Origin of the sequence: Glutamicibacter sp. 2E12 (genome assembly GCF_050030965.1) — a bacterium.
In the GTDB taxonomy this organism is placed as follows: Bacteria; Actinomycetota; Actinomycetes; order Actinomycetales; family Micrococcaceae; genus Glutamicibacter.
Genome location: NZ_CP188297.1, coordinates 114,578 through 171,303, shown reverse-complemented (window position 1 = coordinate 171,303; position 56,726 = coordinate 114,578). Strand labels below are relative to the sequence as shown.

Here is a 56,726-nt window from a genome sequence, read left to right as displayed (position 1 = left end):
ACAGAGTCAATGCCTCTGGCCTTGAGCCATGGACCTAGCAGTTCTCCGCTTTCATCAGCCTGGTCAGCCGATGGATCCAGCACTCTGGCTTCGAAACCCGAATAGGCTGCGGTGAAGCGCCCCTTGGCGAAGTGCGCATCCAGGGGCACCTCGGCGAGCTGCGGATGCAGGGCGGCGCCAGATGTTCCGGCGACACAGTGCACCGGCCAGGAATCAATGAAGTCGGGGGTTTCCGAGAAATGATTCCCGGGCTCGATATGCCAATCCTGGGTGGTGACGATTGCCGAGTAGGCATCGCGGCGTTCGGCAATATCCGCGGCAATGGCCGTTGCGACGGCGTTGCCGCCGGTCACGGCCAGGGCTCCGCCTTCGCAGAAGTCGGGTTGGACATCAATGATCAACAGGGCTCTGCTCATCGCTGCCTCCTGGCTGGGGGAAGTGTAGAGATTGGAAAACTGCGGACCGCAGGATCCTTGAATCTGGATCCTACGTCCCGCAGCTGGGATTTTCGTGTGTTCGACTAGTCCTGGATCATGACGGTCGGGATGACCGGTTCGCCACGCTGCATCTTGCGGGCCACGCCTGGCAGTTCCTGGACCGATGCGAAGTGGCGCTCGGTGGCGAGCTTGACGCCAGCTGCACCCACGTACGCCTGATCGATCTCGCCATGGCGCACCAACGGGACCACCAGATCCCGCTCGGGGCCGCCGGTGGTGTACTCGGAAGTGGAGACGATTTCAGCGATAGCGCGATTGCGTTCATTGAGCTGGCGCACCGCGTACTTGCGCCCGCCCACGCTGGCCTTGTTCGCCGCGGCCTTGGCGACCGGAATCCATTGCCCCGAATCGTCTTGGCGGGCAACCAGCTTGTAAACCATCGACGCGGTTGGATGGCCGGAGCCGGTGACCAATGCCGTGCCGACGCCATAGGCGTCAACCGGGGCGCTGGCCAGGGCGGCGATCGCGTACTCGTCGAGGTCCGAGGTCACGGTGATCTTGGTGTTCCAGTTGCCCAGGTCATCAAGTAGCTCGCGAACCCAGCCTGCCTGCTGCACCAGGTCGCCCGAGTCCAGCCGGACTCCGCCTAGTTCCGGACCCGCAACTTCAACCGCGGTGCGTACGCCCTTCTCCACGTCGTAGGTATCCACCAGCAAGATGGTGTCCTTGCCCAGCGAGGCAACCTGCGCTTCGAAGGCGGCGCGCTCGGTGTCGTGAAGCAGGGTGAACGAGTGGGCCGAAGTGCCAACGGTCTTCAAGCCATAGCGGGCACCGGCTTCCAAATTGGACGTTGAAGTGAATCCGGCAATCATGGCGGCCCGCGCGGCAGCCACTGCTGATTCCTCATGGGTGCGGCGCGAGCCCATCTCGATACATGGGCGTTCGCCGGCCGAGGCGATCATTCGCGATGCCGCCGAAGCGATGGCCGAATCATGGTTCATGACCGAGAGCAGGAAAGTCTCGATAACGCAGGCTTCAGCGAAAGTCGACTCCACGGTCAGCAGCGGCGAATTCGGGAAGTACAACTCGCCCTCGGCGTAGCCGGAGATGCTGCCGGTGAAGCGGAAGTTCTCCAGGTACTTGATGGTTTCCGCGTTGACTACCTTGTTGTCGCTGAGGAAACGCAGCTGTTCGTCATCGAAGCGGAAGTTTGCCAACCCTTCGAGCACGCGACCAGTACCTGCGACCACGCCATAGCGCCGGCCCTCGGGCAAGCGGCGAGCGAATGCCTCGAAGACAGACGGGCGGTGAGCTGCACCGGATCCCAGCGCTGCTTGGAGCATGGTCAGCTCATAGTGGTCGGTGAAGAGACTGGTGCGCATGTGACGCTCCTGATGATCGGAAAAGGCCTTATACGGTGCTGCTTGGGAAAGCAGACCGGTTTTACTGTATAACGGCTCACGCTCAAGGTGATATTTGCCGTGTCCGGTGTTGCGTTCAGCTTCCAAGCGTAAAATGGAAGCCATGACCGCAATGCCCGATGTACTTTCCGAATTTGAAACCCTGGTATCCCAAGACAAGCCCTGGCGCTTGGTCGTGTGGAATGATCCAGTGAACTTGATGAGCTACGTATCCTACGTGTTCCGTTCCTACTTTGGTTTCAGCGCGGAAAAAGCCGAGAAGCTCATGCTGCAGGTGCACCATGACGGCTTCTGCACGGTGCGCAGCGGCAGCCGCGAAGCTATCGAATCCGATGTGCAGGCAATGCACGGATTCGGCCTGAACGCAACGATGACCCAGGGAGCCTGAACGTGGCGAAGGCCTTCAAGAACGGTTCCAAGGGCATTACCGGAACACTGCACTCCGCAGAACGAAAACTGATCCGCGAACTCTTCGGCGATGTCATTGGAATGCTCGAGGAGCGTGCGCAGCTGCACCAGCTGCCCGAAGATGTTGATCCGCTTTACGCCCTGACCGGCATGCGGCCCGAGTCCATGGACCTGCCGCCGGTTTCCGATCCAGCGCTGGCCAGGCTGCTGCCGGATGCCAGCGATGACGCAGTGGCCGCCGCGGAGCATCGCCGGCTGACCGAAGCCGACCTGATCGCGCAAAAGGTTGGCCGCCTGCGCGAGGCCCAGATGCTGCTGGACACCGAAAAGCTGGTCTTGGACAAGGACACCGCGACGCGTTTTGCCCAAGCGCTGAACGACGTGCGCCTGGTGCTCGCAGAGCGCCTGGAAATCCGCAGTGAAGAGGATTCGGCCCGGGTCGCAGAGGTGCTCGATGCATCCGAGGTGAACACCCCGGACGAATACATGTCCTTGGTGTACAACCTGATTTCATGGGTCCTCGATACCCTGATGGCTGCACTGATGGATGCGGAGTTCTAATCCATGAATTCCTACTTTGCTACCGGGCAGGTCTCGGCCCCGGAGGCCAATACCCCCATCGGCATTTTCGACTCGGGCGTTGGCGGGCTGACCGTGGCCCGCGCGATCATTGACCAGCTGCCGGGCGAATCGCTGATCTATGTGGGGGATACCGCCAACTCTCCCTATGGCCCGCTGCCCATTGCCCAGGTTCGGGCCAATGCGCTGGGGGTGATGGATGAGCTGGTAGATGGTGGCGTGAAGCTGCTGGTGATTGCCTGCAATTCGGCCTCTGCCGCAGTGCTGCGCGATGCTCGCGAGCGCTATACCGCGCGCTATGGCATCCCGGTCGTCGAGGTCATCCAGCCGGCGGTGCGCCGTGCGGTAGCCGGCACGAAGAATGGCAAGATCGGCATCATCGGCACCCAGGCGACTGTTGGTTCACGCGCCTACGAGGACGCCTTTGCGGCCGCGCCGAACTTGCAGGTCTCCACCGTGGCCTGCCCGCGTTTCGTGGAGTTCGTGGAGTCCGGCATTACCGCCGGTGCCGAGCTGCTGGAGATCGCGCAGGAATACCTGGCGCCGCTGCAGGCCGCCGATGTAGACACCCTGGTTCTGGGATGCACGCACTATCCGTTGCTGACCGGCGTGATTTCCTATGTCATGGGGGATTCGGTCAGCTTGGTTTCGAGTGCCGAGGAAACGGCAAAGGACGTTTTCCGGGCGTTGACCCGCCATGCCCTGGTGCGCAACGACGGCGCCGCGGCGCGTCATGAGTTCCTAGCCACAGGCAACGCTGATAGCTTTGGTGTACTGGCTCGCCGATTCCTCGGACCCGAGGTGCTGCAGGTGCGCCACGTGGACCATGTAGCCGCCCACTATCCGACCGGAGCTATTTCGCGGATTACCCCGCAGATGATTGCCGCGTCGAAAGCGAGTAACGAATGAAGCTGACCATCATTGGATGCACCGGGTCATTCCCAGGGCCGGGATCGCCCGCTTCCTGCTACCTGGTGTCGGCCTTTGATGGCACGCGCGACTGGAAGATCCTGCTGGATCTGGGCTCAGGCGCATTGGGCGTGCTTCAGCGTTACACCGATTTAAAAGACATTGACGGGATCATGATTTCCCATCTGCATCCGGATCACTGCATGGACCTTTGCGGTTTGCATGTGGCGATTCGCTGGGATCCGACGGGCTGGGGCCGGGACCGGATGCTGGTGCACGGTCCGGAAGATACCGCCGAACGCATTGAAACGGCCTACTCCCTGCCCGATGGCGACACCATGGCCAAGGACTACGACTTCCAGGTCTGGAAATCCTTGCAGCCGGTGAACATCGGTCCCTTCACCATCACTCCCTACCCGGTGCGCCACCCGATCAAGGAAGCCTATGCGCTGCGCGTGGAAGCGCATGAGCCGGGCCCCGATGGCGAGTTGCTGACCAGCGTGCTGACCTATTCCGGGGACACCGACAGCTGCGATGGCCTGGTTGAGGCAGCCCGCGGCGCTGACATGTTCCTGTGCGAAGCGGCCTTCGAAGAGGGCCGCGATGACCATATCGACGGCGTGCACCTGACGGGCAAGCGTGCTGGCGAAATGGCGACCGCGGCCGGTGCCGAGCGCATGCTGCTGACGCACATTCCGGTATGGACCGACATCAACAAGGTAGTCGAGGAAGCCAAGGAAACCTACGACGGCGGGATCGCTGTTGCCGTTTCCGGGGTGACTTACGGCGTGTACTCCGGCAGCCTGAAGGAAGACAAGGACCCGGCCCTGTTCAAGGGGGAGCGCGGTACCGACTACCTGAAGACCCGTACCGGCACCATGCCGACCATCAAGTACGAGAAGACCCGCAAGTTCCCCTTGCTCAAACGCAAGAAGTAGGCACGCGGAACCGGGAAAAAGCACTGGCGGACAGGAAGAAATATCCTCTGCGCCGGTGCTTTTCGCGTTCCCGGAAGCAGCCTAGCCGGCGCCGTGCTTGGCGCCCCAGGGCTTGTCGTATTTGCTGGCCAGTCGGGTCAGGGCCAATGCGGCGACCAGCAGTCCCACGTCGCGCAGGGCGACATCGAGGAAGATGCCCATCGAGACCAGATTGACGATGATGCCCAGCAGCCACAGTGACAGCACATAGCTCGCGTAGCGCGGCTTGATGATCATCGATGCGGCGGCAACCAGTTCCACCACGCCAACGAAATGCATGGCGGTTTGCGCGGAGAACGGCACGATGGCAATGATCCACGGGGCCAGGTATTCCGGCCAGTAGGTCATGACGTTCGCGAACTTGTCCAGTCCCATCAGCAGGGGCAGGACGACAAATCCAATGCGCAGGATCCAGAATGCGCTCAACGACGGGTCGGTGTTGACTCGTGCAGCTGTTGTTGCCCGTATGTGCGAGACCGGATGCTTCTCGCTCCATGAGGCGCTCATGGCGATCACCCTCCAAAGGTTTGAACGTATACCCAGAATTCGCCTCTCGGGCCTATTTGTCAAGATCCATTGTTGATAGAATTCTGGCATGTCGACAAAACTGAGCTTGCAGCAAGATGCGGTCCTCAAATCGCTCAACGATCCGGTTCGGCGGCGACTGTTCGAATTCATTTCGCAAAGTCCGCAACCGGCAGGACGCGACGCGGCATCCAAGGCCGCAGGAATCAGCCGGACCCTGGCCGCCTACCATCTGGACCGGCTGGCAAGCGCAGGATTGCTGGCGGTGACTTTCGCACGGCCGGAAGGCAAAAACGGGCCGGGGGCCGGGCGCACCGCGAAACTTTACGCGCTCGCCCAAGAGGAAGTATCCGTGAGCTTGCCAGCGCGCAATTACCGCCTCTTGGGCAGCTTGCTGGCGAACGCGGCCAGTGCCGATGCCTCGGGGGCTGTGCTCCAGGCGCTGCGTCAGGCGGCACGTGGCGAGGGGCAGAACCTGGGGCAGGCCGGTGACGGGCTCGTGCCGTCGCTGGACGAGCTGGGCTATGCGCCTGAAACAGACGAGCGAGGAGAGATCTCCATGGGGAACTGCCCCTTCCATCTGGTCGCGCAGCAGCAGACCGAACTGGTCTGCTCCATGAACTATGAACTGGTTTCAGGCGTCTTGGAGGGGTGCCAGTTGGATTGCAGCCGGGCCGAGCTGAGCCCGCGTCCGGGGCGATGCTGCGTTGTGGTGCATCCTCAATAGTTGCCAAGGATACGCCACGAGGTGCATTTCACCGTAACTCGCGGGTTCACCCGTACAGATCGAGCGGTGCGCGTGGTTAGGATGGAAGCATGACTTTACGCGCTGACGGCCGAGGAGCCGCGCAACTTCGAGACATTACCATCACCCGTGGCTGGTCCGCTCAGGCCGAAGGCTCGGCGCTGATCGAATTCGGCGACACCCGCGTGCTGTGCACCGCGTCCTTCACCGAGGGCGTGCCACGCTGGCTCAAGGGCGAAGGCACCGGCTGGGTCACCGCTGAATACGCGATGCTCCCACGTGCTACCAACACCCGCAACTCCCGCGAATCGGTCCGGGGCAAGCTCTCGGGCCGCACCCATGAGATTTCCCGCCTGATCGGCCGCTCGCTGCGTGCCGTCGTGGACACCAAGGCCCTGGGCGAAAACACCATCGTGCTGGACTGCGACGTCCTGCAGGCCGACGGCGGCACCCGCACTGCCGCCATCACCGGTGCCTACGTGGCACTGGCAGAAGCAATTTCCTGGGCCCGTTCGCAGGGCATCGTGAAGGCCAACGCCAAGGTGCTCACCGACTCGGTCGCCGCGATCTCGGTGGGCATCATCGATGGCACCCCGATGCTGGACCTGCCCTACGAGGAAGATGTTCGCGCCGAGACCGACATGAACGTCGTGGTCACCGGATCCGGCGACTTCGTCGAGGTCCAGGGCACCGCCGAAGGGGTTCCATTCAAGCGCGAGGAGCTGGATGCCCTGCTGGACCTGGCCCTTGGCGGAACCAACGAGCTGGCCGAGATCCAGCGTGAAACCCTGAGCAGCACCAAATGAGCAAGCCGGTACTGGTGCTTGCCTCGCGCAACCAGGGCAAGCTGCGCGAATTGCGCGAATTGCTGCGCGGGCAGGTGCCGGGCTTGGATGTTGACAGCCAGGTCATCGACGCCGCCACCGCTGGGGCTGCCGATCCGGTTGAAGACCAGGTCACCTTCCAGGGCAATGCGCTGAAAAAGGCTCGCGAGATCTCGGCATCCACCGGCCTGGTGGCGCTGGCCGATGATTCCGGCTTGAGCGTGGATGTGCTCGGGGGAGCGCCGGGAATCTTCTCGGCGCGCTGGTCCGGGGTGCACGGCAATGACGAAGCGAATATCGATCTGCTGCTCGGCCAGCTCGGCGATATTGCAGCCGAGCACCGCGCAGCGCAGTTCGTCTGCGCCGCGGCACTGGCTACCCCAGAGGGTGCCGAGCACGTGGAACTGGGCAAGGTCGAGGGCGTGCTGCGCACCGAGCGTGCCGGCGAGCATGGGTTCGGCTATGATCCGATCTTCGAACCGGCCGGTGCCGGCAAGTCCATGGCCCAGCACACTCCGGAGGAGAAGAACGCGATCTCGCACCGGGCTCGCGCCTTCGCCGCGTTGCTGCCCAGCATCATCGATGAGGTCACCAAGGCCTTGGCCAAGTAGCCTCCAAATCCCGGATAGAACAAGAACGCCAGCAAATCCTGAAACGGATTTGCTGGCGTTTTTGCGCTAGTGCGGGAAGTTCTCGCCGGACCGTGCCAGGGCCAGGTAGGGCCGCTCGTCGAACTCGGTCACCAGGTATTGGGTTTCGCATGCGCGGCACTGCCACTGTGCGGGAGGCCCCACAGGCATCATGCAGCCAGCGGTGACGTACTCGTCGTCATTGGGCATGAAGCTTGGCATTCCCCAGATGATCTTCAGCGGATTGCGTTCCCCGCATTCCGGGCAGGCAGGCTTCGCGAACTTCCGGAGCTGTTCCAGGGTTGGCTGGTGGGCCATGTCGTGGCAGCCACGGCAAAGCAGCACCACCTCATCGGCATGGTCCTGGATCTCCCAACGCAGGCCGTTGTGATGGCTCTGCGGCAGATGGACCTCGGGTCTGGCAGAAATATCCCGATCGCAGATTTCGCAAGCAAGCGGTTCATACGGTGAAGCCTTCTGGAGGATGGCCACAACGCCCAGCACCTCATTGGCCTTCGCAGGCTGCGAGGGAGTGCAAGGTCCGGCGGTGACGAATATCGGGCGGGGGCGTTCGAGAAGATCCCCGATGCTGCCCAGAAGCTTCTGGGCAAGGGAATCTGCCAAATACTGCGAGCGTCCTGGAAGTTCTGCGCCGATCATGGACTCGAGCTCAGCCACGGAGATCGGGTCGGTGAAGGTCGCCAAATTGGTGAAGGTGAGCCGCTCCGCCTCATCGGCTTCGGTGATTTCAAGGCTGGCAATCAACGCTGGAGTGCCCTCCAATGCCGTCAGGACGAGATCGCCTGCCCGCAGGGGTTCCTCCAAATTCCAGCGGAATGACTCGTTCTCCTGCCCCAGGGCCGCCGCGGAAGCCAGTGCATTTGCCTGGCGGCACCAATATACCGGCTGGCCCTTCGTGCCGGTGAGCAGTGCGCGATTCAATGCCGCTTGGTTCGGGCGGCGCAAGGGGTAGTCCAGGATATTGCGGCCGGGACGCTGCATGGTGCCAGCGCGCGAGTCCTGGATTCTGGCGATCAGCTCGCGCCGGGTAGCGCGGGCCATTTCTTCACCGGTGGATTCGGGGAAAAGCACCTTGTACAGCCCGAGCAGGATCTGGCGATCCAATGCTCCGAGAAGCGGATCCGGAGCCTCAAGGCGATTGAAAAGTTCTTGCATGGTCCCTCCCATAAAGGCCTGCAATCCGTGGATTGCGGTCATTGCCCAGCGTGCGATCACTATTTTCCTGGGCCAGATACTGCAAATTATTCGTAGCCATCGCCAGCCCTTCCCGGTTTCGGGTTGCGCCATGCGTTGTCTCGGTCTGCAGCTCCATTTCCGTGCTCACCACGGTGAACGCACCATCGCCGGTGCCCGTTCCAGGCAGCCCCGTCGACAGTTCCCAGCATAGATAGCGAGGCGGACAGTTTGGGGTACCGGATTTTCCGTGGATATTTTGCCGCCCCGCTATTGCACAGAACCGAACTAGGTTCTATGGTTAGTTACATGAGTAACTAACCCACTAACTCACCTAGTGGAAATGAGCACGGAGAGGAGCCAGCATGATTGATGATTCAAAACCGATCTTCTTGCAGATTGCTGAGCTGATTGAGAACGACATCATCTCTGGTGTTCTTGCAGAAGAAGCGCAAGTTCCATCAACCAATGAATTCGCAGCGTTCTACCGGATCAATCCGGCCACAGCAGCCAAGGGAATCAACCGGCTCGTGGAAGATGGACTGCTCTACAAGAAGCGGGGGATCGGCATGTTCGTCACCGAAGGTGCACCGCGGCGGCTGCGAGAACAGCGCCGCGAGAAATTCCAACAGCAATTCATCACCCCATTGACCGCAGAAGCCTCCAAGCTGGGCATTGGCCTGGATGAGCTGGTCGCCATGATCAAGACCGGTTCGGATTCTTGAAACATCTCTACTAGGCAGGGAGGAACGACATGCCACGAACGACAGCAATCGCCACACGCGAGCTGAGTAAGACCTACAAGGACGTGCGAGCGCTCGACAACGTCAGCCTGGAACTGGAACCCGACCGTATCTACGGGCTGCTTGGACGAAACGGGGCCGGCAAGACCACGCTCATGTCCATCCTGACCGGGCAGAACTATGCGGACCAAGGCACCGCCGAAATCTTCGGCCACGCCCCCTTCGAGCATGATCCGACGCTCTCGCGCATCTGCTTCATCCGCGAATCCCAGAAGTACCCCGATGACTTCAAGGTCCACCAGGCTTTCAAATCCGCAGCCCTGTTCTTCGAGAACTGGGATGAGGAACTGGCCCAGGATCTCGTCGAGGCGTTCGCACTGCCGACCAGGCGCAGGATCAAGAAGCTCTCCCGCGGGCAGCTGTCCGCGGTGGGCGTGATCATCGGCATGGCCTCGCGGGCTGACATCACGTTCTTCGATGAACCCTACCTCGGCCTGGACGCGGTAGCGCGGCAGATCTTCTATGACCGCCTCGTCGAAGACTTCGCGGAATATCCACGCACCATCGTGCTCTCCAGCCACCTGATCGATGAAGTCGCCAACCTGCTCGAGCACGTCATCGTGATCGACAAGGGGCGAATCGTCATCGACTCGGATGCCGAAGAGCTGCGCGGCACCGCGGTAACGGTGACTGGCGAGGACGCCAAGGTCCAGGAATTCATCGGCTCCGCGCAGGTAATCCATCGTGATGCACTCGGCGCCCTGGCCAGCGTCACCATCAAGGCCAAGCTGGATTCGGAGCAGCGCGAACAAGCGAAGCTCATGGGCCTGGACCTGAGTCCGGTGTCGCTGCAGCAACTGGTAGTCCGCAGCGCCTTGAGCAGCACCACCGAAACAGGGATCGACGAACGGACGGAGGCAAGAAAATGAACCGCATCATCAAAGTCGCCCGCATGCAACTGATCAACAAAGCCACTTTCATTGGAATCCCGCTGATAATCCTGGGTGGATCGTTCCTCTTCACACTGGCCATCTGGTGGCTGGTCCGGCGCAACGGCAGCGACGAAGGGCTGTACAGCGGTGGCGCCCAAGCGCCGATGTGGTACTTCTTGGCCCTGGGTATCCAGGCGCTGACGCTGACTTTCCCGTTCTCCATGGCCATGAGCATTTCGCGGCGTACCTTCTATCTGGGAACCGTGGCACTGTTCTCCGTCTGCGCACTGGTTCTGTCGGTGTTCTACTACCTGATTGGATTGCTGGAAGTCGCCACCGGTGGTTGGGGCATGGGCGGCCAGTTCTTCGCCCTGCAATGGATTGCGGATAACAACTGGCTGGTCCAGATCCTGTTCTACTTCGTGCTGATGGTGCTGCTGTTCATGGTCGGCTTCCTGATAGCGACCATCTACATGAGGTGGCGCACCACGGGCATGGTGGTTTTCTTCACTCTGCTGGGTGTGGTGGTGCTGGGAATCATCGCCCTGTTCACCTTCGGCAATTACTGGGACCAGTTCTGGAGCTGGGCCTTGACCTGGACCGCCGCGGGGATCACGCTGTGGGGCGGCCTGGTGGCCCTGCTGATGGCAGGAGGATCCTATCTCACCTTGCGCAAGGCAACCGCCTAGCCCGGGTCCGAAATGCAGGGCATATGGGCACCGGTTCCCTTTCCCTTGGGGGAAGGGAACCGGTGCCTGCTTTTGCAAGAAGGCGCCCAGCGGCCCGGGACCGCGATTTGCTATTCTTCAATGACTGCCGGTGAAGGCGCTGGAGCCGCCCGTGCCGCGGCGGCAGGGGAGCAACCCAGGAGAGAAATCATGAGCGCCTCGCCGACCGGAATTCGAACCGCAGACGGAGCGCTGGAATTGCGCCGCGAGTTCACCCAATCCCCGAGCAGGATCTGGCGCTATCTGGCTGACTCCCAGTGCTTGGCGCTCTGGTATGGCCCATGGCACGGGGACCCGGAGCGCGGCGCGGTGGACGTAGTGATGCTGCTCGAGGACGGTTCACCCACCGAACGAGTCGAAATCCTGCGTTGCGATCCGCGCATGCACCACCTGCAGGTGCAACTTGGAACAGGCCCCTCGGCCTGGCGGCTGGAGCTCGCGGTGCAGTCCTGCGGCGAGGGCAGTTCCCTGGTCTTCCGGATGCCGGGCCTTGACCCGCAGCTCGCCGGCTCCGTCGGGCCGGGCTGGGACTACTACCTGGACCGCCTGGCAGCCGTGGTGAACGGAGCCGATGCCGACAGCGTGGACTTCGAGGCCGATTACTATCCGGCGCTCAGTGAGCATTACGAGGAGCTGTTCGGGCACTGAGTTCCCTGCGTGCAGGGTTCGACTCGCTCAATGCGGCCGGCTGATGATTGTGAGATGCCCTGCCTTGCGCCCAAGCCAGCCAGGCCGCCGATAACTTGATCGATACAGGTCAAAATCGGGTTGCAGCGAATTATTGGCACGTTATCGCCCGGCGGTCACCGCGCGGTGCACGGTGCGCGAATGTCACGCATGCCGGTGCCAGCGATTAAGCGAGTAAGCTATTGGGCGTGGCATTGGACTTCACAGCAGTAGATTTTGAGACAGCAAACGGTTTTATCGGCTCCGCCTGTTCGGTGGGCCTGGTCAAGGTACGCTCCGGGCAAATCGTCGAAACCGAACAGTGGCTCATGCAGCCGCCGGCAGGCTTCGACCACTTCGACCCGCGCAACGTCTCGATCCACCACATCACCCCCGACATGGTGAGCGCCGCGCCACGGGTGACCGACAGGATTCCGGAACTGCTGGAATTCATCGGATCCGACGTGCTGGTGGCCCACAATTCTTCGTTCGATTCCGGAGTGATCCGCGCGGCGTGCGAAGCCGGCGAACTGCCGGTACCGGAAATTGCGCACCTGTGCACCGTCAAGCTCTCCCGCAAGGCCTACGATCTGCCCAGCTACTCGCTGCCGTTCGTTGCCGAAGAAGCGGGACACCCTATCGAAAACCACCACGAGGCCCTGGCTGACGCTGTGGCCTGTGCCTGGGCAATGATCGATATCGCCGGGCGCAGCGGACAGCAGTCCGTGTTGGAGACGGCAGACCACTATGGCGTCCGGCTGAGCCTGACCCAGCCGTGGCAGCCAGGCCACGAACTGTCCCGCGCCACCCGCGACGCCCAAGGCTGGCTGGCTGCAGGCAACCCGTTGCCGCCGCAGGATTCCTTCAACAACTGGCCGCAGGAAGGGCCGAACCCGAAGCCGAGCGACAACGCGGATCCCAGCCATCCGCTGTTCGGCCAGATCATGGTGTTCACCGGCAACCTGTCCATGCCGCGCCCCAAGGCCAAGGAACTGGCCGCCGAACACGGCGCGCAGACCGCCTCGCGGGTCACCCGCGCCACCACGGCGCTGGTCGTCGGAGACGGCTTCGTCCCGGAGGATCTGGCCAACGGGCGGCTGACCAACAAGGCCAAGCACGTACTCCGGCTGCGCGAAAAGGGCCAGCGGGTCAGCATCATCTCCGAAGGCGAGTTCATGCAGATGGTTGGCGGGTTCGGGCTGACCGCCTAGCAGACCGCAGAAGCCCGGCCGGCACAGATCGAATCTGTGCCGGCCGGGCTTCTGCCATTTTTTTCTGGGCGCGGTTCCTAGACCAGCAGTGCCATCCAGCGGTCATGCAGCTCGGAGATGATGTCATCCAGTGCGCTCGCGGGGCGCTCGCCGACGGCTTCGGTGCCGTAGATGGCAGCCAGCAGCGCTACAGCGTAGGCGTCGACCTCGGGATCCCGGGCAGCTTCTTCTTCGGCGGTTGCCGCCGGGGCGGCCTCGATGTCCGATTCCGCGTCCTGCTCGGCGGCATGCTCGCCGAAGTACGCCGCGTAGGCCTCTTCGGCGGACAGCGAGATGTTCTCGGCGATCCTGGTGGCCACCTCGCGCAGCGCATCGGCCGACGGGCCCTGCAGGCCAACGAGCAGCTCGGCCCATTCGCCGGCGGCGGCCTCGGAGCGTTCCATGGCCGAGCGGATGATCTTCGCCGCGGCAATGGCGGTCTTGGCCGCCTGGTCGTCGTGGGTCAGGAAGGCGGCCGAACGGGCCAGGGTCTCGGTGGTGCCCACAGGGACCCGGGCCAGCAGCGCGGCAATCGCGGCACGCGGCAGCACGCCGGTGGAGTCGGCGCCAGCGCCGGTGGGACGCCCCGGCTGTCCCATGTCGGGGCTGTCCAGGCCGGCGAGGTTCTGCGGATCGCCGTCCAGGATCTTCTCGAAGATCTCGACGTTGGCGAATTCCTTGTCGATCCAGCGGCCCAGCGGTTGCGGGGCGCGTTCCGGGAAGGAGCCGGCGATCTTGCTGTAGCCGCGCAGGGCCGCAAGCCACATGCAGGCCGCTTCGTCGCTGGCGACACCGTCGTTGGCCCATTCCAGCGCTTCCAGCAGGCCGTCGGCCAGGTAGAGCGGGAGGATTTCGGTGGCCCCGGGGTCAATTTCGTCACGGGCGTGGGTTGCGCCATCGGCTAGGCCGAGGAGGATCGCAAACACCTTGTCTGAGTAGTTCTCTGGCAGGAGTGCAGTTTCACCGGTTTCATTCACATCACCATTCTAATGTCCAAGTTGTCCGCGGCATTGCATAAGGTTGGACACATGCGATTGCTTCACACCTCGGACTGGCATTTGGGACGGACCTTCCACGGGGCCTCCCTGATCGAAGCGCAGCGCGCAGTGCTGCAGGAAATCATCGATATCACGATTAATCAGCAGGTTGATGCGGTGCTGATTTCCGGTGACATCTACGACCGCGCGCTGCCGCATGTGGATGCCGTCCAGTTGTGCAACTGGGTGCTGCGCGAGCTGCGCGCCACCGGGGCCGCCGTCGTGGTCACCAGCGGCAACCACGACTCGGCCTCCCGTCTGGGCTTCGGCGCAGAGCTCCTGGACAGCGCCGGGGTGCACATCATCGCCGACCTCCAGCGCATGCTGCTGCCGGTTATCCACGATGCCGGCGATCACTGGGTGGCCATCTACGGTATCCCGTACCTGGAACCGCGCATGGTGATGGAACGCCTGGGCGTGGAAAAGGCCAACCACGAAGCGGTGGTCCGAGCGGCCATCGCGCAGATCGAAGAAGATCTTGCGCAACTGCGGGCAGGGGAAAAACCGGTAGTTTCCATCACGATGGCCCACCTGTTCGCCGCCGGCGGCTACGGCAGCGACTCCGAACGCGAGCTGAGCACCGGCAACCTCGACGTGGTTCCGGCAGAGCTTTTCGAGCGCTTCGACTACTCGGCGCTGGGGCACCTGCATGGACGGCAGAAGGTCAAGGAGCACGTGCGCTATTCGGGCTCTCCGCTGGCATACTCCTTCTCCGAGGCAACGCAGCGCAAGGGCGTATGGCTGATCGACACCAACGCCCGGGGCATAGAGTCCGTGCAGGAAGTCCTGCTTCCGGTGCCGAAGAAATTGGCCATCCTCAAGGGCAAGCTCGCTGAGCTCCTGGCGGATCCGGAACTGGAATCCGCCGCCGATGCATGGTGCCAGGTCACGCTGACCGATAGCGAACGCCCCGCCGACGCGATGGCAACGATTCGAACCCGTTTCCCCGACACCGTGGTGCTCAATTTCGCCCCCGAACACGCCGGCGGGGATGCCAAGCCGGCGAGCTATGCCGAGCGCATGGCCAAGGCCGCCAGCACCGAACAAGTGGTGGGGGACTTCATGGAACATGTCCGCGAACGCGCGGCCGATGAACTGGAACGGGAAGTCATCGGCGCCGTCATCCAAGCCACCCGAGAGGCACAGGCCAGCCAGTGAGAATCCACAAACTCCAGATCCAGGCGTTCGGGCCCTTCGCAGGCACCGAAGAGATCGACTTCGATGAATTGGCCGAAGGCGGGCTGTTCCTGCTTGATGGCCCCACCGGTGCCGGCAAGTCCAGCATCCTGGATGCGATCTGCTACGCCCTGTACGGTGCGTTGCCCGGAAGCCGCGCCGGCAGCCGGCAGATCCGTTCGGACCATGCCCCGGCCGGTTTGGCTCCGGAAGTGGTCTGCGAGCTGACCATCGGCGACCGGCGCTTCGAGGTCACCCGTTCGCCGGCCTGGATGCGCCCGTCCAAGCGCGGCAAGAACAAGACCACCGAGCAGAAGGCCGCCAGCTTCCTGCGCGAGTTCACCGGTTCGGGCTGGAAGGAACTGTCCACCCGCAACGACGAGGTGGGCCACGTCCTGGGCAGCCTGCTGGGTCTGGACCGCGAGCAGTTCACCAAGGTAGTCATGCTGCCGCAGGGCGGCTTTGCGGACTTCCTGCGGGCCAAGGCCAAGGACCGCGAAGATCTCCTGGCGAATCTCTTCGATACCAGCGGCTATGCGCGGATCGAGGATGAATTCGCCGCTCGGCTGGCCGAAGAGCGCAAGAAAACCGAGAGCCTGGAAGCACGCCTGAGCGCCAGCGAAGAGGCCATCCATTCCGCTGCCCGGGCGTTCCTCGCTGGCCGCGAAGCCAGCGATGAGCCCGCCGAGGCCGACGGCGAAGCGAACGCCGACGCCGATGGCGCTGGACAGGCCGCGGCGGTGGACCTGAGCAGTGCCGAGCAGTTCGCCGGCTATCACCGCCGGATCGCGGCGGTTCACCGGGACTCGGCCCTAGAAGCGGCCAAACTGCGCACCGAGATGACCCGCACCCGCGAGCAGGCGCAGGCCCTGGAGGAACGCCGCCGGATCTTCGCGCGCCTGGCCGAGCTGCGCGGCATGCAGGCCGGCTATGCCCAGAACCATGAAGCGGCCGCAGCGGCTGCCGCGCGCTTGGACAGCGATGCCAAGGCAGGCGCGGTGCGTGCCTACCAGGCCCAGCTCCAGGAGGCATCCGTCGCCCAGGAGCAGGCCAAGGCAACCTGGCTGGACAGCAAGCTGTGGCTTGAAACCGAACAGGGGCTGGACCCCAGCGCCAACGCTGCCGGTCTGGAGCAGCTGCGCCTGCCGGCGCAGCAAGCGGCCGAAGAACTAGCGGTGGCCAAGGCGGGCCTGGACGATGAAAAGCGCCGCGGCGTCCTGGCCGGCCAGGCACGCAAGGCCGCCGAACTGGCCGCTGCTCAGGAAGAGACCCGTGCCCAGGCCGAAGCCGAAGTTGCCATGCTCAAGGCCGAACGTGCTGCGCTGGAAGCCGCGGACCTCGACCAGGTAGCCGCCGGCGGCAAGGTCCAGCAGGCCAAGGAACAGGTGAAGGGGCTGGAGACCAGGATCCAGCATGCCACCGAGCGCGACGCCCTGGAGAAGCAGGCGCTGGCCGCACGGGAGCAGTCCAGCGCACAAGAGCTGGAGATTGTAGGCGTAGCCAATACCTTGCTTGACCTGCGTACCGAGCAGCTGGCCCAGAGCGCTTTGCGATTGGCTGCCGCGCTGGAAGACGGGCAACCGTGCCTGGTCTGCGGTGCGCAAGAGCATCCCGCCCCGGCCCGGGCGGATGCCGATGCGCCGCTGATCGACGATGAGCAGATCCAGACGCTGGAAACCGCGGTGGCTGTGGCAAGAGCTGCCGGGCAACGGGCCGCGCAGGCGCGCGACACCCTGGTGGCCAAGTTCCAGGCCGCGCAGGAAGCTGCCGGCGATGCCCCGGTCGCGGACCTGCGGGCGGAGCTTGCCACGGCGCAGGCCGGGCTGGAACGGGAGCAGAAGCAGCAAGGAGAAATCGCTGCCCGCGTGGCAAAGCTGGATGCGGTGCGCCAGCGTACCGAGCAGCAGAACGCGCGCGCAACCCAGGCGGTACTCGAGCACGCCACCGCGAAGCAGCGGGCGCAGTCCCTGCAAACCCAGCTGGCAGAACTCGACGCCAAGCTGGAGCAGCTGCGCCAAGGCCGGGAGAACCTGGCCGAACTTGTGGCGCAGCTGTCCGCTACGTCCCAGGGCTTGGCCAGTGCGGTGCAGAACCTGCGCCGTTTCCTCGAGGCGGGCGAGGCGCTGGAGAAGGCCGAGGCCACCTGGAATAGCCAGCGCACGGCCGCCGGTTTCGAGAATCCGGCTGCCTTCGAGGCCGCCTTGCTGGACAGCGCCGAACGCGAGCGCCTGCGCCAGCTGCAGCGTGCCGATGCCGACCTGGCCAGTGCCATTGCCACGCTTGAAGCGTCGCAGGACTGCCGCAAGGCCCAGGAATTATCCGCGCAGGGTGTGGAAGGGCCAAGCGAAGAAGGGATTGCCGAAGCGAAGCTGCTCTCTTCCCTCGCCGAAGAACGCTTCGAAGCGGCGCGGGAACAAGAAGTGCTGGCGCAGACCCAGCTCGCTCGCCACGAGCAAGCAGCCACTGACCTTGAACGCCAGCGGACCGAGGCAGGCCCGGTCATCGAAGACTACCGCCGGCTGCGCGGATTGGCTGAAGTGATTCGTGGCGGGGGAGAGAACCTCTACAAGATGACGCTGAGCACCTATGTGCTCGCTGCCCGGCTGGAGGAAGTGGCCATCGCCGCAACGCAGCGCCTGGGCATGATGTCCGGCGGCCGCTACTCGCTGCACCATGATGATTCCAAGCAGGGCAATTCGAAGTCCGGGTTGGGGCTGCAGGTGCTCGATTCGTGGACCGGGAAGCGCCGGGAAACCCAGACGCTCTCCGGAGGCGAGACCTTCATGGCCTCGCTGGCCCTGGCACTGGGCCTGGCGGATGTCATTTCGCACCATTCCGGGGCCGTGGACATGCAGACGCTCTTCGTCGATGAAGGCTTCGGTTCACTTGATGCCGAGACGCTGGAAGAAGTCATGCAGGCACTGGAAAACTTGCGTGCCGGCGGACGGACCATCGGCTTGGTCTCCCACGTGGCGGAAATGAAGCAGCGCATCACCAATCGGATTTCGGTCAGCAAGACCCAGCACGGTTCCACCATTGAACGCGATGGCACTGTGATCTTGGCTGGATAGATTGGACTTGCCCCAGGGCAGTAGCTATCTTGAAAGTAGTGCCATCAGGCATGCCTGGGAAATTTTGTGCGTCGGGGGGTGTGGGACGACGCACGCTTCGTCATGGAGTTTTGTTGACTCAGCCTACTTTGTCGAAGGAAAACAGTGAGGAATCCGAGAAGATGTCCGGATACTCCGCGTTAGTTCCTTTGGTGGGAGCACCCTTCCTGCCGCTTACTTTCCTTGCACGCCTCCCGCTGGCGATGCTCACCATCGGGTCCATGACCCTGGTAACTGCTACCACCGGCTCATATGCCATGGGCGGCTTGGCCGCGGCCATGGTTGGCCTGGGGTCCGCCATTGGCGGTCCGAGCATCGGCTATCTGGCTGACCGGGTGGGCCAGCGCCCGGTATTGACCACTGTCGCGGTCATCCACACCATCCTGCTGGTTGCCCTGACGCTGTTTGCCGATTCGGGACCGGACATGTCCGCGGCCTTGCTCTCGATCATGTGCCTGGCCGCCGGTGCTACCGGCCCGCAGGTCGGCCCGATGTCCCGCGTCCGCTGGATTGCAATCACCCGCCAGCAGAAGAAGAACCACAAGGTCCTTTCGGCGGCACTGAGCCTGGAGTCCATGTTCGATGAACTGGGCTTCGTCTTCGGCCCGGTTGCCGTGGGCCTGCTGGCCTCCCTGGTGGATCCGGTGCTGCCGCTCTACCTTGCCGCCCTGCTGACCCTGGTGCTGGTGCCGGTGTTCGCCTCGCACCGTACCGGCAATGCGGTGAAGCCGGCGAGAACCGCCGAGCACACTCCCAAGGTCTCGATCAGCGGCGCGCAGGTTGCCGCGATCGGTGCCCTGGTCCTGGGCATGATGGCGCTGGGCACGGTCTTCGGTTCCTCGGCGGCCGGTACCCTGGCCTTTGCCGGGGCGCAGGGCGATTCCAACTCCGGCGGCCTGCTCTATGGCGCCATGGGCTTCTCCAGCGCGATTGCCGCGATCTCCGTGGCCGCTTGGCCGCAGGCCTTCAAGCAGATCAACCGCTGGATCCTGTGCGGCGCAGCACTGACCGTTCTCAGCTTCGGCCTGCACGTGGCCGGCAATGTCCCGCTGATGCTGGTTGCCCTGTTCATCGCAGGATTTGCGGTAGGGCCGGTGATCGTCACGGTCATGACCCTGGGCGGCGAAGTCGCTCCGCCGCAGCGCCTGTCCACCGTGATGACCATGCTCTCTGCCGGCATTGTTGTGGGAACCGCGATCGGAAACGGCTTGGCCGGCGTCTTCGCCGAGACCCTGGGCTACCTCGGCGCCTTCTGGGTCTCCACCGGTGGCGCACTGGTGATCTTCCTGGCCGCTGTGGCGATGAAGATCGTTGTCGCGAAGTCCCCGACGCTGGCCCGCGTCCGCTAGGGCAAGAACTCTGCGCATCTTGCGGCCGGCCAGCAAAGCTGGATAAGAAGCATCCCGTTGCACCTCGCCCAGCAGGCGAAGGGCAACGGGATGCTTCTTTCACCGCCGGGAATTGCTAGTGCGCGAGCTTTTCGCTGATGCGCGCCGCTGCGTGCTTGAGTTCCTCGATCATGCGCTCGTACCCGCCGACCGTGCTGGCGGCGAAGACGACGGCCAAGGCCGCCGGGGTTTGCCCGGAATGCTGGATCGGAACGGCAATGGACGTCACGCCCTGGATGACTTCGTTCTCGCTGGTGGCATAGCCGTCAATCCGGGCCGCGACGGCAGCTTCGCGGTACTCGATGCCCGTGTCCAGGGCATCCCACTCGGCCTTGGCATAGCACGACTGGATCGCGATGCCGGCTGCTCCCACATCCATGCCGTGCACCGAGCCCGGGCGATGGACGATCGCGCGCTGGGAGTTCAACGGGGAGACCGACTGCAAGGTGGTGCACAGATCGTGTTCCCAGACGGCTACGAAAGCAGTCATCGACAGCTCGTTGGCCAGCGCGGTGAGTTCCGGGGTGGCGGCCGCCTGCAGGTCGCGCTGGACCGAGCGGGCGAGCACGGCCAAGCCGGAAGCGGAACGGATGTGCCCGGCCTCGTCGCGGTTGAGCAGGTGATGCTGCTCCAGGGTGCGGATGATGCGGTAGGCAATGGAGCGGTGGACTTCCAGTTTCGCGGCGATTTCCGCGATGGAAAGGTTGACCGGGGAATTGGCGACGATTTCAAGGACGCGGATTCCACGCGAAAGCGTCTGGGAGGTAGGCATTGCTCTTCAATCTGGCGTGCGGCGCGCTGGAACGTCGTCGAGGGCCTTCGTAGTGAATCTGGGGACCAAGCGGTCGGTGATCTATATCCGATTTTAGTCGTTCTCTATTAGAACACCGAATTCCCAGCCCATTGCGGGAGAGGGTGCCTGGCTGGAGCTGGTCACGATTTGGATAGATCTTGTGATCTGCTTCACTGTGGGCATATGATGGTGTGCGACATAAACCGTCCGAACGGTCGGTAAACAACTCGCAAAAAAGGCCAACTCATGTCATCGACTGTCACTCGCACCCAGGAGGAGCGCCGGGTTCTTGCCGGCACCCTGGTGGGCACCACCATTGAGTGGTACGACTTCTTCATTTTCGCCCAGCTCACCGCGACCCTGCTGACCCCGTTGTTCCTCGAGCCCCTGGGGCAGTCGAATCCGGGTGTCGCGCAGATCCTTTCCTTCGCAATGATTGGCATCTCCTTCTTCTTCCGTCCCCTGGGCGCAGTGGTTGCCGGCCACCTGGGCGACCGCTACGGACGCAAGCGCATCCTGGTGCTCACCCTGATCCTCATGGGCGTTGCCACCGCGGCCATTGGCCTGCTGCCAACCTACGCGTCCATCGGCGTGGCCGCGCCAATCCTGCTGGTGCTCCTGCGCGTAGTCCAGGGCTTCTCGGCCGGTGGCGAATGGGGCGGTGCAGCCTTGATGGCGGTAGAGCACGCACCGAAGGATCGCCGCGGCTACTTCGGCGCCTACCCGCAGATCGGCGTGCCCATCGGCATGATCCTGGCTACCGGCCTGCTCTACATCCTGCGCGTTGCGATGAGCCCGGAAGAGTTCGCCGCATGGGGCTGGCGCATTCCGTTCCTGCTCTCCATTGCGCTGATCTTCGTGGGCTACATGATCCGCCGTGCGGTTGAGGAATCCCCGGTCTTCAAGCAGCTCGCCCAGCGCAAGGCTTCCGAGCACACCCCGCTGCGCGAGCTGATGACCAGCCATTCCAAGCAGGTCCTGCAGGCCGCGCTGATCTTCATCTCGAACAACGCCGCCGGCTACCTGGTGATCGCGTTCTTCATTTCCTACACCACCAAGGTCCTCAAGATGCCGGTGGCACCGATCCTCCTGGCTACTACCATCGGTTCGGTGGGCTGGCTGATCTTCACCCTGGTCGGCGGCTGGCTCTCGGACAAGATCGGGCGCCGCAATACCTTCGTGATCGGCTACGCGCTGGTGTTCATCTGGATGATCCCGATGTTCCTGATGGTCGACACCGGAAACATCGTGCTGTACACCATTGCGATCTTCGTGCTGACCGTTGGCCTGGGCTTGTCCTACGGCCCGCAGTCGGCGATGTACGCGGAGATGTTCCCGGCGCAGATCCGCTACTCGGGCATCTCCATTGGCTACGCCATTGGCGCCATTCTGGGCGGCGCCTTCGCGGCCACCGTGGCGCAGATCCTGCTGGAGACCACAGGCTCTTCGATCTCGATTGCCATCTACATCATGGTGCTGACCATCATTTCCGTGGCAGCGGTGCTCTGGGTGGGCGAGACCCGTGGACGCAACCTGCACGTGGAAGAAATTGAGGGCGAACAGACCGACTCGCGCGTGGCGCACTAGTTTCGCGGCAGCATAATGCCCGCGCAGGCAAGGGATCAAGCGATCCTGGCCCGCGCGGGCATTTGCGCGTCTGGCGACCGGTGGTTTGGCGATCAGCAGGCTGATGCAGCGGGCAGTTTGCTGCACGGCCGACGTCCGGCCACCGCCATCCATTGCGCCTAGGCCGCCGGCATGCGGGACCCGACTGCCTGGCCAGGTTACTGGGCGGGGCGGGTGGTGGAGGAACGCACGATCAGCCGATGGCCCAACTCGTGGGCCTGCGCCGGTTCCTGGCCACGGATAGCACGCAGCAGCATGGCGACCGCCAGCTGCCCCTGCTCATGCGGACGCTGCTCGACGGTGGTCAAGCCGAAGAGCTCGGCCAGGTCGTGATTGTCCACGCCGATGACCGACAGGTCATGGGGCAGCTGCAAACCGAGATCGCGGGCGGCCAGGATCGCGCCAATGGCCATTTCATCACTGGCTGCGAACACTGCCGTCGGTCGGGATGCCGGGTTGCCCAGCAGCTGCTTGGCCACCGCGTAGCCCTGGGCCATGGAGAAGTCCGCGCTGGCGAACAGCGACTCATCCAGTTCAAGTCCAGCCTCGGCCAGCGCCCGCTCGTAGCCGGTGCGGCGGTGGGTGGGCACCATGAAATCCACATCGGTTTCCGCGTTGCCGCCGATGAAGCCAATGCGTTCATGGCCCAGGGAGATGAGGTGCCCGGTCGCGAGGGCAGAAATCGCTTCGTCATTCACGTGCAGGGTCGGCACACCGGGAAGCGGTCCTCCCACGCCAACCAGGGGCTTGTCCATGGCCAGCAGCGCCTGGACCTCGTCCCCAGCCAACTCGACGTTGACCGCGATCACCGCATCCACGCGCTGGCGCAGCAGGAAATCGGAGAAGATCTTCTCGCGCTGGGTGCGGTCCTTGGTCAGCTGATAGAGGGTGGTGTCATAGCCCTCGTCCATCAAGCGGCTGGAAATGCCTTCCAGCACGCAGGCATAGAACCAGTGGTTGATCACCGGAACGAGCACGCCGATGTTGCGGGTGCGTCCCGAGGCCAGCCCGGACGCGGAAGATGAGACCACATAGCCCAGCTCGGTGGCGGCGCGCTGCACAGCCTCCTGCGCGGACGCGGAGACAGAACCCCGGCCAGATAATGCGCGCGAGACGGTGGCAATGGATACGCCAGCGGCTTGTGCGACGTCTTTGATCCCGGCCACTTCTCTTCCTTCCTTCATAGGCACAGCCGTGGCTAGGGGAAATTCCTTCCCCTGGCCACGGCTCCTGCCCAACATTACCCGGTGCGGCTGCAGCCGGTCAGCAGATGGCCGGCTACGGCAACTGGAACCAGAGCGTGGTTTCGCCCGGAATCATTCCCGGTTCCGCCGAAATCTCGCTTTGGCTGCGCACCAGTTCGGTGGCGCCCTGCGCACCGGCAGGCAAAGGCTGTGCAGTTGCAGCGTAGTTGGCCACGACCAGCACAGTGCCGTTGGCGAAAGCCAGAACATCATCTCCGGTGCCTTCGACCCAATCCAGGGTGCCGGTGCCCAGTGCATGATCCTGGCGCAGCTGCAACAGGCGGCGGTACAGGTTCAGCGTGGAGGACTGGTCATCGACCTGCGCATCGCGGGCGTAGGAGTCCCAGCCTGCCGGCTGCGGCAGCCAGCTTTCACCGGTCGCGCTGAAGCCGAAAGCGGGCTTGCCGCTTTCCCAGGGCAAGGGCACCCGGCAGCCGTCACGCCCGTAGCGCTCGCCATTGGTGCGCAACCAGGTAGGATCCTGGCGCGCCTCATCTGGCAGTTCAACGGCTTCTGGCAGGCCCAGCTCTTCGCCCTGGTAGATGTAGGCGCCACCTGGCAGGGCCAGCATCAACGCGCTGGAAGCACGAGCGCGACGCAATCCCACGGCAGCCTCCGGCAGGTTTGGGGTGTTCAGGCCGATGCCCTCGCCCTGCGGGTTCTCATCGGTCAGCGCCAAGCGGGTCGCATGGCGCACCACGTCATGGTTGGAGAGCACCCAGGTGCTCGGGGCGCCGACCTTGCCGAACTCCTCCAGAGACTGGTCGATGGTTTCGCGGATCTGCTGGGCATCGAAGTCGCAAGAGAGATAAGGGAAGTTGAAAGCCTGGTGCATCTCGTCCTCGCGCACCCACTTGGCCATCAGCGACAGGGGATTGACCCAAGCCTCGGCGCACAGCACGCGCTCGCCGTCGTACTCGTCCATGACCTTGCGCCAGTCGCGGTAGATCTCATGCACGCCATCCTGGCCCCACCACGGAGCCAGTTCGTCGGTGCCGCCCATGGAGGCACCGGATGGGTCCGGGGTGAAGTCCGGCAAGCCCTCGGCCTTGATCAGCCCGTGGGCCACGTCAACGCGGAAGCCGTCGGTGCCCCGGTCCAGCCAGAAGCGCAGGACGTCGCGGAACATCGCGCGCACTTCCTCGTTGTGCCAGTTGAAGTCCGGCTGCGAGGAGTCGAAGATATGCAGGTAGGACTGGCCGGCGCTGCCATCAGGATTCCTGGTTTCGGTCCACATCGGGCCGCCGAAGACCGAATCCCAATTATTCGGGCGCCCGGTTGCCGGGGTGTCCTTGAAGATGAAGCGGTCGCGTTCGGGGGAGCCGGGCGCCGCCTTGAGCGCTTCCTGGAACCACGGGTGCTGGTCCGAGCAGTGGTTCGGAACCAGGTCGATGATGACGCGCAGGCCCAATGCGTGGGCCTTGGCGACCATCGCGTCGTAGTCCTCCAGGGTTCCAAACAGCGGATCCACATCGCAGTAGTCCGATACGTCGTATCCGGCGTCCTTCTGCGGGGAAGTGAAGAATGGCGACAGCCAAATCGCGTCGACCGAAAGCTGAGCGATGCTTTCCAGGCGTTGGGTAATGCCGCGCAGATCGCCCATCCCATCGCCATTGGAATCGGCGAAGGAGCGCGGGTAGATCTGGTAGATCACCGAGGAGCGCCACCACTGCGAGTCTTCGGATTGCACAAGGGAATCAGCTGCTGAACGAATTGAAGTCATGACGGTAACGATAAATGATTCACCAGAGTTTGTAAACGCTTGCAATTATGCTTTAAAGCCTTCGTTCCATGGTGAGGTCAGAATTCGCGCCTCGGCCGATAAAACTGATTTTATCGGCATTGTTGTCAATTTTCATGATCTGTGCCACGCTGTAAACGCTTACAATCAATGTGTTACTCGCACCACTAAAGACCCGACCGGCAGGCCCAGCGGAAATCGTGGCCGACCCGGTCCCTGATGACACAGTTGTCACGAAAGGACATCCCATGAAGGTGAATAAGCACCCTTGGCTTCTCGGCGGAGCACTGACGGCCATTGCCGCACTCTCGCTCACCGCCTGCGGCGGGTCTGGCTCCAACACGCCAGCAGTTTCCTCCAGCCCCGCAGCGGCGCAATCCTCGCCGGCAGCTGCCTCCGGCGGCAAGCTGACCGTCTGGGTCGACGCCAACCGCGAGCCAGTGCTCAAGGATGCAGCAGCTGACTTCGAGAAGCAGTCCGGGGTCAAGGTGGACCTCGTGATCAAGGACTTCTCCAAGATCCAGGAAGACTTCCTGCGCCAGGTTCCAACCGGCAAGGGCCCGGATATCACCATCGGCGCCCACGACTGGTTGGGCAACCTGGTCAACAACGGCGTAGTCCAGCCAGTTGAGCTGGGCGACAAGGCCGGCGAGTTCCAGGACGTCGCAGTCAGCGCCATGAGCTACGAGGGCAACACCTACGGCGTTCCCTACGCCACCGAGAACCTGGCCCTGCTGCGCAATGCGGATCTGGTCAAGGAAGCTCCAAAGAGCTTCGATGACATGATTGCCGCCGGCGAGAAGGCCGGCACCGAATTCCCGTTCCTGGTCCAGGTCTCTGATGTCGGCGATCCATTCCACGCCTACCCGTTCCAGACCTCCTTCGGCGCACCGGTGTTCGGCACCGATGATACGGGCGCTTATGACCCGGCAGATCTGCAGATCGGCAACGAGGGCGGCATCGAATTCGCCAAGTGGCTGGCTGAAGAGGGCGAAGAAGGCAACCTGAAGACCAGCCTCGACGGGGACATTGCCAAGGAGAAGTTCGTCTCCGGCGACTCGCCATTCTTCCTGACCGGTCCATGGAACGTGGAAGCAGTAGAAGAAGCTGAAATCAACCTGGAAATCGACCCGATTCCATCGGCCGGTGGCGAGCAGGCCCAGCCATTCGTCGCCGTGCAGGGTTTCTTCGTTTCCGCGAAGACCGAGAACCTGCTGGCCGCTACCGAATTCCTGACCAACTACATCGGCACCGAAGAAGTCCAGACCGAACTGTACGAGGTAGGCAACCGCCCGCCGGCAAACAAGGCGGCATTCGAAGCGGCCAAGGCCGATGAAACCATCGCTGCCTTCGGCGAGGTCGGCGCCAACGGCGTGCCGATGCCGAACATCCCGGAAATGGCTGCCGTATGGGAGTTCTGGGGCGTAGCCGAGGCCGAGATCATCACCGGCAAGGCTGATCCGGCCAAGCGCTGGAAGCAGATGACCTCGGACATCGAAAAGGCCATCTCGAAGTAGGAACGCCTGCCACCAGGCACAACGATGGGCGCTGGGGCCGGGAGGAACTCCTCCGGGCCCCAGCGCCTGCAATTCACCAGCGCTAACTGCACTTGATCGACAGGGACATCTGGAAGATGACAAAGACCGCCCGCCAAGGGCCGCAACCCGGCACCGAGGAGACGAAGCCCAAGCTGTCACCGGCAGCCAGGCGCTTCGCCAACGCCACCAGTACCTCCACTGGCGCCATGCTCGCCAAGATCATCCTGGTGGCGATCGTCGATGCGACCGCGCTCTTCGCGGTCTTCACCGCACTGGGGCGCGAAGCCTGGGCGATCGCCGCGGTGATCGCGGCCATTACCGTGCTGATCAACGTGGTCTACTTCAAGCGCGGATGGCTGCCGGCAAAGTACCTGCTGCCGGGCACCATCTTCCTGCTGATTTTCCAGGTCTTCGTGATCGGCTACACCGGGTATATCGCCTTCACCAACTACGGTTCGGGGCACAACTCGGATAAGGATGACGCGATCAGCGCGCTGCTGCAATCCAACCAGAACCGCGTCGAGGGATCAGCCGGCTACCCGGTGTCCATCCTCGAGGGGCAAGACGGGCTGGCGATGCTCATTGAGCGCGATGGCCAGCAGCTGCTCGGCGATGCGGATGATCCTTTCGTCCCGGTAGACCCCGCTGGCCTGGGGGACTACTCCGAACTGGCTTTCGCCGATTTGCTGGGCCGCCAGCAGGAGGTCACCTCGCTGGCCGTTCCATTCACCGAGAACCCGGCAGATGGCACCGTGCGCACCAGCGATGGCCGCACCGCCTACCAGTACACTTCCTCCATCAAGCATGATGAAGCCGCGGACACCATGACCGATCAGCAGACCGGCGTGGTGTACCGGGACACCGGCGTGGGCGCGTATACCGCGCAAGACGGCTCGCAGCTGATGCCCGGCTGGTCCATCAACGTGGGCTTCGAGAACTTCACCCGTGCGGTCACCGATTCCTCGATCCGCAACGCCCTGTTCTCTGTCACCGTGTGGACCTTCGCCTTCGCCTTCCTGTCGGTGGCGACCACCTTCTTCCTCGGGCTGTTCCTGGCGATTGTCTTCAACGACATGCGCATGAAGGGGCGGAAGGTCTACCGCGTCATCTCGATCCTGCCTTACGCATTCCCTGCGTTCCTGGGCGGGCTGGTCTGGGCCGGCATGCTCAACCGCGACTTCGGGTTCGTCAACCAGGTGCTCCTGGGCGGAGCGCAGATCCCTTGGCTGACCGACCCGTGGCTGGCGAAGTTCTCCGTGCTCTGGGTGAATCTGTGGCTCGGATTCCCGTACATGTTCCTGGTCTGCACCGGGGCGCTGCAGTCCATTCCGAATGAACTCTCCGAAGCGGCCACCATCGACGGGGCGAAGCCGTTCCAGATCTTCCGGTTGATCAAGCTGCCGCTGCTGCTGGTCTCGGTGGCTCCGCTGCTGATCAGCTCCTTCGCCTTCAACTTCAACAACTTCAACGTGATCTACATGCTCACCGAAGGCGGGCCGCGCATGCAGGATGCAGGACTGAACGTGGGATCCACCGACATCCTGATCTCCATGGTCTACAAGGTGGCCTTCGTTGGCTCCCAGCGCGACTATGGGCTGGCCAGCGCCTTCTCCATCATCATTTTCGTGATCGTCGCGATCATCTCGATTATCAGTTTCAAGCAGACCAAGGCACTGGAGGAGCTGAACTAATGAGCACCGAAATCACCGGCAGGCCGGTAGCAGGCGCACCCAAGGGACGCGCGGGGCGCCAGGGCCTGGGCAAATGGTTCGCCTCCACCGGCTGGCGCCACCTGATCGGCGTGGCCCTGTGCATCTATGCGGCCTTCCCGCTGCTCTACGTGCTCTCGGCCTCGCTGAACCCCAATGGAACCCTGCTGTCTTCCAATGGATTGTTCACCACCATCGGCTTCAACAGCTATGTGGAGCTGTTCCAGAATCAGCAGCGTCCCTTCGGCGCCTGGTTCATCAACACCTTGGTGATCGGCCTGACCACGGCGGCCGCTTCGGTGTTCCTCGGCGCCTTGGCTGCCTACAGCTTCTCGCGGATGCGCTTCACCGGCCGCCGCGTGGGCCTGGTCAGCTTGCTGATTGTGCAGATCTTCCCGCAGCTGCTGGCCGTAGTGGCGATCTTCATCCTGCTCACCTCGCTGGGAGATGTCTTCCCGGTCTTGGGCATCGATAACCAGATCGCATTGATCATGGTGTACCTGGGCGGGGCACTGGGTGTGAACACCTATCTGATGTACGGCTTCTTCAACACCATTCCGGTGGAAATCGATGAAGCGGCGAAGATCGATGGTGCTGGCCATGCCCGCATCTTCTTCACCATGATCCTGCGCCTGGTGGCACCGATCTTGGCCGTCGTGGGCCTGCTGTCCTTCATTTCCAGCACCTCGGACTTCGTGATCGCCTCGGTCATCCTGGTCTCCCCGGAGAACCAGACGCTGGCTGTGGGACTGTACTCCTACGTCTCGGAGGAATTCACCTCCAACTGGTCGGTCTTCGCTGCCGGTGCGGTACTGGCAGCGATCCCGGTGATGGCATTGTTCCTGTTCTTGCAGAAGTACATTGTCGGCGGCCTGACCGCCGGCGCAGGCAAGTAGCCCGCAGCAACTGACCACTTCGGGCAGATGGGGCAACGCCACTGGCGTTGCCCCATTTTGCCTGCGTCAGCCCATGGGCCGGAGCACGTAGAGTAAAAGGCATGAAGCCCTACTTGCCGCGCGCCGCCCGCAACTACCTGGAGCAACTTCGCCGTGCGCTGGATTTCTTGACTTTGCAAGAACGCAACGAAGTCATTGAAACCACCAAGCAGGAGATTCTCCGCCTGCCTGGCGGCGGACGCCGCAAGAGCGATTTGATCCGCTTGCTCGGCGAGCCTGCCTCGCGCGCGCTCAAATTCGAACGCCATGAGCCCGAAGCCCTGGAAGTGGGCAGCGGCAAGTACTTCTTGACGCGTATTCTGGCGTGGCCAATTTTCGCTCTCGCACTGCTGACCCTGATGGTGGTGCTTTTCGCCCCGCCGCAAGCCGCCTTGGCCAACGAACAGAGCTTCGGCTTTGTTGCCGGGGGAGTTGGCGGGCTGCTGGGGCAACTCGAATTGCTGATCGGATCCCAGCTGATTTGGCTGGCGTTCATTCCGGTCATCCTCAGCCTGGTTCCCTTGTGGCTGCCCAATAGTGCCGGCACCACCATCCACATCGTCGGGGCTGTGATCATGACCGTTATCTGCGCGGCGGGTGGCGGACAGCTCTCGCTCTTTTTCATTCCGGTGACCGTGCTGCTCTGGGCACAGGTTTTCACCCCGCTGCTGATGATGCGCGGTTCCATGGCAAGCCCCGGGCCCGGCTGGCTGGTGTGCGCGGCGGTGCTGCTGATCCTGGTCCTGGGGTATGCCAGCTACCAAGGCCTGGCCAGCTTCAGCGCTGCGCCATGGCTGATCCTGGCTCCGGCCGCGCTGCTGGCCGTGCTGGCGATGCTGTTGCCCTTCCGCTGGAAGCTGGCTCATATTGCGCTGGTCGCAGCCGGCCTGCTGGTGATGGCCGCTGGATTCGTCGCTGCGCTGCCAGGAACCTACGGGGCGGTCCTGGCCTGGCCGTGGCTGGCTGGCGGCATGAGCTTCGCCGTAGGACATCTCGCGCTAGCTGCCGGCATGTGGCACGAACGAGCCAGGAAATTGCTGGCCCTGTTTTAGGAGTTTCAATACTTGTAGGCGCTTAATGGGAATTTACAGAGAAAATGCGTATATCCTCGTGACATGGCCGAGAATAAGGAAAATTCCTCTCCTGAACCGACAAAACGTGGTCGCGGGCGCCCGCGCAAGGACTCTGAATTCCAGTCCCTGAGCAAAGAGCAGCTGGCCCAGAAGGCTCTGGAAATCGCCGGTGCCGAGGGCTACGACGCGCTGACCATGCACCGTCTTGCGGCCGAATTCAATGTCACCCCGCGGGCGTTGTACAACTACGTGGCGGATCGCCAAGAAGTCATCAACCTGGCGGTGGGGCGCTTCATCTCGATCAATCCGCTGATCGAGTTCGACTGCAACGACTGGAAGCTCGGGGTGACCGAAGCGTACAACGCGACGCGCCGGGCCTACCGGGCCTACCCCCGGGCCTCGCAATTGACGCTCGACGAAAAGCTCAAGGTGGAGCCCGGCCCGTTCCGCAATGAATTGATGGAACGGATCCTCGCCTTCTTCGTGGATATCGGCCTGACGCTCAAGCAGGCAGTGGCCATGGTCCGCGCCCTGGAACGGGATGTCCTGGGTTTCGTGATGCATGTGGATTACTACTATGACCGCCGCTCGAAGGACAGCCCGGACTACGTGAGCTCGCTGGTGCCGGTCCAATTGCTTGACGCCTACCCGGAAGTTCCGACACCGCTGGCACGCCAAGCGCTCGAGCTGCCGCAGCAAGACAGCGATGACCTTTTCGGGGAAGTCGTCGAGTTGCGGTTGCTGGCCATTGCGCAGATGCTCGAGCTCAACCGGGCCGCCGAAGACCGCAAAGAATGAAATAAGCACTTCGACAGGGAATATTAGCCAGCTGGCCAACGCTGTAGGTTGAAGGACCGCAGGATTGTGCGGCCTCGAATTCGTTTGAAAGTTGGCCCATGTCCCAGAGCAAGCCGCATCCGGTACCAATTGCCGAAGAACTCTCGGCCGGAGCGCGATGGCGATTGCTGGGCGTGCTGCTGGCAGCGATGTTCATGTCGCTGGTTTCGGTCAGCATCGTCAACGTGGTTCTTCCTGCCATCGGTTCCACCCTGCATGCCACCGAATCGGACCTGCAGTGGGTATTGGCCGGATATGCGCTGACCTTCGGCGTGGTTCTGGTTGCTGCCGGACGCGCCGGCGACCTGCTGGGCCGTGGCGTGATGTTCGTGGCGGGTTTGGCGATCTTCACAGCCGCCAGCATCCTCGCAGGGCTGGCCGCGGATCCACTGGTATTGAACATTGCCCGCTTCATCATGGGCGTTGGCTCGGGCCTGCTCAACCCCCAAGTGATGGGCATGATCCAGCAGCACTTCCGTGGCGCGGCCCGTGGCCGGGCCTACGGGCTGCTGGGCACCGCCGTCGGCTTCTCGGTAGCTATTGGGCCGGTGCTGGGCGGATTGCTGATCAACTGGTTTGGAGAAGACGCCGGCTGGCGCGCAACGTTCTTGATCAACGTCCCGGTCGGCGTGCTGGCCATTGTCCTGGCGCTCCTGTGGCTGCCCAAGCCGCTGTTCAACAAGCCAGCGGGCAAGGTGGATCTGGACCCGGTTGGCGGCCTCCTGCTGGCGGTTGGCATTTTCGCCCTGCTCCTGCCATTCGTCCAGGGTCGCGAAACCCCATGGCTCTGGTCGCTGCTGGCCTTGGCAGTGCTGGTCATGGTGCTCTGGGTCTGGTGGGAGAAGAAGTACAAGAAGCTCGGGCGCGAACCAATGGTGGAATTGGCCCTGTTCAAGATCCGCAGCTTCACCAACGGCACGCTCATCGCTGGCCTGTACTTCATGGGTGTTTCCAGCGTCTGGGTACTGGTGGCCATTTACGTCCAGCAATCCCAGGGCTTCAGTGCCCTGCAGGCAGGGCTGATCTGTCTTCCCGCGGCCCTGCTCTCCGCTTTCAGCTCCGACATCGCCGGACGCTATGTCATGACCGTGGGGCGAAAAATGGTCATTGGCGGCATTCTCAGCGCCCTGTTCGGCCTGCTGGCCACCATTGCCGTGGTGGTCCTGGAGGATCGCGGGCTGCTGAGCATCTGGTGGATGCTGCTTTCGCTGGCCTTCATCGGCGTAGCCCAGGGCTTCATTATTTCGCCTAACCAGGCGCTGACCCTCATGGAAGTTCCCGTGGCCAACTCCGGCAGCGCCGGCGGCTTGATGCAGACTTCCCAGCGCGTGGGCACTGCGGTGGGCATTGCGGTGATTACCGCTGTCTTCTACGGCATGAACCACGTAGCCGGGTACTCGATCGCCATGGCGCTCTCATTCGCTGCCATTTCCCTCTTGGTCCTGGCCACCTTGCTGGTCGGTATCCTTGATCTGCGCCATAGCCATGCTGCCCGCAGCAAGCCAGTTGCCGAAGAAGTCGTTCCCGTCAGCACCGGCGTGCAGCGTACGGTGACCGGGGCAATCGAGGTTGTCGGGCCGAAGGAGCCTACCCAGCCAGTAGACTCCCAGCCGTAATCCGGTACTGGCCAGCGGGTGGGCCGAAGACCTAGGCTGGGGGATATGAAGCGATTCTTCCTGCGCACCGCGGCACTGTCTTTGGCTTTTGGCGTTGCCGCCTGCGGGGCGACCCCGGGCGAGCCGGGCGCCAGCCAGCCAACTGAAAGCGAGACCAGCGTGATACTCCAGGATCCGGTCGGCTGGTGGGGCAGCAAGGAGCAAGGCCAGCCGTGGCTGGAGCTTGCCGAAGACGGCAAGATCACCGGCAGCGATGGCTGCAACCGCCTCGCCGGCACCTGGAGCGCATCCGAAGACCTGGAATTCGCCGCGCTCGCCTCGACCAAGATGTTCTGCGAAGGCGTGGATGACTGGCTCTCGCGCGCTGCCTCCGCCAAGCTGGAGGACGGCGAAAAGATGCTTGTCCTTGACGCAGACGGGAAAGAGCTAGGAACCCTTGCCTTTGGTGGCAAGGGATCCTAGCTCTTTGCTGCTTCAGCCTGAACTATGCGCTGACGCGGTATCCGGAGATCATCGGGCACTCGAATGGATCCCGGGCCGATAGTCCGACCTTGTTCAGGTAGGTGATCACCTGCGCGTAGGATTCGCGGACACTGGCCACGGTGTACGGCACCTGGTGCTCGTCGCAGTACTGGCGCACGATGCGCGAGACGCCGGCCAGGTTGGCGCGCGGCATGGACGGGAACAGGTGGTGCTCTACCTGGTAGTTCAATCCGCCGTAGACGTGGGCGAGCACGCGGTTTCCCCAGCTGGACTTGGCCATGACATTGCGTCCGGTCAGTACCTGGCGGGAGAAGAAGTCGATGCGGGCGTCCTGGGGAACCATCGGCATGCCCTTGTGGTTCGGGGCGAAGGAGGCACCCATGTAGACGCCGAAGACTGCCAGCTGCACGCCGAGGAAGGCGAAAGCCATGCCCACTGGCAGGAAGTAGAACACGATCGCCAGGTAGATGGCGATGCGCAGTGCAATGCCGGTCATCTCGCGCTTGCGGTTCTTGACCCGGCCGGCCTTGAACAGGTACTTGATCGAATGCATATGCAGGTTCAAGCCCTCAAGGGTGAGCAGCGGGAAGAACAGGTAGCCCTGGCGGTTGGTGATCCACTTGAGCAGGCCGCGCTGGCGTTTGGCGTCCTCGGTCTGGAAGGAGATGGTGTCCCACTCGATGTCCGGATCCTTGCCCACGGTATTGGGGGTGGCGTGGTGCTTGTTGTGCTTGTTCATCCACCACTGGTAGCTGATGCCCACGACGATATTGGCCAGGAACTGGCCCAGCTTGTCATTGCGCTTGTGCGAAGCCAGGATCTGGCGGTGTGCCGCCTCGTGCGCCAGGAACGCGAATTGGGTGAGCAGCAGGCCCAAGGCTGCGGCCATCAGCAACTGGAACCAGCTGTCGCCCAGGAGGATGAAACCGGTAACGGTGCCGGCTAGCAGCACCGTCAGCACGATGCCCAACCCGAGATAGTGCCCGCGGCGGCGGCCGACCAGTCCAGCTTCGGTGACCAGCTTCTTGACGTGGAAGAAGCTCTTGGGATCGCCCGGCTTGACCGTTGGCCCTTGGGGATGGAGTGTTGCAGTGCTGCTCAAGAAAATATCCTTGGGTACTAGGCGTCGACCTCGCAGTCGAAAGAACTGAAAAACTCGGCTCCCATAGTGCCAATCCTACGTTGGATAGCTGTGAACTTGCCAGTGCAATAAGTGCCCAAGTGAGGCCTAGAAATGGGCAGTTAGTTGGCCCTGTGCAACTTCCCATCGAGCGTCCAGGCGCACATTCTCCAGCAGCCGCCGATCATGGGTGACCAGCAGCAGTGCTCCGGTGTACGCTTCCAGGGCTTCCTCGAGCTGTTCAATGGCCGGCACGTCCAGGTGGTTGGTCGGCTCATCGAGCACCAGCAGGTTCACCCCGCGGGCCTGGAGCAGCGCCATGGATGCGCGGGTTCGCTCGCCGGGGGAGAGCGAATCCACCAGGGCCGAGGACTGGTCGGCCTTCAAGCCGAACTTGGCAAGCAGGGTGCGCACCTCCGCGGCGGAGTACTCGGGCACTTCCAGTTCGAAGGCTTCGCCCAGTGGCAGGTCGCCGGGCAGCTGGGTGCGCGCCTGGTCGATTTCTCCGATATTCACCGAACTGCCCAGGGATGCCGAGCCGCTGTGCGGGGCCAGCTTGCCCAGCAGCAGGTTCAGCAAGGTCGACTTGCCTGCTCCGTTCGGGCCGGTGATGCCAATCCGGTCCCCGGCGTTGACCTGCACCGAAACCGGTCCGAAAGCGTAGTCCCCGTGGGATACCGAGGCCTCGTTGAGCGTGCACATCACCGAGGACCCGCGCTCAGCCGCGGCGATGGAGAACTGCAGGACCCATTCCTTGCGCGGTTCGGCCACTTCGTCGAGCCGGGCGATGCGCGATTCCATCTGGCGCACCTTGGCGGCCTGCTTTTCCGAGGACTCGGAGTTGGCCCGGCGGCGGATCTTGTCGTTGTCCGGCGCCTTGCGCATGGCGTTGCGCACGCCTTGCGAGGACCATTCGCGCTGGGTGCGGGCGCGGGAGACCAGATCGGCTTTCTGGTTCTCGAACTGCTCGTAGGCCTCACGGGCATGGGTGCGGTTGATGGCCCGTTCGGCAAGGTACGAGTCGTAGCCGCCTTCATAGGTGGCTACCTGGTTCTGGGCCAGGTCCAATTCGATGATGCCGGTGGTGCAGCGGGAGAGGAACTCGCGGTCATGCGATACCAGGATCACCGGCGCGCGCAGGGAATTGATGAAATGCTCCAAATGCTCCAGGCCCTCGAGATCGAGATCATTGGTCGGTTCATCGAGCAGCACCGCATCGAAGCGGGAGAGCAGCAGGGCTGCCAGAGCCACGCGGGCTACCTGGCCGCCGGACAGGGCAGTCATCTCGGTTTCTACCGGGAGGGTGAAGCCGAGCTTGGCCAGCACCTCGGGGATGCGGTCTTCCAGATCCATGGCGCCACAGGCCATCCAGTGGTCGAATGCAGCAGTGTAGGCGTCATCCGCACCGGGCTTGCCGCTGCCAAGTTCTTCGGCGGTGGATTCCATGGCGGTGGTGGCGGCGGCGCAACCGGTGCGGCGGGCCAAATACGCGGTGATGGTTTCACCTGGAACGCGGTCGTGTTCCTGGGGCATCCAGCCGATGAACGCAGAATCCGGGGCGGTGCTCACCGTTCCGGCCTGCGGGGCCGCGGCCCCGGCAAGCAGCGAGAGCAATGTGGACTTGCCAGCGCCGTTGGCACCCACTACGCCGTAGACATCACCGGGTGCGGCGGTGAAGTTCAGATTCGAGAAGAGGGTTCGGTGGGCGTGGCCGCCAGTCAGGTCCTTGGCCACGAGCGTTGCAGTCATGGCTCCAATTCTAGTTCCAGTCGGACGCGGAATATTTCCGGTGTGCCCTAGGCAATACCGGGCGAGAGTATTAGTCTATTAGCATGCATGCAGATAATAAGATTTATGCTCCGGATCCTTCCTCGGATTTCGTGGAGCTGGCCGCGAAAGTCTTCGGCTTGCTGTCCGATGCCACCCGGATCCGGATTGTGCTGCATCTGCGCCGTGCCGGTGAGCTCTCGGTCAACGCGCTCGCGGAGCTGGTCGAGAAGAGCCCTTCGGGGGTATCCCAGCACCTGGCCCGTTTGCGCATGGCGCGCATGGTGACCACGCGCCAGGACGGAACCAAGGTCCTGTACAGCCTCACCGATGAGCACCCGGCGCGTCTGGTCAGCGAAGCGATCAAGCAGGCGGAGCATTCGGTATCCAACGGACAGCTGCCGCTGCACCACGAAGCCCCGCAAGGCTAGCGGCAAAAGATACGGGAGTCGGCAAAGATGCTCGCAGTACTCAGGGACCAGGCGTACGCCAAGCTTTTCAGCGCCCAGATGATTGCGCTGCTGGGCACGGGCCTGCTTACCGTTGCCCTGGGCCTGCTGGCTTTCGATATTGCCGGCAGCAACGCGGGATTAGTGCTTGGGCTGGCTTTGACTGTGAAGATGGTCGCCTATGTGGCCGTTGCTCCTGTGGCCAATGCCCTGGTTTCCCATATTCCGCGCAAACCCGTGCTCATCGGGTCCAACATCATTCGTGGACTAGTGGCGCTCTGCCTCCCATTCGCCAGCGAAGCGTGGCAGATCTATGTGCTGATTTTCGTACTGCAATCAGCATCGGCGACCTTCACCCCCGCGTTCCAAGCGGTCATTCCCTCGATCCTGCCCGATGAGCGGGATTACACCCGGGCCTTGTCGCTGTCGCGGCTGGCCTATGACATGGAGTCGTTGGCCAGCCCGATGCTGGCGGCCGCGCTGCTGACCGTCACCAGCTACCACAACCTCTTCGCCGGGACCGTGCTCGGCTTTGCCGCGTCTGCTCTGCTTGTTGCCGCGACGCGCTTCCCGGCGATCCCGCCGCCCCAGAAGTCGCTCTTCTTCCATCGCCTCACCGGGGGAACCCGGGCATTCTGGGCGGCACGGGAACTGCGCAGCCTGATGGCGCTGAATCTGGTGGTCGCCGCGATCTCCGCCATGGTCATCGTCAACACAGTGGTGCTGGTGAAGGGGGATCTGGGCCGCTCGCACGTGGATGTGGCGCTGCTGCTCGGAGCATACGGTGCAGGTTCGATGGCGGTGGCACTGGGCATGCCGGGGTTGCTGGAGCGATTCGAAGACCGCAGCGTGATGCTCGCCGGCGCCGTGATGATGCCGCTGCTGCTGTTCGTCGGTGCCGCTGTGATCGGCTGGGGCGAGGGTTCTGGCCAATGGGCCGGGCTCCTTGGCCTGTGGCTGGCCCTGGGTGCGGCGACCGCAACTATCCTCACGCCCTCGTCGAGGCTGCTGCGCCGCAACAGCACCGAGCAAAACCGCCCCGGTGTTTTTGCCGCGCAATTTTCCTTGTCCCATGCATGCTTCTTGCTGACCTATCCGGTGGCCGGCGCCCTGGGCGCTTCGATCGGCCTGTGGGGTGCGGCTCTGGTCCTGGTCGGCATCGGAGTGGTCGGTACGGTGCTGGCATTTGCCTCGTGGCGCCCGGTAACGGTTTCGGCGCACCAGGGGTGAGATCACCGGGGCAGCAGGACCGGCAAGCGCAATTGGAGCCGGGAGCGGGGAATGACGCTGGATTCCTCCTTGCCGGCCCTTGCCCGTGCGGGGCTGGATGTGTTCGGTCGTGAAGCTGACCGGTGCCACCGGCTAACCCGGAACTTGGACGCAATGTCCCGGGCTGCGGTCCTGGGACCTCACCGCGCGGAGCGCAGCATTTCCAGGACCTGGTCCTGGCCCACTTGCCCGAAGTCCTCGTAGAAGGCTCCGACGGCAGTGAAATTTTCCGGGGTGAGCAGTTGGCAGATGCCATTGACCCGGGGTGCCAATTCGGCAGCCGTTCCAGGCGAAGCCACCGGAACTGCCAGCGTGATGGAGGCGGGAGCCAGGCCCTGGATAAGATCCAGCGCGGCCTTCATCGTGGCGCCCGTGGCCATTCCGTCATCGCAGAGCAGCAGGTCGCGCCCGGCCAGATCGGGGCAGTAGTCCTTGAAGGTGCCGGCCAGGGCCCGCAGGTCGGCACCGGTACCGCGTTCCAGGGATTCGAGTTCGTCCTTGCCGAAATACTGCGGAGCCCGGCGGTAGATCGCCTCGTTGATGTGGCGAGCGCTGCCAGTCCCGTACCGGGCCATGGCGCCGAATGCCAGTTCGGGATTGCGGGGCACCCCGAGCTTGCGCACTGCCACCGCGCCCAGGGTGGCCCCGAGGGCCTTGGCCACTTCATGAGCGATGGGCACTCCGCCGCGCAGCAAACCCAGCACGGTGTACTCGCCGGCGGGCAGCAGGGTGGACAGCTTCATGCCCAGCGCGGCGCCGGCATGGCTGCGGTTTTCGAACACTGTGCTTCTGCCTGTTGCCATAGTCCAAGTCTTGCCCAATGGCGCCCGATTGCAAGGGGGCTGCGGGAAATATCCAGCATTCCGAGTTCTGCGCGGTGATCAGGTGCCGCCACCGGATGCCGGCGAAGAAGTGCTGGCCGTGCGCGGCGGGGAGCTTGGAAGTTCGAGTCAAGGAGCTATTTCCGGGCAGGCGCGGGAGCATGAATCCTCGGGACCCGGGGTGAACCCAGGACTCGGTGCCTTGCTAGAGACCCAGGAGGGACCGGGTGCGCTGGTATTTCTCGGCCAGCCGTTGCCGGGTAGCCTGATCCAGCTGGCTTGTGCGTTCCGGGTCGGTGTTATCGGCCAGGTCCGCTTCCTTGACCAGCAAGGCCAGCGCATTGCCGCGCACCCCGGCGCAATATTCTTCCAGGCTCTGCCCGGGCCGCTTGCTCAGCAGTTCCACCGCCATGATGACCGTGTCGGGAATGCCAGCGGCACGCAGGTCCGCCGCGCTCACGTCGCAATCCTCGATCACATCATGCAACCAGGCGGCCGCGATGGCTTCTGGCGAACCGCCGAGGTCGCGCGCGTGCCCGGCCACTCGTGCCGGATGCTCGATATACGCGGCGCCGAGCTTGTCGACCTGTCCTTCGTGGGCGCCGGACGCGATGTCCTTGGCCGTATCGATCATCGATTTGTGCTCGCGCATAGTCCGCCTCGGTGGGTAGTTCCTGTCGAGTCCCACTCTACGCAGGGCGGCCGGCATTTGGGCAGGAAGCCTGATCCTTGAACTTCCACGTGCCTGCAGGGTGCAGCCGGCCGGCCCGGCGAGACGGCAGTGGCGGTGGCAGGCATGCCAATGGCCGGTCCAGCAGCCGTTGCCGGACCGGCCCGGTGTCCCAGTGCGGAACTAGCTGGAGGCTTGTCCCAAGTTCTGGAACTTTTTCTGCCGGCGCTCCAACCGATCTGCCTCGGGAATGGCAAGGGCCAGGGAGATTTCCGCAGCAATAGCCGTTCCGAGTTCCTGGCAGAACTCGCGCGGCCGGGTGGCAGCGTCATCGAACTCGTCCACCACGTGGTCCACCAGGCCAAAGTCGCACAGCGAAGCAACGCCGATCTTCTGCTGGCGGGCCATATCCGGGGCATGGCTGGTACTGCGGTGCATGATGGCGCTGGCGCCCTCGGGCGGCAACGGCGAGAGCCAGGAATTGCGGGCTGCGATGGTCCGGTCCGCCGGCAGCAGCGCCAGTGCGGCGCCGCCGGTACCCTGTCCGAGGAGCACCGACACCGAGGGGGACCGCAAGCCGATCAATTCGCTGAGCGAACGGGCAATCTCTCCGGCCAACCCGCCTTCCTCTGCCTGCACCGAGAGCTCGGCGCCGGTGGTGTCGATGATGGTGACCAGCGGCAGGCCGAGTTCCTGGGCCAGTTGCATCCCGCGGCGGGCCTCGCGCAGCGAGGCGGGCCCGAGGCTGGCCGTGTCCGGGTGCCGCGGCCGCTGCTGGCCGAGCACCACGCAGCGCTGTCCTGCGAACCGCGCCAACGCCAGCATCAGCCCGGGGTCTTTCTCTCCCTGTCCGGTTCCGTTCAAGGGCAGCGCGTCGTCAGCTGAGGCCAGCAGCATCCGGGTGTCCGGTCGGCGCGGGTTCCGGCTGGCTTGCACAGAGTGCCAGGCGTCCTCGTCCGCACTGCACGAGATGCTGCCCACCGGTGCCGGGAAGGCGCGGGAATCTTGTACGGGCTGCAGGATCTGCAGTGCCCGGTCCACTAGCTGCGGAAGGTCCTGCGGCGGGACAACCGCGTCGATCAAGCCCTTGCGGAACAGGTTCTCCGAGACCTGGACGCCCTCCGGGAAGTCCTGTCCGTAGAGTGCCTGGTAGACCCGTGGACCCAGGAAACCCAGCAGCGCCCCTGGCTCGGCAACGGTGATGTGCCCCAAAGAGCCCCAGGAGGCCATGACACCGCCGGTGGTGGGATGGCGCAGGTAGACCAGATAGGGAAGTCCTGCCGCCTTGTGCCGGCGGACCGCATCGGTGATGGCGACCATCCCCAGGAAGGCCAAGGTGCCTTCCTGCATGCGGGTGCCCCCGGAAGCGGGCCCCGCCAGCAGCGGCAGTCCGGCCGCCGTTGCGCGCTCGATGGCCGCGACAATGCGCTTCACGGCAGCCTGCCCGATGGAACCGGCCAGGAAGTTGAATTCCGAGACGATCACCGCCACTTCGCGGCCCTGGATCAGCCCCTTGCCCGTGAGCACCGATTCATCGGTGCCGCTTTTTGCGCGGGCGGCATCGAGGTCGGCCGCATAGGATTCGCTGAGCTCGGGCTGCTGCGGCTGGCTGTCCCAGGACTCGAAGGAGTCTTCATCCAAGACGATGGACAGTAGCGCCGACGCGTCAATCCGTTGGGTTCTGGTGCTCATGACTGGTCTTCCTTCCGCTCTTCGAGCCAGCGGTCCACGTCCGCTGCATCAGCATTGAGCAGGGGCGGAGCGGTATGCGCCTTGCGGGTGGTCTCCTTGCTGGTGGCGGCATCGAAGAAACGCAGGGGAGGGCCGGGCAGGCTGACCCTGCCCAGCACTTCGTGCTCCACCTCCACGACGAGCCCTTGGGAGTGGACCTGGTCCCAGTCATAGACCTCCTCGATGGAGCGCACCTTTCCCGATGGAATGCCGGCTGCGTCAAGGGAGTTGAGCAGCTGCGCCGCATCGTATGCGCTAAAAGCCCGTTCGATCAGCTCATTGAGCGCCGCGCGGTTCTCCACGCGCTGGGAGTTGCTGGCAAAGCGGGGATCCCCGGCGGGCAAACCGAACCGGGAGGCGAAGGCCTGCCAGAGCTTTTCGCTGCCGATGCTGATCTGCACTTTCCCATCGGCACAGGAATACAGGCCGTAGGGTGCAATGGAGGGATGGTGGTTGCCGATGGCTTGGGGATTCTCCCCGGCCACGGTCTGCCGGGTGCCCTGGAAGGCATGGACCCCGATGATCGAGGCCAGCAGGGAGGTGCGGACCACTTGGCCGCGACCGGTCCTTTCGCGTTCCAGCAGCGCTGCCAGCGCCCCGTACGCTCCATACATCCCCGAGAGCAGATCCGCGATGGGCACCCCGACCTTCTGCGGATCCTCCGGGCCGGAGCCGGTAATGGACATCAGCCCGGCCTCGCCCTGCAGGATCTGGTCGTAGCCGCTGCGGTGGGATTCGGGGCCGTCGTGCCCGAAGCCGGTAATGGACAGGATCACCAGCTGCGGATTCAATTCATGGAGCACCTCGACGCTGAAGCCGAGCCGGTCCAGCACGCCGGTGCGGAAGTTCTCCATGAGCACATCAGAGTTCCTGACCAGGTCGGCCAGCTTGGCTTGGTGCGCGGAATCCTTCAGGTTCAGCGCAACAGACTGCTTGTTGCGATTGCATGACAGGAAGTAGGTGGCCTGCCGGTTGTCTTCCGGCCCGACGAAGGGTGGGCCCCAGCCGCGGGTGTCGTCCCCGGTGCCCATCGCTTCGATCTTGATGACCTTGGCACCCAGGTCGCCCATCATCATTCCGGCATGAGGCCCGGCCAGTGCACGGGTCAGGTCAAGGACCACGTAGCCGCTCAGGGGGCCGGTGCCGGTGGCCAGGGTTTCTTCGGGTTGGACTGTAATCGAGCTCAAGAGATACCTCCTAGGAGTGGAAAGATTGGCGGTTCCGCTGGTGCCTACAGCCAGCCGGGCAAGACCAGCAGCGCCCAGGCCAGGACAGGGCCGGCCAGGACGATGATGCCGCCGTAGCCCAGGACCTGCTTGTAGAAGCGGTCCTTGTCGGTGCCTTCCGGGGCGTTGGCAAGGACCAGGGCGCCGTTGGTGGAGAAGGGCGAGACATCCACGATGGTCGAGGCGATGGCCAGCGCGCAGATCAATCCGGTAGCGCTGATCGAGCCCGAGCCCAGGAACGGGATCGCCAGCGGGATGAGCGCGGCCAGGATGGCAGTGGATGATGCGAAAGCCGAGACAACGGCGCCGATGTAGCAGATGAGCAAGCCGGCAAGCAGCGGTGCTCCCAGGGTCGCCACGGCGTTCGAAGCGTATTCGATGGTGCCGGCTTCCTCCAGGACTCCGACGAAAGTGAGCATGCCGCAGATGAGCAGGACCGTGGACCAGCTGATCTTGTTGACCGCCCCCTTCTGGGCAGCGGGGTTGACCAAGGCCAGGACGACCGCGATGGTGATCGAAACGAAGCCGACGTCGACCTTGAAGCCCAATGCGATCACGGCCAGGGCGACCAGGCCGAGGATGGTCATTGCCTGGCCGAAGCGCTGGCCCGGGGCATGCGGCGCGGCGCCGTCGCCGGCAGGATCGCGGGGACCGTAGGTTCCCGAGCCGCTTCCCTTGAAATCGACATCGGCTGCCTGCGAGCCCACGGAGACCGACAGGCGGGCCTCGGCAACGCGTTCGGCGATGGCGCTGGCCCGCTGGCCAGCCAGTTTGCGCCCGCCCAGGACCAGAAACAGCACGATGGCGATCACCAGGTTGAAGGCGAAGCTGGTGAGGAACAGGGCGGTGGGACTGAAGGCGAACCCGGCTTCCTGGATCAGCCCATTGACGATCACGCCGTAGACGGCGATCGGGGAGAAGCCGCCGGCTTGCGCGCCGTGCACGATCAGCATGCCCATCATGAGCGGGTTGATCTCGTATTTCTGGGCGAAGCGCAGGCCGATCGGGGCGATGATCGCCACCGCTGCCGGGCCCAGGGCGCCAATGGCGGTAATGGCTGCGGTGATGGCGAACATGACCCAGGGGATCAGCGAGATCCGGTTGTCGACAAGTTTCACCGCCCGGTCAACCAGGATGTCGATGGTGCCATTGTTCTGGGCTATGGCGAAGAGGTAGGTGACCCCGACCAGGGTCAAGAACAGCCCTCCGGGGAAGCTGGCGAGAATGTCCTTGGCATCCATGCCGAGGAATATCGTGCCGAGCAGGAAGGCGCCAACGAAGGCCAAGGCTCCCATGTTGATCGGGAACATCGTGGCAATTATGAACATCACCGCCAAGACGATGATGGAGACGAGTGCGACAGACATGGGAAATCCTTTTCGGGAGGCTTTGCACTGAATGGTTTTGATGTGACGGGTGTCACTGGCTCACTGGCCTAGCCTCCTAGACTCTCGGTGTCTTGTCAAGGTAATTTTCGGTGTAAGTTTGAGGAAGAACACATTTTCAGGTGGGGAGTGGTTGTGGCTGAAGCCAAGAAGGCCAGGGCGTTCGCGAAGGTGCAACGCCCTCGGCTCTATGAGCAGTTGATGCAGCAGATCCTGGCTTTCGTCGAGGCTGAGCAGTTGGGGCCCGGTGACCATTTGCCGGCCGAGCGCGAGCTGGCAGAGCAGCTCGGCGTCTCGCGAGCGACCCTGGCCCAGGCCCTGGTGGCGTTGGAAGTACTCGGGGTCATCGACGTGCAGCATGGAACCGGCGCGGTGCTCGTGCACCGTCCGAGCGTCGCCACGGTGCTGCGCGAACTGCGCGAGCACAAGAACCGGTTGCCGGATATCGTCGAGGCGCGCAGTACCTTGGAGGTCAAGCTGGCCGCGCTGGCTGCCGCACGCCGCACCGAGGCTGACCTGCGCAAAATCGATCACGCGCTGGAGGTGATGGCCGCGGAAATTGGCGAGGGCGGCCGTGGCGAGCACGGTGATGAGCTTTTCCACGAGGCAATTACCGCTGCAGCCAAATCAGCGGTTTTGCAAAAACTCATGACGTTTATCGCCGAGATGGTGCTCGAAACCCGCATCGAATCGTTGGGGCAGCCAGGACGCCCGGAGCGTTCGCTGGAGTCGCACCTGAAAATCGCCGATGCGATTCGCCGCGGCGATGCCACGGGTGCCGCCGCCGCGATGGGCGAGCATATAGAAATGGTCTCCGACGTGGCCCTGCTCAGGGACGGCAGGTAGCCGCAAAGCCGTTCAGCCAATTGCTGCCGGGCGAGGCTGGCCCTTTTTCGCCGGAGCCGTTTTCTTCGATGTCCGGGCGGCTCGAGGTGCTGCCGGCCGCTAGCTTTTGCTATTCTCCCGCGCGCAGTGCGCGGAAGGCCTCCGTGGCCGGAGGTTGGCCTGTTGCGGAAAGTTCGCAGTTATCAAAAGGCGATGGGCGATGGGCTGGAAAAGCGCGGCCACTGCCGATCTATGGACCACGCTGCCGGGCTCGGGGAAGCCGAGGCTGTTGATCTCGTCGCCGCATAAGGCCTTGAGCGCGCAGCGTGGAGCACGCTGCGCTGGAATTCAACGGATCTTGGCACTCCAGTCCAGTCGCCAGTCCTGCCGCTACGCGATGCGTTACTTGCTGGTTTGGCTTGTGCGGGCTCAGCGCCACCGCTCACTTCCGGCTGCAGCCCCCAGTTCTGCAACGAATAGCATTGAACACCTGCTCTCATCTTGTGACAGTAATGTGTGATTGACGATAGTGTGTGGCGCACGGTAATGTGAGCGGCATGGAAGAGTTCGACACCCAACTGCAAGAGCTGCGACGCGGCACCGTTGTGCTCGCTTGCCTGCAGCTGCTGCGCAGTGCAGGATACGGCTACAGCCTGCTGGAGCAGCTCGACGACCACGGTTTCTCCACCGATGCCAACACCTTGTATCCGCTGCTGCGGCGTCTGGAGAAGCAGGGTTACCTCACCAGCGAGTGGAACACCGAGGAGGCCAGGCCACGCAAGTTCTACCGAACCTCGCCTGACGGTATCCGTCTTGCCGACACGTTGACCACGGAATGGCGATCACTGGCAACGGCGATCGCCTCGCTCACCGAAGAGGAGCACTGACATGACTGCCACATTGACCGAACGCTACATCTCGGCCACGATCCGCAGCCTCGAGCCCGGCATTCGGAACGACATCCGCGCCGAGCTCGAAGCCTCCATTGCCGACGCCATCGAGGCGCGCGTAGCCCAAGGCGAAGCCGCGCAGGAGGCAGAACGCCGCGTCCTGGCCGAACTCGGCGACCCCGGCATCCTCGCCGCCGGCTACGCAGACCGGCCGCTGCACCTGCTCGGGCCGAAGTACTACCTGGCTTGGTGGCGCCTGCTGAAACTGCTGCTGTGGATTGTGCCGCTCTGCGTGGCAGGGGCAATGGCGCTGGGTTTGCTGGTCTCTGGACAGGACGTGGGCGAAAGCATCGTCCAGTCGCTTTCCGTCGGGCTGCAGGTCATCGTGCACGTGGGCTTCTGGACCACGCTCGTGTTCGTCGTGCTCGAGCGCACTGGCGCGGACACTGGCGTGAAGTGGGATGTCGACCAGCTGCCGGAAATTCCCGAGGATGGCGCGGGCCGCAGCGAGTTGACCGCGTCACTGGTATTCCTGGGCATCGCCGCCGGGGCGGTGGTATGGGACCTGGTCCGAGGATTCTTCCCCACAGGCGGTGAACCGATCCCGATCCTCAACCCGGGGCTGTGGCCGTGGTGGATCGGCATCCTGTTCGCACTGATCATCCTCGAGGCCGTCTTCGCCGTCGCGCTGTTCCGCCTGCGTCGTTGGACAACTGCCATGGCGGTGCTGAACACCGTGCTCGCCTTGGCCTTCGCGGCCTGGGCGCTGATCCTGCTGTTGCGCGGCGAGCTCGTCAACCCGGAATTCCTCTCGTTCGTTGCGGTTGCCGGAGGCGACGGGTTCGCCGCCGGAAACGCACAGGCCGCTGGCAATGGCGGCATCTTCCGCATTCTCGCCGTGCTGCTCGGGTGCGGAATCGCGGCCGGCATTGGCTGGGATATCGTTGACGGCTGGCGCAAGGCTGTGCGGGAACGGGGCACAGCCCGGGGCTGAACGCGCTGAATGGCAGGTGGGAGTCCGTGCCACCGTGTCCAGCGCTGAGCTGCCTGCCGGCAATGATACGAGCTCGCGGGTCACTGCCCCCGGCTTGTGTTCCGGCACGGAAGCCCCTCCATCAATTGGGCCGACAGTTGCTCGAAAGGCACCTAGGAAAGCACGTCATCACGATCAGGAAGAGCGCCGTCAACCACGACTGCTCCGAACGCTTCCGGCGCTCGCTCGGCTCCGCCTGCGCAAATACTCGCCGTTCGAATCCCGGGTGCACCCGACGAGCGAAGCCTCCGGCAATCAGCGATCCCCCGGAGGGGCCATCACGGTACATGCGACTGCCTCCGTGCCGCACCGCCACCCATTAGCTGGGGCCGCTGTTCGGCCAGTAGAATCCCATGCCGGCCCCTGCGGCGAGGCCGCCTTCTTCCCTGATCAGTATTCCTGCATCAGAGCCGTGATCTGCTGGATCAGCGCACTGACCAAGGCTGGTTGCCGGCGTCGCGGCATGGTGAGGATCTGTGCGCTGCGTTCGGCCAGAGCCGGATGGTCAATCGGGATGAACCTCAGCCCTTGGCTCAGCCCATCGCGACGAGCGAAGCGGCTGAGCAAGGTCACCCCCGCGCCGGAACGCGCGAACTCCATGGCCGGATTGATGTGATCGGTAGTTAGCGCGATCTTCGGCGTGAGTCCGGCCATGGAGGTGGCGATGTCAAAAAGCTCGCGCTGGGTGATGCCCTTGGCCGGCATGGACATCGGGTACTCGCAGAGCTCGGCCAGCGACACCTGCGTCCGCTCAGCCAGGGGGTGGTCGGCGCAAACCACGGCATAAGCCGGAGCTGGGCAGGAATGCTCGACGGTTACATGGCGCTGCGGGCCCAGGGCAAAGATCGTCGCGAGATCCGCAGTGCCTTCGATAACCTGCCTGGTGGCCTCGGCCGAGGGCAAGACGCTCAGGTGAACCGTCACCTCGGGATGTTCCTTGCAGAACGCGGAGACGGCGCGAGGAGTCACCGAGGCAGCAAGTCCTTCCGAGCTGGCCACCTCGATGACTCGTGAAGCCCCCGAGGAGAGCTCGCTCAGATCCTGAGCCAGTTGCTCGCCTTCGGAGAGCATGCGGCGGGTATGGGCCAGCAGCAGCACCCCGGCATCGGTCAATTCCATGCCGCGGGCATGGCGGCGGAAAATTGCCGCGCCGACGTGGCGTTCGAGCTGGCTGATCTGCCGGCTGATCGCCGACGCGGAAACATGTTGCGATTCGGCGGCATCGGAAATAGATCCCGTGCTAGCCACCTCATGGAAGTAGCGCAGCGCCGTTGGCAATGTTTGCATTCTCTTGTTCCCGTTCGATCAGCATTTTGCATTTAACTCAAACCTGATGCACGAAACGGCACTGGTTCCCGTCGCGCCCATCTCCTAATGTGATCTACAGTACAACACGCCGAGCGGGGAGAAATCATGCCGAATAGAGAAGATTTGCTAGTAGCTGCGGACAAGTATGTCGACTCGGGGGAGCTGTTCGAGGACTTGTCCGAGCTGGTTGCCTGCCCGACGGTCAGCACCGACCCCAGCCAGAGGGTTGCAACGAACTCATATCTGGATAAGAACTTACGATCGAGGCTCGAAGGCATGGGCTTTACTGTGCGGCTTGATCTGGACTGGCGGGGATCGGGCAATTCTTTCCTGCGCGCGGTTCGCACAGAACATCGGGATTACACTACGGTGCTGTGCTACGGGCATGCCGATGTGGTTGACGGCCAAGCGGGGCAATGGGAGCAGGGGCGCGATCCTTTCGTGCTGGATGCCCAAGGCGAGCGCTGGTACGGACGCGGCGCGGCGGATAACAAGGGCCAGCACCTGGTGAACCTCAAGGCCTTCGAGATGCTGCTGGCCCAGCGCGGGGAATTGGGATTCAACGCGGTCTTCCTGTTCGAAGCCGGCGAGGAAATCGGGTCCCCGCAGCTGGATGAATACGCCGCGGCGCACCGCGAAGAACTCGCCGCAGATCTCTTCATCGCCTCCGACGGCCCCAGATTGTCAGCCCAGGAACCCACGATATTCCTTGGCGCACGGGGTGGGGCGACCTTCGAACTCAGCATTCCGCTGCGCGCGGGCGGCTATCATTCAGGGAATTGGGGCGGCCTGCTGCGCAACCCCGCAACCACGCTGGCTGGCGCGATCGGTGCACTGGTCGATGGGCATGGGCGTATCCAAGTACCAGGGCTGCTTCCCGACGAACTGCCCGACTCGGTGCGCCAAGCGCTCCAATCGGTGCAGGTGGGCGGAGGAGCGCAGGACCCGCAATTGGCCGACGGCTGGGGCGACACCAGGCTGAGCGCGGCAGAACGGCTCTACGCCTGGAATACCCTGGAGGTGATCGCCCTGCAATCGGCCGACGTCGCCCGGCCGGTCAATGCCATCCCGGGTGAGGCCCGGGCGGTCCTGCAACTGCGCTTCGTCGTTGGAACGGATCTGGCGGGGCTGGAAGCGGCGATCCGGCGGGCACTGGACGAGGCCGGCTACCCGATGGTGCAGCTGGCCATGGGACAGTGCTTCCCGGCCAGCAGGACCAACCCCGACAACCCTTGGGTGCGCTGGGCCAGCGAGTCCATCCAGCGGAGCACCGGCGTGCCCGCGGTGGTCTTGCCCAATATCGGCGGTTCGCTGCCCAATGCGGTCTTCGAATCGACGCTTGGCCTGCCGACCTTGTGGGTCCCGCATTCCTATCCGGGGTGCCAGCAGCACGGGCCCAACGAGCACGCCCTGGAGCCGGTGCTGCGCCAAGGACTGAAAATGATGTGCGGGCTCTTCCATGACCTGGCAACGAACACGACCTTGCCGCGCACGGTAGCGGCTAGCAGCGAGAAGATCTAGGACTCCAGCATGGAAAATCAGCAATTACCAGTTAAAGACCAGACAGCGCCGGCCCGACGCCAGTCCACCGCTCGCGGTATCGCCGCAGCCACCATTGGCAATGCGCTGGAGTGGTACGACATGGCCATCTATGCGCTGTTGGCAATCTATATCGGCCACAACTTCTTCCCCTCGGAAAATCCGGCAGTAGAGGTCATCCAGGCTTTTGCGGTCTTCGGTATCTCCTACCTGATCCGCCCTCTAGGTGGACTTGTACTCGGATCCTATGCGGACCGCAAGGGCTTGAAAAAGGGGTTGATCCTCACTATCAGGCTGATGGTAGTGGGTACGGCGATCATTGCACTGCTGCCGGGCTACGACACCATCGGCATCTTCGCTCCGCTGGGGCTCATCCTGGGGCGGCTCATCCAGGGCTTCTCCGCCGGTGGCGAGTTCGGTGCCGCCACCTCGTACCTCTTGGCGCAGGACAAGGGGCGCAAGGGATTCCTGGGCAGCTTCCAGTTCGCAAGCCAAGGCTTGGGCGCGATGATGGCTGCCATCACGGTGGTCGCTTTGACCAGTATCTTCACGACGGAGCAGATGAACGACTGGGCCTGGCGCATACCGTTCTTCATCGGTCTGCTGGTGGGCCCTGCCGGCTGGTGGATCCGTCGCCACGTCGATGAAGCGCCGCTGCCCGAAGCGGCCCCGGGGGATCGGCACAGCGCCAAGAACGCGGTGCATGCCCCGGTGCGCGAGCTGTTCCGCTCGAACAAGGCCTCGGTGTTCATCGCCGGCGGAGCGCTGGCTATTTCGACAGCGCTGAACTTCGTGCTGCAGTACATGCCGACTTTCGGCATCAGCCAATTGGGCATGAGCCCTACCGTTTCCTTTTCCTCGCTGATTATCTCCGGGGCGATCTTGACCTTCGCCACGCCAGTGGTGGGCCACCTTTCGGACCGCTTCGGACGATTGCGCATCATGATTCCCGCCGCCCTGGCGATCATGCTGCTGACCATCCCGCTGTTCCTCTGGTTGATTGCGGGCAAGACCTTCCTGGTCCTCGCGGTCGTAATGGTCATCCTGGGATTGCTCAAGGCATTGTACTTCGGTGCGCTGCCGTCGGTGATGGCTGATGTCTTCAGCGATTCCTCGCGGGCCACGGGCCTGTCCTTCAGCTACAACACCTCTGTGGCGATTTTCGGCGGATTCACCCCGATGATTTGCGCCTTCCTGATCGAGGCCACTGGCCAGCCGATTGCCCCGGGCTACTACCTGGCGGTGCTGGCCATCGTGAGCATCGCGGCGCTGGGCTCCGCCTTCCGTTTCCGGGCGGTGCGCTGACCCCGCCACTGGTGAAGCAGCGCAGGAAGCACAAGGCCGGCAACCGCAGCGGTTGCCGGCCTTTGCGCGCTCGCGACGATCACGAACGATCCGGCTCTCGGGGCACCGGTGCGGCGGATGGATCCTGATGGCGCGAAACCAGATCGGTGGCCAGCGCGCGAATCATGTCACGTGCCGCTGGGGGACCAGTTACGTGGATATGGTCGGCAAATTGGAGCAGTTGGCGCACGTCTTGGATTTGCCGGAACACAATAGTGATCGGGTACCACCCTCCTTCGGCTGCGTCCACGTCCCGGAGACGCTCGCCCAAGATTCGCCGGGCCAAATCCAGTCGAGTTGCACGCAGGCGGGCCGTGATCATCACGTCCCCGGGTGCCTCTGTGCGTTCCTTGAGCGAGAGCCACACCGTGCGCAGGGTGGCGTCGACCTGCAAGTTTGCCGGCGCCTGCAGGATTTCGAATGAGTAGAGCCGCTCCAACGAGAACAGCCGCTGCTCACCTTGCTGTTCGGCGACGAGATACCAGCGACCGGACTTGGCCACGAGTCCATAGGGATCCACGAGCAGGAACGCTGGGTGCGCCTCGGTACTGCGCCGATACTTGATGCGCAGCTGGCGCCGAAGCCGCAACGCGGTTGCCAGATCCGCGATATCGACCAGCAGGCTCCGGCCCGACAGCCAGGCAGAACTATCCACCATGACAATATCGGCCAACGTAGCCCGGGGATGGGCCGCTGGAGCTGCGTCCTGCTTCAGCGCGACCTTGCGCGCCGCCGTAGCATGTGCGTCCCGCAAGCCCAGAAGTTCCAAATGCCGTTCATCGAGCCCCGCCACGGACAAGGCTTCCAGCTCCGGCGGCTCCAGATGGGCCAGATTCAATCGGGAGCCCGGCAGCAAGGCGATTCCTCCGTGGCGCCCGCGCTCGGCGTAGACAGGGACGCCAGCCATGGACAGCGCTTCGACATCGCGCAGGATGGTCCGTCGCGAGACCTCCAGCGTCTGGGACAGTTCCGAGGAGCTGATGCGCTGACGAGTCTGCAACAGCAAGAGCAGGTGCAACAGCCTGGAAGCTTTCATGACCTCCAAGTATCCCAGAAAAGAAGACATGTTCTGTCGTGATTTTCTGGTGGACTGCTAATGTCCACTAATTCATTGATCCCAGGAGTCCCCGATGCCCCGCCCGAACCTTTTCCTCGTTTATGTCAAAGATGCCCGGAAAGCTGCCGAATTCTATGGCGATTTGTTCGATATGGATCCTGTCTTCGTCTCGCCGCGCTATGTGGCATTCGCCCTCAGCGAGCAGGTGAGCTTCGCTGTGTGGTCCGGCAAGAATGAAGATGCGGTCCCGGAAACCCCGCGCACCAGCGAGGTGGGTTTGATGGTCCCCGGCTCCGGCGGTGACGTTGACGAAACTTGCCGCCAATGGTCCGCCAAGGGAGTGCGCATCTTGCAAGAACCTTACGACGAAGTCTTTGGCAGGACCTTTGTTGCTGCGGATCCAGATGGCAACCTGATCAGGGTCTCGCCGATGGACTAGGAATTAGCGTGGCCAATAAAAGCAGAATCCCGGGGCATCGGCGAAGAAATTCGCTGATGTCCCGGGATTCTTGTGTTGCAGCTCAGGGAAGCTGCCAAGCTCTGGGTCTAGAAGAGCTTGCCTGGCTTAGAGCTGGTTGCCCAGCTTGAAGCCCTTGGAAGCCTGGCCATGGTACGAGCCGTCTTCGTCACCGGCACGGGTGAAGGAGAAGCCGTCGGCGCCAATGGTGACTTCCAGCTCGGAGTCATCGGTGCGCTCGATGACTTCCTGCACGTTGCCATCCAGGTCCAGGACCTTGGAAGCTTCGGTGTACCACGATGGAACAACCGGGTTGCCCCACCAGTCGCGGCGCTGGTTGTCGTGCACGTTCCAGGTGATGGTCGGGTTGTCCGGATCGCCGGTGTAGTAATCCTGGGTGTAGATCTCGATGCGGTGGTCATCTGGATCCAGGATGTACAGGTAGAACGCGTTGGAGACGCCGTGGCGGCCGGGGCCGCGCTCGATGCGGTCCGAGATGCGCAGTGCGCCCATCTTGTCGCAGATCTGGATGATGTTGTGCTTCTCGTGGGTGGAGAAGGCCACGTGGTGCAGGCGCGGGCCGTTGCCGCCGGTCAAAGCGGTGTCGTGCACGGTGCCCTTGCGGTGCATCCAGGCTGCGTAGGTGGTGCCTTCGTCGTCCTGGATGTCCTCGGTGACGCGGAAGCCCAGGTCCTCGAGGTACTTGCGGCCGCGTGGCACGTCCGGGGTGACCTGGTTGAAGTGGTCCAGGCGGACCAGTTCGCCGGCCGAGTACAGGTCGTAGCGCATGTGCAGGCGCTCTACGTGGGTGGTCTCGAAGAAGAACTCGTATGGGAAGCCCAGTGGATCCTCAACGCGCACGGCGTCGCCGATGCCCTTGACGAAGCCTTCCTTGCGGCGCTCGGTGCGGCAGCCCAATTCCTTGTAGTAGGCCTCGGCCTTGTCGACCTCTTCGGTGGAACGCACGCGGAAAGCCATGGCCTTCAGTGCGGCGACCGGACCCTTGGTCAGCACCAGGTTGTGGTGGATGAATTCCTCGAAGGAACGCAGGTAGATCTGGTTCTCGTCTTCGTAGGATACGTGCAGGCCCAGTACGTCCACGTAGAACTTGCGCGAGCGCTCCAGGTCGGTGACGACCAGTTCAGCGTAGGCGCAGCGCAGGATATCCGGTGCTGGAACCGAAGGGGTTGGGATCGGGTTTGCGATCTCTTTGCTCATGATTTGCTCCTTTGCAAGCAAGAAAAACTAGGGGCGGGAAGCGCGTGCTTCCTAGACGCCGAACTTAGGGGAGTGCGCTTCGTTCAGGGTGATCTGGATGGACTGCTGGGTGGTGTAGAAGTCCACCGAGCGGTAGCCGCCTTCGCGGCCCAGGCCCGAAGCCTTCACGCCGCCGAATGGGGTGCGCAGGTCGCGGACATTGTTGGAGTTCAGCCACACCATGCCCGAATCGATCTGGTGCGCGAAGTTGTGCGCGCGCTTCAAGTTGCTGGTCCACACGTAGGCTGCCAGGCCGTACTTGGTGTTGTTGGCCAGTTCCAGTGCTTCCTCGTCGGTGTCGAACGGGGTGATGGCAACAACCGGGCCGAAGATCTCGTCCTGGAAGATCTGCGCATCCGGGGCAACATCGGCGAAGACGGTCGGAGCAACGTAGTTGCCCTCTTCGAAGCCTTCGGCGCGGCCGCCGCCGGCCAGCAAGCGGCCTTCGGTCTTGCCGATCTCGATGTAGCCCATGACCTTCTCGAAGTGGTTAGGGTGCACCAGTGCACCGACTTCGGTCTTCGGGTCACTCGGCAGGCCAACGCGGATGTTCTTGGCGCGTTCTGCGAACTTGGCTACGAAATCATCGTAGATATCGCGCTGGACCAGCACGCGGGAACCGGCGGTGCAACGCTCGCCGTTCAGCGAGAACACGCCGAACACGGTGGCGTCCAGGGCAGCTTCCAGATCAGCGTCGGCGAAGACCACTGCAGGGGACTTTCCACCGAGTTCCAGGGACAGGCCCTTGAAGAATGGCGCGGCCGCGGTGGAGATGGTGGCGCCGGTGGAGGAGTCGCCGGTGAAGGACACCAGCGGCACATCCGGGTGCTTGACCAGGTAGTCGCCGGCCACGCCGCCGGAACCGAAGATCAGGTTGAAGACGCCCTCTGGCAGGCCGGCTTCGCGGAAGATTTCTGGCCACAGGCCAGCGGAGAGCGGGGTGTAGCTGGCAGGCTTGAGGACCACAGAGTTGCCGGTGGCGATGGCCGGAGCCAGCTTCCAGGATTCCTGCATGAATGGAACGTTCCACGGGGTGATCAGCGCGGCGACGCCAATGGGCTTGCGGTTCACGTAGTTCATCTGGCGTCCTGGGACGCGGAAGGAGTTATCCACCTGCGCGACGATCAGGTCGGCGAAGAAGCGGAAGTTCTCCGCGGCGCGGCGGGCCTGGCCCTTGGCCTGGGTGATCGGCAGGCCGGAGTCGTAGGACTCGAGCAGCGAGAGCTCTTCGTCGCGGGACTCGACGATGTCAGCGATCTTGTGCAGCACGCGGGAACGCTCGCGTGGCAGCATCTTGGCCCAAGGGCCTTCCTTGAAGGCCTTGTTGGCGGCGGCAACTGCCAGGTCCACGTCTTCAGGCTGTGCCGAAGCCACGGTGGCGTAGTTGGTGTTGCTTACCGGTTCCTGCACGTCGAAGGTTGCTCCGCCGATGGAGTCAACGAATTCGCCGTTGATGTAGTGCTGCAGGTGGGTCGGAAGGTTTTCCGGTACGAAGTGCTTGCTCATGGCAGTTCCTTTCGTGCTGTTCCGGTGTTTTCACCGGATGGGTTGTGGCAAATCTATGAAAGTTCTCGGTGCTGCTGGCTAGATGGCGCTAGGTGCCATGCCGGCCGCTTTCAAATAGGCGTTGAGCGTATTCGAGCGGTGGTCCCGGCAGGCGGCTTCGATCTGCGCCGGGGTGGCATGGTTGCCGATCAGATCCAGCAGCGCCTCATGTTCCTGAACCGAAGCGCGAGCCCGGTTGGGAATGTGGGTGAAGCTGCTGGCCCGCATGGCCGCCAGCCGGCGCCATCCGCGCTGGACCAGGTCCAGGATGTGCGGATTGGGGCACTGGCCGTAGAGCAGCTGGTGGAATTCGGTATTCATCCGGGTGAAGGCCACCGGATCGAAATCCGCCAGGCACTGGCGCATGTTCTCGTTCAGCGCCCGCGCCTTGGCAAGCCAGGCGGCATCCATGGCATCCGCAGCCAGCGCGGTAGCGGCCGGCTCGATGACCATCAGGGTCTGCATGGTGTGCAGGTACAGGGTGGAATCCACGTGGGCCACCGTCGCCCCGACGTTGCGGGTGAAGTGCACCAGGCCCTCGGCCTCCAGCCGGCGGATCGCCTCGCGCACCGGAACCACGGAGCAGCCCAGCTCATCGGCAATGGTGCCCAGCACCAGCCGGTAGCCGGGGGAGTATGCCCCGTTGACGATGCGCTCGGAAACCAGCTGGTAGGCGGCTTCGGACTTGGAGGCGGTCATTACAGCGACCATGAGTCCAGATCCGGGCTGCCTGCGTCCTTCCAGGCGTTGTACTTGCTCTTCCACGCATCATTCATCGGGAACAGGCCCTCGATGCCGTGGCCGCGCTGGACCATGGCGAAGATGAATTCGTCATTGGATTCGGTCACCGCGGCTTCAGCGGCCACCTCGGCCACCATTGCTGGCGGGATGACCACGATGCCATCGGAGTCGGCCACGATCACATCTCCTGGCTGCACCGATACGCCGCCGCAGGCCACGGTGATGTCCTTGTCCCAGGCCACGTGCTTGCGGCCGAGAACCGCTGGGTGGGCGCCGTTGTAGAAGACCGGGATCTGCAGGTTGGACACGGCGTCCAGGTCCCGTACGCCGCCATCGGAGATGATGCCGGCGGCGCCGAGCTGCTGGGAGCGCAGGGCCAGGATGTCGCCCAGGGTGGCCGAGCCGGTCTCGCCGCGGGCTTCCATGACCAGGATCTCGCCGTCATTGAGCGAGTCGATGGACTGCTTCTGCATGTTGTAGCCGCCGCCGTGGGCCTTGAACAGGTCCTCGCGGTTGGGGATGTAGCGCAGGGTGCGGGCGGTGCCGATCACGCGCTGCATGCCCTTGGTGGCACCGGGGACTTCGATGTTCACGTTGTTCAGGCCGCGCTTGCGCAAGGTGGCGGACAAGGTGGCGGTAGCCACCGAAGCCAGCTGCTCGCGGACCTTGTCGGTCAGCACGTCCTTGCCGGTGATGATCGGGGCCATGCCGGCGGTCTCGCGATCGCCGTAGGCATCTTCCTTGTCCTTGTCGGTGACCTTTGGCTGGTTGCCGAAAGCGGCGAAGGCCGCAGTGCCCTCGACGGCGGTGGTCTCCAGCTTGCCGGTCGTGGCGCCGGAGACCAGGTCGGTGACCTCGACCTCGACAACGTCGCCGGGGAAGAAGACGGTGGAGCCGGCCGGGGTGCCGGTGAGGATCATGTCACCTGGCTGCAAGGTCATCTGCTGGGACAGGTCGGCGATGATGGTTGCGAAGGAGAAGAGCAGCTCGGAGGTGTCGGCGTCCTGGGCGAGCTTGCC

Annotated in this window: 51 protein-coding genes and 1 pseudogene (2 of these 52 running past the window's edge); 31 read left to right on the top strand and 21 right to left on the bottom strand. The window is 63.4% G+C overall.

Annotated elements, in window-relative coordinates; all coding sequences use genetic code 11:
- On the bottom strand, positions 1-416 hold the 5' portion of the coding sequence (locus ACP3TE_RS00720; protein WP_105658426.1) for an isochorismatase family protein. Its footprint begins 178 nt before the window's first position; only the first 416 of its 594 coding nucleotides appear in the window; it begins with the start codon at positions 414-416; its stop codon lies beyond the left edge, outside the window.
- Between the two features lie 104 nt (positions 417-520).
- The gene (locus tag ACP3TE_RS00715) at positions 521-1,819 is read right to left on the bottom strand and encodes a nicotinate phosphoribosyltransferase (protein ID WP_426734840.1); all 1,299 of its coding nucleotides are present in this window, start codon (positions 1,817-1,819) and stop codon (positions 521-523) included.
- A gap of 142 nt (positions 1,820-1,961) precedes the next feature.
- Between ACP3TE_RS00715 and clpS the strand changes: the two genes are divergently transcribed.
- From clpS to ACP3TE_RS00695, 4 genes and pseudogenes are all read left to right on the top strand, one after another.
- Positions 1,962-2,246 (top strand): ATP-dependent Clp protease adapter ClpS, encoded by a 285-nt coding sequence (gene clpS / locus ACP3TE_RS00710; protein WP_105658428.1) that lies wholly within the window; start codon positions 1,962-1,964, stop codon positions 2,244-2,246.
- A 2-nt stretch (positions 2,247-2,248) separates the two neighbouring features.
- Positions 2,249-2,827: a DUF2017 domain-containing protein gene (locus ACP3TE_RS00705; RefSeq protein ID WP_105662595.1), complete on the top strand. Its 579-nt coding sequence runs from the start codon at positions 2,249-2,251 to the stop codon at positions 2,825-2,827.
- A gap of 3 nt (positions 2,828-2,830) precedes the next feature.
- Positions 2,831-3,754, top strand: a complete 924-nt coding sequence (murI, locus tag ACP3TE_RS00700; protein WP_105662596.1) for a glutamate racemase — start codon at positions 2,831-2,833, stop codon at positions 3,752-3,754.
- Positions 3,751-4,545, top strand: a pseudogene (locus tag ACP3TE_RS00695) (MBL fold metallo-hydrolase); the annotation flags it as partial. The gene murI and the pseudogene ACP3TE_RS00695, both read left to right, overlap by 4 nt.
- 228 nt (positions 4,546-4,773) lie before the next feature.
- Here the strand turns inward: ACP3TE_RS00695 and ACP3TE_RS00690 are convergent.
- Positions 4,774-5,238: a hypothetical protein gene (locus ACP3TE_RS00690; protein ID WP_402697282.1), complete on the bottom strand. Its 465-nt coding sequence runs from the start codon at positions 5,236-5,238 to the stop codon at positions 4,774-4,776.
- A gap of 88 nt (positions 5,239-5,326) precedes the next feature.
- Here ACP3TE_RS00690 and ACP3TE_RS00685 point away from each other — a divergent pair, with 88 nt between their 5' ends.
- The 3 genes from ACP3TE_RS00685 to rdgB all read left to right on the top strand — a co-directional run bounded on the left by ACP3TE_RS00685 (position 5,327) and on the right by rdgB (position 7,436).
- Positions 5,327-5,983, top strand: coding sequence for a helix-turn-helix transcriptional regulator (locus ACP3TE_RS00685; protein WP_105662597.1), 657 nt, complete (start codon positions 5,327-5,329; stop codon positions 5,981-5,983).
- A gap of 89 nt (positions 5,984-6,072) precedes the next feature.
- Complete coding sequence (gene rph, locus ACP3TE_RS00680; RefSeq protein ID WP_388025335.1) at positions 6,073-6,807, top strand: ribonuclease PH; 735 nt, start codon at positions 6,073-6,075, stop codon at positions 6,805-6,807.
- The gene (gene rdgB, locus ACP3TE_RS00675) at positions 6,804-7,436 is read left to right on the top strand and encodes an RdgB/HAM1 family non-canonical purine NTP pyrophosphatase (protein ID WP_105658434.1); all 633 of its coding nucleotides are present in this window, start codon (positions 6,804-6,806) and stop codon (positions 7,434-7,436) included. The genes rph and rdgB overlap by 4 nt, the downstream gene beginning before the upstream one ends.
- 66 nt (positions 7,437-7,502) lie before the next feature.
- Here the strand turns inward: rdgB and ACP3TE_RS00670 are convergent, their stop codons facing one another.
- Positions 7,503-8,630 carry an HNH endonuclease gene (locus ACP3TE_RS00670; RefSeq protein WP_426734837.1) on the bottom strand — a complete coding sequence of 376 codons (1,128 nt, stop codon included), beginning with the start codon at positions 8,628-8,630 and terminating at the stop codon, positions 7,503-7,505.
- Between the two features lie 383 nt (positions 8,631-9,013).
- Between ACP3TE_RS00670 and ACP3TE_RS00665 the strand changes: the two genes are divergently transcribed.
- The 5 genes from ACP3TE_RS00665 (at position 9,014) to ACP3TE_RS00645 (ending at position 12,928) form a co-directional block, all read left to right on the top strand.
- Positions 9,014-9,373, top strand: coding sequence for a GntR family transcriptional regulator (locus tag ACP3TE_RS00665; protein WP_181148913.1), 360 nt, complete (start codon positions 9,014-9,016; stop codon positions 9,371-9,373).
- A gap of 29 nt (positions 9,374-9,402) precedes the next feature.
- Entirely contained in the window at positions 9,403-10,320 is a 918-nt protein-coding gene (locus ACP3TE_RS00660; protein WP_332488202.1) for an ABC transporter ATP-binding protein, read from the top strand.
- On the top strand, positions 10,317-11,012 hold the full coding sequence (locus ACP3TE_RS00655; RefSeq protein WP_105658437.1) for a hypothetical protein: 696 nt from the start codon (positions 10,317-10,319) through the stop codon (positions 11,010-11,012). The genes ACP3TE_RS00660 and ACP3TE_RS00655 overlap by 4 nt, the downstream gene beginning before the upstream one ends.
- Before the next feature lie 189 nt (positions 11,013-11,201).
- A complete protein-coding gene (locus ACP3TE_RS00650; protein ID WP_332502815.1) occupies positions 11,202-11,699 on the top strand; it encodes a polyketide cyclase in 498 nt (165 codons plus the stop codon).
- A gap of 227 nt (positions 11,700-11,926) precedes the next feature.
- Positions 11,927-12,928 carry an exonuclease domain-containing protein gene (locus ACP3TE_RS00645; protein ID WP_105658459.1) on the top strand — a complete coding sequence of 334 codons (1,002 nt, stop codon included), beginning with the start codon at positions 11,927-11,929 and terminating at the stop codon, positions 12,926-12,928.
- A 77-nt stretch (positions 12,929-13,005) separates the two neighbouring features.
- Here ACP3TE_RS00645 and ACP3TE_RS00640 read toward each other — a convergent pair whose 3' ends face one another.
- Entirely contained in the window at positions 13,006-13,944 is a 939-nt protein-coding gene (locus ACP3TE_RS00640) for a hypothetical protein (protein WP_332488207.1), read from the bottom strand.
- Positions 13,945-13,995: 51 nt separating this feature from the next.
- Between ACP3TE_RS00640 and ACP3TE_RS00635 the strand changes: the two genes are divergently transcribed.
- The 3 genes from ACP3TE_RS00635 (at position 13,996) to ACP3TE_RS00625 (ending at position 19,639) form a co-directional block, all read left to right on the top strand.
- A complete protein-coding gene (locus ACP3TE_RS00635) occupies positions 13,996-15,162 on the top strand; it encodes an exonuclease SbcCD subunit D (RefSeq protein ID WP_426734834.1) in 1,167 nt (388 codons plus the stop codon).
- Positions 15,159-18,251 carry an AAA family ATPase gene (locus ACP3TE_RS00630; RefSeq protein WP_426734832.1) on the top strand — a complete coding sequence of 1,031 codons (3,093 nt, stop codon included), beginning with the start codon at positions 15,159-15,161 and terminating at the stop codon, positions 18,249-18,251. Before ACP3TE_RS00635 ends, ACP3TE_RS00630 begins: the two co-directional genes overlap by 4 nt.
- Before the next feature lie 113 nt (positions 18,252-18,364).
- Entirely contained in the window at positions 18,365-19,639 is a 1,275-nt protein-coding gene (locus tag ACP3TE_RS00625; protein ID WP_105662606.1) for an MFS transporter, read from the top strand.
- Between the two features lie 115 nt (positions 19,640-19,754).
- Here ACP3TE_RS00625 and ACP3TE_RS00620 read toward each other — a convergent pair whose 3' ends face one another.
- Positions 19,755-20,450, bottom strand: coding sequence for an IclR family transcriptional regulator (locus tag ACP3TE_RS00620; protein ID WP_332502821.1), 696 nt, complete (start codon positions 20,448-20,450; stop codon positions 19,755-19,757).
- A 267-nt stretch (positions 20,451-20,717) separates the two neighbouring features.
- Here ACP3TE_RS00620 and ACP3TE_RS00615 point away from each other — a divergent pair, with 267 nt between their 5' ends.
- Complete coding sequence (locus ACP3TE_RS00615) at positions 20,718-22,058, top strand: MFS transporter (RefSeq protein WP_426734830.1); 1,341 nt, start codon at positions 20,718-20,720, stop codon at positions 22,056-22,058.
- Positions 22,059-22,255: 197 nt separating this feature from the next.
- Here ACP3TE_RS00615 and ACP3TE_RS00610 read toward each other — a convergent pair whose 3' ends face one another.
- Together ACP3TE_RS00610 and ACP3TE_RS00605 are read right to left on the bottom strand one after the other, a co-directional pair.
- Positions 22,256-23,263: a LacI family DNA-binding transcriptional regulator gene (locus ACP3TE_RS00610; protein ID WP_105658460.1), complete on the bottom strand. Its 1,008-nt coding sequence runs from the start codon at positions 23,261-23,263 to the stop codon at positions 22,256-22,258.
- A gap of 112 nt (positions 23,264-23,375) precedes the next feature.
- Complete coding sequence (locus ACP3TE_RS00605; protein ID WP_332488215.1) at positions 23,376-25,064, bottom strand: glycoside hydrolase family 13 protein; 1,689 nt, start codon at positions 25,062-25,064, stop codon at positions 23,376-23,378.
- 266 nt (positions 25,065-25,330) lie between these two features.
- Between ACP3TE_RS00605 and ACP3TE_RS00600 the strand changes: the two genes are divergently transcribed.
- The 7 genes from ACP3TE_RS00600 (at position 25,331) to ACP3TE_RS00570 (ending at position 33,252) form a co-directional block, all read left to right on the top strand.
- A complete protein-coding gene (locus ACP3TE_RS00600; protein WP_426734828.1) occupies positions 25,331-26,599 on the top strand; it encodes a sugar ABC transporter substrate-binding protein in 1,269 nt (422 codons plus the stop codon).
- 116 nt (positions 26,600-26,715) lie between these two features.
- Positions 26,716-28,311, top strand: a complete 1,596-nt coding sequence (locus ACP3TE_RS00595; RefSeq protein WP_332504039.1) for an ABC transporter permease subunit — start codon at positions 26,716-26,718, stop codon at positions 28,309-28,311.
- Complete coding sequence (locus tag ACP3TE_RS00590; protein ID WP_105658448.1) at positions 28,311-29,225, top strand: sugar ABC transporter permease; 915 nt, start codon at positions 28,311-28,313, stop codon at positions 29,223-29,225. The genes ACP3TE_RS00595 and ACP3TE_RS00590 overlap by 1 nt, the downstream gene beginning before the upstream one ends.
- 101 nt (positions 29,226-29,326) lie before the next feature.
- Positions 29,327-30,316: a hypothetical protein gene (locus ACP3TE_RS00585; protein ID WP_332504041.1), complete on the top strand. Its 990-nt coding sequence runs from the start codon at positions 29,327-29,329 to the stop codon at positions 30,314-30,316.
- A 63-nt stretch (positions 30,317-30,379) separates the two neighbouring features.
- Positions 30,380-31,135: a TetR/AcrR family transcriptional regulator gene (locus ACP3TE_RS00580; RefSeq protein WP_402697297.1), complete on the top strand. Its 756-nt coding sequence runs from the start codon at positions 30,380-30,382 to the stop codon at positions 31,133-31,135.
- 98 nt (positions 31,136-31,233) lie between these two features.
- Complete coding sequence (locus ACP3TE_RS00575; RefSeq protein ID WP_426734825.1) at positions 31,234-32,790, top strand: MFS transporter; 1,557 nt, start codon at positions 31,234-31,236, stop codon at positions 32,788-32,790.
- 45 nt (positions 32,791-32,835) lie between these two features.
- Positions 32,836-33,252: an META domain-containing protein gene (locus ACP3TE_RS00570; protein ID WP_426734823.1), complete on the top strand. Its 417-nt coding sequence runs from the start codon at positions 32,836-32,838 to the stop codon at positions 33,250-33,252.
- Between the two features lie 22 nt (positions 33,253-33,274).
- On the opposite strand, the gene ACP3TE_RS00565 is transcribed toward ACP3TE_RS00570, so the two are convergent.
- Complete coding sequence (locus ACP3TE_RS00565; RefSeq protein WP_426734821.1) at positions 33,275-34,375, bottom strand: fatty acid desaturase family protein; 1,101 nt, start codon at positions 34,373-34,375, stop codon at positions 33,275-33,277.
- A gap of 126 nt (positions 34,376-34,501) precedes the next feature.
- Positions 34,502-36,142 (bottom strand): ABC-F family ATP-binding cassette domain-containing protein, encoded by a 1,641-nt coding sequence (locus tag ACP3TE_RS00560; RefSeq protein ID WP_332503700.1) that lies wholly within the window; start codon positions 36,140-36,142, stop codon positions 34,502-34,504.
- Positions 36,143-36,225: 83 nt separating this feature from the next.
- On the opposite strand from ACP3TE_RS00560, the gene ACP3TE_RS00555 reads away from it, so the two are divergent.
- Positions 36,226-36,591 carry an ArsR/SmtB family transcription factor gene (locus ACP3TE_RS00555; RefSeq protein WP_426734819.1) on the top strand — a complete coding sequence of 122 codons (366 nt, stop codon included), beginning with the start codon at positions 36,226-36,228 and terminating at the stop codon, positions 36,589-36,591.
- A gap of 27 nt (positions 36,592-36,618) precedes the next feature.
- Positions 36,619-37,839, top strand: a complete 1,221-nt coding sequence (locus tag ACP3TE_RS00550; RefSeq protein WP_426734817.1) for an MFS transporter — start codon at positions 36,619-36,621, stop codon at positions 37,837-37,839.
- A gap of 179 nt (positions 37,840-38,018) precedes the next feature.
- Here ACP3TE_RS00550 and ACP3TE_RS00545 read toward each other — a convergent pair whose 3' ends face one another.
- From ACP3TE_RS00545 to ACP3TE_RS00525, 5 genes are all read right to left on the bottom strand, one after another.
- Entirely contained in the window at positions 38,019-38,681 is a 663-nt protein-coding gene (locus tag ACP3TE_RS00545) for a phosphoribosyltransferase (RefSeq protein WP_426734815.1), read from the bottom strand.
- 223 nt (positions 38,682-38,904) lie between these two features.
- Positions 38,905-39,351: an HD domain-containing protein gene (locus ACP3TE_RS00540; protein ID WP_426734814.1), complete on the bottom strand. Its 447-nt coding sequence runs from the start codon at positions 39,349-39,351 to the stop codon at positions 38,905-38,907.
- A 201-nt stretch (positions 39,352-39,552) separates the two neighbouring features.
- Positions 39,553-41,061 carry a carboxyl transferase domain-containing protein gene (locus tag ACP3TE_RS00535; RefSeq protein ID WP_426734812.1) on the bottom strand — a complete coding sequence of 503 codons (1,509 nt, stop codon included), beginning with the start codon at positions 41,059-41,061 and terminating at the stop codon, positions 39,553-39,555.
- Entirely contained in the window at positions 41,058-42,287 is a 1,230-nt protein-coding gene (locus tag ACP3TE_RS00530; RefSeq protein ID WP_388025827.1) for a CaiB/BaiF CoA transferase family protein, read from the bottom strand. The genes ACP3TE_RS00535 and ACP3TE_RS00530 overlap by 4 nt, the downstream gene beginning before the upstream one ends.
- A gap of 44 nt (positions 42,288-42,331) precedes the next feature.
- On the bottom strand, positions 42,332-43,693 hold the full coding sequence (locus ACP3TE_RS00525) for an SLC13 family permease (protein ID WP_105658024.1): 1,362 nt from the start codon (positions 43,691-43,693) through the stop codon (positions 42,332-42,334).
- 153 nt (positions 43,694-43,846) lie between these two features.
- Here ACP3TE_RS00525 and ACP3TE_RS00520 point away from each other — a divergent pair, with 153 nt between their 5' ends.
- The 3 genes from ACP3TE_RS00520 to ACP3TE_RS00510 all read left to right on the top strand — a co-directional run bounded on the left by ACP3TE_RS00520 (position 43,847) and on the right by ACP3TE_RS00510 (position 46,420).
- Positions 43,847-44,557 carry a FadR/GntR family transcriptional regulator gene (locus ACP3TE_RS00520; protein ID WP_332504356.1) on the top strand — a complete coding sequence of 237 codons (711 nt, stop codon included), beginning with the start codon at positions 43,847-43,849 and terminating at the stop codon, positions 44,555-44,557.
- A 536-nt stretch (positions 44,558-45,093) separates the two neighbouring features.
- Entirely contained in the window at positions 45,094-45,423 is a 330-nt protein-coding gene (locus ACP3TE_RS00515) for a PadR family transcriptional regulator (RefSeq protein WP_105658025.1), read from the top strand.
- 1 nt (position 45,424) lies between these two features.
- Positions 45,425-46,420, top strand: coding sequence for a permease prefix domain 1-containing protein (locus ACP3TE_RS00510; protein ID WP_426734809.1), 996 nt, complete (start codon positions 45,425-45,427; stop codon positions 46,418-46,420).
- A 429-nt stretch (positions 46,421-46,849) separates the two neighbouring features.
- On the opposite strand, the gene ACP3TE_RS00505 is transcribed toward ACP3TE_RS00510, so the two are convergent.
- Complete coding sequence (locus tag ACP3TE_RS00505) at positions 46,850-47,746, bottom strand: LysR family transcriptional regulator (RefSeq protein ID WP_426734807.1); 897 nt, start codon at positions 47,744-47,746, stop codon at positions 46,850-46,852.
- 126 nt (positions 47,747-47,872) lie between these two features.
- On the opposite strand from ACP3TE_RS00505, the gene ACP3TE_RS00500 reads away from it, so the two are divergent.
- Positions 47,873-49,288, top strand: coding sequence for a M20 family metallopeptidase (locus ACP3TE_RS00500; protein ID WP_105658028.1), 1,416 nt, complete (start codon positions 47,873-47,875; stop codon positions 49,286-49,288).
- Between the two features lie 9 nt (positions 49,289-49,297).
- A complete protein-coding gene (locus ACP3TE_RS00495; protein ID WP_105658029.1) occupies positions 49,298-50,611 on the top strand; it encodes an MFS transporter in 1,314 nt (437 codons plus the stop codon).
- A gap of 79 nt (positions 50,612-50,690) precedes the next feature.
- Here the strand turns inward: ACP3TE_RS00495 and ACP3TE_RS00490 are convergent, their stop codons facing one another.
- Positions 50,691-51,686 (bottom strand): helix-turn-helix transcriptional regulator, encoded by a 996-nt coding sequence (locus ACP3TE_RS00490; protein WP_105658030.1) that lies wholly within the window; start codon positions 51,684-51,686, stop codon positions 50,691-50,693.
- A 94-nt stretch (positions 51,687-51,780) separates the two neighbouring features.
- Here ACP3TE_RS00490 and ACP3TE_RS00485 point away from each other — a divergent pair, with 94 nt between their 5' ends.
- Positions 51,781-52,146: a VOC family protein gene (locus ACP3TE_RS00485; protein WP_426734804.1), complete on the top strand. Its 366-nt coding sequence runs from the start codon at positions 51,781-51,783 to the stop codon at positions 52,144-52,146.
- 126 nt (positions 52,147-52,272) lie between these two features.
- On the opposite strand, the gene hpaD is transcribed toward ACP3TE_RS00485, so the two are convergent.
- The 4 genes from hpaD to ACP3TE_RS00465 form a co-directional block, all read right to left on the bottom strand.
- Positions 52,273-53,370 carry a 3,4-dihydroxyphenylacetate 2,3-dioxygenase gene (gene hpaD / locus ACP3TE_RS00480; RefSeq protein ID WP_332488693.1) on the bottom strand — a complete coding sequence of 366 codons (1,098 nt, stop codon included), beginning with the start codon at positions 53,368-53,370 and terminating at the stop codon, positions 52,273-52,275.
- Positions 53,371-53,433: 63 nt separating this feature from the next.
- A complete protein-coding gene (gene hpaE / locus ACP3TE_RS00475) occupies positions 53,434-54,927 on the bottom strand; it encodes a 5-carboxymethyl-2-hydroxymuconate semialdehyde dehydrogenase (RefSeq protein ID WP_105658032.1) in 1,494 nt (497 codons plus the stop codon).
- A gap of 78 nt (positions 54,928-55,005) precedes the next feature.
- Positions 55,006-55,665, bottom strand: a complete 660-nt coding sequence (locus ACP3TE_RS00470; protein ID WP_332488680.1) for a GntR family transcriptional regulator — start codon at positions 55,663-55,665, stop codon at positions 55,006-55,008.
- On the bottom strand, positions 55,665-56,726 hold the 3' portion of the coding sequence (locus tag ACP3TE_RS00465; protein ID WP_426734802.1) for a fumarylacetoacetate hydrolase family protein. The gene runs 462 nt beyond the window's last position; the window shows 1,062 of its 1,524 coding nt (coding positions 463-1,524); its start codon lies beyond the right edge, outside the window; the stop codon is at positions 55,665-55,667. Before ACP3TE_RS00465 ends, ACP3TE_RS00470 begins: the two co-directional genes overlap by 1 nt.

Bases quoted from the DNA above. Each gene is read 5' to 3' on its own strand.
- ACP3TE_RS00715 (WP_426734840.1), bottom strand. From the start codon at position 1,819: ATGCGCACCAGTCTCTTCACCGACCACTATGAGCTGACCATGCTCCAA.
- clpS (WP_105658428.1), top strand. From the start codon at position 1,962: ATGACCGCAATGCCCGATGTACTTTCCGAATTTGAAACCCTGGTATCC.
- murI (WP_105662596.1), top strand. From the start codon at position 2,831: ATGAATTCCTACTTTGCTACCGGGCAGGTCTCGGCCCCGGAGGCCAAT.
- ACP3TE_RS00690 (WP_402697282.1), bottom strand. From the start codon at position 5,238: ATGAGCGCCTCATGGAGCGAGAAGCATCCGGTCTCGCACATACGGGCA.
- ACP3TE_RS00685 (WP_105662597.1), top strand. From the start codon at position 5,327: ATGTCGACAAAACTGAGCTTGCAGCAAGATGCGGTCCTCAAATCGCTC.
- rph (WP_388025335.1), top strand. From the start codon at position 6,073: ATGACTTTACGCGCTGACGGCCGAGGAGCCGCGCAACTTCGAGACATT.
- rdgB (WP_105658434.1), top strand. From the start codon at position 6,804: ATGAGCAAGCCGGTACTGGTGCTTGCCTCGCGCAACCAGGGCAAGCTG.
- ACP3TE_RS00670 (WP_426734837.1), bottom strand. From the start codon at position 8,630: ATGCAAGAACTTTTCAATCGCCTTGAGGCTCCGGATCCGCTTCTCGGA.
- ACP3TE_RS00665 (WP_181148913.1), top strand. From the start codon at position 9,014: ATGATTGATGATTCAAAACCGATCTTCTTGCAGATTGCTGAGCTGATT.
- ACP3TE_RS00660 (WP_332488202.1), top strand. From the start codon at position 9,403: ATGCCACGAACGACAGCAATCGCCACACGCGAGCTGAGTAAGACCTAC.
- ACP3TE_RS00655 (WP_105658437.1), top strand. From the start codon at position 10,317: ATGAACCGCATCATCAAAGTCGCCCGCATGCAACTGATCAACAAAGCC.
- ACP3TE_RS00650 (WP_332502815.1), top strand. From the start codon at position 11,202: ATGAGCGCCTCGCCGACCGGAATTCGAACCGCAGACGGAGCGCTGGAA.
- ACP3TE_RS00635 (WP_426734834.1), top strand. From the start codon at position 13,996: ATGCGATTGCTTCACACCTCGGACTGGCATTTGGGACGGACCTTCCAC.
- ACP3TE_RS00620 (WP_332502821.1), bottom strand. From the start codon at position 20,450: ATGCCTACCTCCCAGACGCTTTCGCGTGGAATCCGCGTCCTTGAAATC.
- ACP3TE_RS00615 (WP_426734830.1), top strand. From the start codon at position 20,718: ATGTCATCGACTGTCACTCGCACCCAGGAGGAGCGCCGGGTTCTTGCC.
- ACP3TE_RS00605 (WP_332488215.1), bottom strand. From the start codon at position 25,064: ATGACTTCAATTCGTTCAGCAGCTGATTCCCTTGTGCAATCCGAAGAC.
- ACP3TE_RS00600 (WP_426734828.1), top strand. From the start codon at position 25,331: ATGAAGGTGAATAAGCACCCTTGGCTTCTCGGCGGAGCACTGACGGCC.
- ACP3TE_RS00595 (WP_332504039.1), top strand. From the start codon at position 26,716: ATGACAAAGACCGCCCGCCAAGGGCCGCAACCCGGCACCGAGGAGACG.
- ACP3TE_RS00590 (WP_105658448.1), top strand. From the start codon at position 28,311: ATGAGCACCGAAATCACCGGCAGGCCGGTAGCAGGCGCACCCAAGGGA.
- ACP3TE_RS00585 (WP_332504041.1), top strand. From the start codon at position 29,327: ATGAAGCCCTACTTGCCGCGCGCCGCCCGCAACTACCTGGAGCAACTT.
- ACP3TE_RS00580 (WP_402697297.1), top strand. From the start codon at position 30,380: ATGGCCGAGAATAAGGAAAATTCCTCTCCTGAACCGACAAAACGTGGT.
- ACP3TE_RS00575 (WP_426734825.1), top strand. From the start codon at position 31,234: ATGTCCCAGAGCAAGCCGCATCCGGTACCAATTGCCGAAGAACTCTCG.
- ACP3TE_RS00570 (WP_426734823.1), top strand. From the start codon at position 32,836: ATGAAGCGATTCTTCCTGCGCACCGCGGCACTGTCTTTGGCTTTTGGC.
- ACP3TE_RS00560 (WP_332503700.1), bottom strand. From the start codon at position 36,142: ATGACTGCAACGCTCGTGGCCAAGGACCTGACTGGCGGCCACGCCCAC.
- ACP3TE_RS00555 (WP_426734819.1), top strand. From the start codon at position 36,226: ATGCATGCAGATAATAAGATTTATGCTCCGGATCCTTCCTCGGATTTC.
- ACP3TE_RS00550 (WP_426734817.1), top strand. From the start codon at position 36,619: ATGCTCGCAGTACTCAGGGACCAGGCGTACGCCAAGCTTTTCAGCGCC.
- ACP3TE_RS00545 (WP_426734815.1), bottom strand. From the start codon at position 38,681: ATGGCAACAGGCAGAAGCACAGTGTTCGAAAACCGCAGCCATGCCGGC.
- ACP3TE_RS00540 (WP_426734814.1), bottom strand. From the start codon at position 39,351: ATGCGCGAGCACAAATCGATGATCGATACGGCCAAGGACATCGCGTCC.
- ACP3TE_RS00535 (WP_426734812.1), bottom strand. From the start codon at position 41,061: ATGAGCACCAGAACCCAACGGATTGACGCGTCGGCGCTACTGTCCATC.
- ACP3TE_RS00525 (WP_105658024.1), bottom strand. From the start codon at position 43,693: ATGTCTGTCGCACTCGTCTCCATCATCGTCTTGGCGGTGATGTTCATA.
- ACP3TE_RS00515 (WP_105658025.1), top strand. From the start codon at position 45,094: ATGGAAGAGTTCGACACCCAACTGCAAGAGCTGCGACGCGGCACCGTT.
- ACP3TE_RS00510 (WP_426734809.1), top strand. From the start codon at position 45,425: ATGACTGCCACATTGACCGAACGCTACATCTCGGCCACGATCCGCAGC.
- ACP3TE_RS00505 (WP_426734807.1), bottom strand. From the start codon at position 47,746: ATGCAAACATTGCCAACGGCGCTGCGCTACTTCCATGAGGTGGCTAGC.
- ACP3TE_RS00500 (WP_105658028.1), top strand. From the start codon at position 47,873: ATGCCGAATAGAGAAGATTTGCTAGTAGCTGCGGACAAGTATGTCGAC.
- ACP3TE_RS00495 (WP_105658029.1), top strand. From the start codon at position 49,298: ATGGAAAATCAGCAATTACCAGTTAAAGACCAGACAGCGCCGGCCCGA.
- ACP3TE_RS00490 (WP_105658030.1), bottom strand. From the start codon at position 51,686: ATGAAAGCTTCCAGGCTGTTGCACCTGCTCTTGCTGTTGCAGACTCGT.
- ACP3TE_RS00485 (WP_426734804.1), top strand. From the start codon at position 51,781: ATGCCCCGCCCGAACCTTTTCCTCGTTTATGTCAAAGATGCCCGGAAA.
- hpaE (WP_105658032.1), bottom strand. From the start codon at position 54,927: ATGAGCAAGCACTTCGTACCGGAAAACCTTCCGACCCACCTGCAGCAC.
- ACP3TE_RS00470 (WP_332488680.1), bottom strand. From the start codon at position 55,665: ATGACCGCCTCCAAGTCCGAAGCCGCCTACCAGCTGGTTTCCGAGCGC.